Origin of the sequence: Arthrobacter sp. Ld5 (assembly GCF_051172775.1) — a bacterium.
Taxonomy (GTDB): Bacteria; Actinomycetota; Actinomycetes; order Actinomycetales; family Micrococcaceae; genus Arthrobacter_D.
This window is the reverse complement of record NZ_JBPKBO010000014.1, coordinates 1-56,768: the sequence shown is the minus strand read 5'-3', so window position 1 is coordinate 56,768 and position 56,768 is coordinate 1. Positions and strand designations below refer to the sequence as shown.

Genomic DNA, 56,768 nt, shown 5'->3' with positions numbered 1-56,768 from the left:
TTCCCGCCGGGCGACCATCAACGACGTCGCCACCGCGGCGGGGCTCTCCCGGGGGACGGTGTCCCGCGTCGTCAACGGTGAACGGTACGTCTCCGAGGAAGCCCGCATCGCGGTCGAGGAGGCCATCGCGCGGGTGGGCTACGTCCGCAACTCCGCGGCCAGGAACCTCGTCACCCAGGAGTCCCGGGCGATCGCCCTGATCATCCACGAGCCGCACTCGCTCCTGTTCGAGGACCCCAACATCGGGTCCATCCTCCTCGGGGCGAACGCCGTCCTCTCGAAGGCGGACTACCAGCTCGTCTCGCTCATCATCGACTCCGACCGGGACAGCCGCCGGGTCGCCGACTATCTTCGGGGAGGCCTCGTGGACGGCGCGGTCATCGTCTCGGCCCGGGCGTCCGACCCCATCGCCTCCGCGGTGCGCGACATCGGCGTGCCGGCGGCCTTCGTGGGCCACCCGCCCGGGACGCCGGACCTGCCGTACGTCGCGATCGACAATGCCGCCGCGGCCCGCGCCATCACGCGGCGCCTCATGGAGACCGGACGCCACACGATCGGCATGATCGCCTGCGCCATGGACCGCGACTCCGGGCAGGACAGGTTCGCGGGCTTCCGCGACGCCATGGGGGACCGGTTCGACGCCGCCCTGGTCGTCGAGTACCCGCTCTACACCTACGCCGCCGGGCTCGCGGGCATGCAGGAACTGCTCCGCCGCTGCCCCGGGATCGACGGCGTCTTCGCGGCCTCGGACGCCGTGGCCGCCGGGGCCATGACCGCCCTCCAGGAGTCGGGGCGGAAGGTGCCCGACGACGTCGGGATCGTCGGCTTCGACGATAGCAGCTGGGCCGTCAGGACCAGGCCCCAGCTCTCCACCGTCCGGCAGCCCGCCGACCTGCTGGGCAGCACGGCGGCGGAACTGGTGCTGGCCCAGATCCGCGGCCTGCCGAGCGCCGTCCAGGTGCTCGACACGACCGTGGTCTGGCGCGACTCGGCGTAGCCCAACCCGGGGAGGAGCGCCCGAGGAGGAGGACGCCATATGGATCGGGTTCATCGAGTTCGACGTGCTGCTCGGCGACGTGCACTCGCTGAAGGGCAAGCGCTCCCTGGTGCGCCCGCTCGTGGCCGACCTCCGGCGGAAGTTCGAGCTGTCCGTCGCCGAGGTGGGCCACCAGGAGCTGCACCGCCGCGCCGTCGTCGGGGCCGGCCTGGTCGGCGCCGACCGCCGGCACGTGGTGGACGTCCTGGACCGCGTGGAGCGGTACGTCGCGGCGCGGCCGGAGATCGAGCTCCTCAGCGCCCGACGGCGGCTCCTCACCAGCGAGGACTAGACGACCCCCGGACCGCCCGCCGACGACGCCGCGAGTCGGTGCAGCGGCCCTTCCTCGAACGCGTCGAGCAGGGCGCTGATGTCCTTGTAGACCGCCACCGCGCCGGCCTCCCGCAGCTCCGCCTCGCTCGTGCCGCCCGAGGCGAGGCCGACCGTCGGGATCCCCAGGGCGTTGGCGGCCTCGACGTCCCACACCGAGTCGCCGACGAACACGGTGTTCGCGGCGTCGAGCCCGCCGGCGTCGAGCGCTGCCTGCAGGATGTCCGGCGACGGCTTGCTGTTCTCGGCATCGGTGGAGCTGGTGGCGGCGCTGATGGCGTCGTCGGCGTCGATGATGCGGCGGGAGACTTCCACGTCCTGCTGCGAGGAGGAGGAGGCGAGGACCACGGTCAGCCCGTCGTCGGCGCAGCGCCGCACGAGGTCGCCGGCGCCCGCGAAGGCGCGCAGGCCCGGCCAGTAGCTCGAGAAGAGCGCGCCGTGCGTGGCGTCCAGCTCCGCGTCCTGGCCCGCGTCGCGGTCCTCGCCGAGGAGGTGCTCCACGAGCTTGTCGCCGCCCATGCCGATGGCGCGGTGGATCTCCGCGAGGGGCACGTCGTGGCCGAACCGGCGGAAGGCCTGCCACCAGGCCATGGTGTGCTGGTAGTTGGAGTCAAGGAGGGTGCCGTCCACGTCGAACAGCACTCCGTGCCGGGTGTCCGCCGCTGTGCTGGTGTCGTCTGCCATGTGCTGCCTTCCGCTGGAATGGACGTGCTTCGGACCGAGTCTAGGAAGGCCCGCGCCCCGGCGTCGTACGGCCTCCCGGGGTTGCGGGGGGCCGGGAAGTGTGGCCGTCCTCAGACGGCGGGCACGGGTTCGACGACGATCGCGACGCGGTCGTCCCCGATGCGGGTCAGGACGAGCGTGGCCTTCTTCCGGCCCTTGCCCGATCCGGTCAGCAGCTGCCGGCGGACCTCCTCGGGCGTGACCGACGTGCCGCGCTTCTTGATGTCGAGCACCCCGATCCCCTCCGCGCGGACCCAGGCCTTCAGCGCCTTCACGTTGTAGGGTCGGACCTCGAGCACCCGGTAGGCGCGGGCGAACGGGGTGTCCGTGAACGAGGGCGCGCAGATGTACGCGATCATCGGATCCAGCAGGTGCCCGCCGAGCTGCGCGGCCAGGTCCGCGACGAGCTCGGCCCGGATCACGGCGCCGTCGGGCTCGTAGAGGTAGCCGGCCGGTTCGCCGACGGCGGGTGTCGGTCCGTCCCCGAAGTCCCGCGCGGACACCATCTCCGCCGCGCCCTGCGCCCCGAGGACGAGGGCGGCACGCCGGACACCGTCCCTGCGGAGCGCATTGAACCAGAGGGCCACCTCCGTGACGTCGCCGTCGACGGAGACCCACTGCGCCTCGCAGCTCGCCGGGACGGAGGCGTGCGGCATGCCCGGGCCCATCTTCACGCCCACCGGCATGCCGCCGTCCGCGAGGTCCTGGACGAAGGACAGCGGGGGCGAGAACGCCTCCGGGTCGAAGATCCGGGACGTGCCCGACGTCGTCGTCGTCCTGCGCGCCGGGTCGAGCCAGACGCCGTCGAACGCCGTGGTGTCCACGGCGGCGGCATCCGCGTTGACGACGCGCGCGTTGGGGAAGGGGAGCAGGTTCATCGTCGCGGCCGCGGCGGTCGTCTCGTCGAGTTCGACGGCGGTGACCTCGCGGTCGAGGGTGGCCAGGGCCATGCTGTCGGCACCGAGCCCGCAGCCGAGGTCGGCGATCCGGACCAGGCCGGCGTCGACGAAGCGCTGGGCGTGGCGTGCGGCGACCGTCAGGCGCGTGGCCTGCTCGAGGCCGGCCGCCGTGAAGATCATCCGCGCCGCGAAGGGGCCGAACTTCGCGGACGCCTTCGCCCGGAGCCGTGACTGCGTGAGTGCGGCGGCGATCACCTCGGGGGAGTAGCCGGCCTTGCGCAGCTGCCCGGAGAGGCGCAGGCTGTCCGCTTCCGTGTAGGGGCCGAGCGAGTTCAGCAGCTCCCAGCCCTCGGGAGTCAGGATGTCCGCGATGTTGTCCGAGCCCATGCTGCCAGCCTAGGCGACGCAGCGCGTCGCATGTGACTCGGATTGGCACTCGCCTTGACCGAGTGCCAGCGCTTGCATACAGTCGGAGTTGGCACTCGCTCACGGTGGGTGCTAATCCCGAGGGAAGCGTTCGCCGGCACCGCGACGACGGTTCACGCCCAGCCCGACGGCCCCCAGTCCATTGGTATCGAACGCAAAGGAGAGCCCGTGTCGGTCTCTATCAAGCCTCTTGAGGATCGTATTGTTGTCCGCCCGCTCGAAGCCGAGCAGACCACGGCTTCCGGCCTCGTCATCCCGGACACGGCCAAGGAGAAGCCCCAGGAGGGCGAAGTCGTAGCAGTCGGACCCGGCCGCGTCGATGACAACGGCAACCGCGTCCCCGTCGACGTCGCCGAGGGCGACGTCGTCATCTACTCGAAGTACGGCGGAACCGAGATCAAGCAGGGCGGCCAGGAGTACCTCGTGCTCTCCGCCCGCGACGTCCTCGCGATCGTCGTCAAGTAACACCCCCGATTGGAGAAGCCCCGGCCCGCAGTGGCCGGGGTTTTTCTCGCTGCACAAGCCTGAAAGGAACCAACAAATGGCAAAGCAGTTGGAATTCAACGACGCCGCCCGCCGTGCCCTCGAGGCCGGCGTGGACAAGCTCGCGAACACCGTCAAGGTGACGCTGGGCCCCCGCGGACGCAACGTCGTGCTCGACAAGAAGTGGGGCGCCCCCACGATCACGAACGACGGCGTCACGATCGCCCGCGAGGTCGAACTCGACGACCCGTACGAGAACCTCGGCGCCCAGCTCGCCAAGGAGGTCGCCACCAAGACGAACGACGTCGCCGGTGACGGCACCACCACCGCCACGGTCCTGGCCCAGGCACTCGTCAAGGAAGGCCTCCGCAACGTCGCCGCCGGCGCCGCCCCGGGACAGCTCAAGCACGGCATCGAGGTGTCGGTCCAGGCCGTCGCCAAGCGCCTGCTCGAGAACGCCCGCGAGGTCGTCGGCCAGCAGACCGCCGACGTCGCCTCCATCTCCGCGCAGAGCGCCGAGGTCGGCGATCTCCTCGCCGAGGCCTTCGACAAGGTCGGCAAGGATGGTGTGATCACCATCGAGGAGTCCTCCACCACGCAGACCGAGCTCGTCCTCACCGAGGGCATGCAGTTCGACAAGGGCTACCTCTCGCCGTACTTCGTGACCGACGCCGAGCGCCAGGAAGCCGTCCTCGAGGACGCGCTCATCCTCATCCACTCCGGCAAGATCTCCTCGCTGGCGGAATTCCTGCCGCTGCTCGAGAAGGCACTGCAGGCCGGCAAGCCGCTGTTCATCATCGCCGAGGACATCGAGGGCGAGGCGCTCTCCACCCTGGTGGTCAACAAGATCCGCGGCACCCTGAACGTCGTCGCCGTCAAGGCTCCCGGCTTCGGTGACCGCCGCAAGGCCATGATGCAGGACATCGCCACCCTCACGGGTGCGCAGGTCGTCTCCCCGGACCTCGGCCTGAAGCTGGACCAGGTGGGCCTCGAGGTGCTCGGCTCCGCGCGCCGGATCACCGTCACCAAGGACGCCACGACCATCGTCGACGGCACCGGCATCGAGTCCGACGTCGCCGACCGCGTGGCGCAGATCCGCGCCGAGGTGGAGCGCACCGACTCCGACTGGGACCGCGAGAAGCTGCAGGAGCGCCTCGCGAAGCTCGCCGGCGGAATCGGCGTCATCAAGGTCGGCGCCGCCACCGAGGTGGAGCTCAAGGAGAAGAAGCACCGCATCGAGGACGCCGTGTCCTCGACGCGTGCGGCCCTCGAAGAGGGCATCGTCGCCGGCGGCGGGTCCGCCCTGGTCCACGCCGGCAAGGCACTGGACACCGACGCCGACGTCCTGGCGCTCGAGGGCGACGCGGCCACCGCCGTCGGCCTCGTCCGCCGCGCGCTCGCCCAGCCGCTGCGCTGGATCGCCGAGAACGCCGGCCACGAGGGCTACGTCGTCGTCGCCAAGGTCTCGGACCTCGAGGCCGGCCACGGCTTCAACGCCGTCAGCGGCGAGTACGAGAACCTCATCGACGCGGGCATCATCGACCCGGTCAAGGTGACGCGCTCGGCCCTGCAGAACGCGGCCTCGATCGCGGCCCTGGTGCTCACCACGGAAACCCTCGTGGTCGAGAAGCCCGAGGAGTCCGACGACGAGGACCACGGCCACTCGCACTAGGCGCAGGGGCTCCGGCCCGCTCCACCCAGCAGCACCCCGGCTCCGCGGAGCCGGGGTGCTGCTGCGTCCGGGCCCGGGTGCGCTTTCTGCCCACGCGCGGACGCCTCGGAGTGGGGATGTTCGAACATCCCCGCTCCGAGGTGTCACGCAATGGGCAGGTCCGCGGATTCCTCGCTGCGCCGCGGGGAACGTGACGGAAGGATCTCCGCCCGGATCAGTGACCGGTCGTAGGCCACCTTGCCTTCGTTCTCGAGGATCAGTGCACTGGACACCACCTGCCCCGTGCGTTTGTCCCGCTCGATCCGGGAGATCCTGTTGTGCCGGAACACGTCGGCGCCCTCCTCGTAGAAATAGGCGTCGTGCTCGCGGATGTGGAACTTCATCGGCAGCTCGCGGTCGACCCGCAGTTCACCGCCCAGGTACTCGTCGGTCGTCCAGGTGCGGAACTGGAAGGTGCGGTCGGTGCGATTCTCCACCTGGTAGTCGAGGTAGTTGAAAGCGATCGATGTGCCCGTACCCCAGGGGATCTGGCGGTTGTAGTCCGGGAAGAGATCGAGCCCGTTGTGATGGTGATGCTCGACGACGGTGAGTGGACTGTGCAGCACCATCCAGTGCAGCAGGTTGGTGAACTGGCACATGCCCCCGCCCATACCCCGCGTCGGCCTGCCGTTGCTGATCGTCAGGCCCTCCCTGTACCCCTCTCGTGCGGAGCACCGGCCCGCGAGGCTCCAGAAGGAGAAGCGCTCGCCCGGCGCGATCAGGATGCCGTCGATCTTCGGCGCGGTAAGGCCGAGGCTGACGGCCTTGTTGTCCTGCAGTTCCGTCTCGACGTTCCCCAGCCGTCGGCGGATCAGGGAGTTGTGCCGATAGACGGTGATCGGCAGGGACTCCTCCGAGCGGGTCGACGAGATCGAGCCGCGGTCTCTGACGTTCCGCAGGTGCCTGAGCAGGATCATCCGCTCCGAGGCGATGCGATAGGTCAACGGCGAGATCTCGCCGAACAGTCTGCGTCCCAAATGTCCCCCATGATGAACAACTACGTGTGCCTAGGATAACCAGCGGCTGCCCCCACGACGACGAAGCCCCGGGATCCGTACGGGTCCCGGGGCTTCGCTCGTGGTGCCGGAGGTCAGGCGTCGACGACGATGGCGTTGACGACGGGCTGACGGTTGTAGAAGCGGCGCATCCAGTTGGCCGTGGCCCGCTCGATGATGTCCTCGGGGTCCTGGCGGCGGCCGCCCTGACGGTTCGAGGCGGCGTCGCGCAGGGCCTTCTCGACGGCGGCGCCCGCCTTGTCGAGGTCCTCGTCGGAGCAGGAGAAGCCCTTGGTGAAGAACTCGGGCGCCTCGACGATGCTGCCGTTGTCCGGGTCGATGATCGCGAGGATCGTGACGACGCCCTCTTCGGCCAGGCGACGGCGCTCCACGAGGTCCTCCTCGGTGATGCCGCCCACGCTGTCGCCGTCGACGAAGACGAGGCCGGCGTCGACCTTGCCCGAGATGGCAGCGCGGCCGCGGGCGAGGTCCACGGTCACGCCGTCCTGGGCGATGACCACGTTGCGGGGATCGACGCCGGTGGCGACGGCGATCTCCGAGTTGGCGCGCAGGTGCCGCCACTCGCCGTGCACGGGCATGACGTTGCGGGGCTTCACGATGTTGTAGCAGTAGGCGAGCTCCCCGGCGCTGGCGTGACCGGAGACGTGGACCTTGGCGTTGCCCTTGTGGACGACGTTCGCGCCGATCTCGGTGAGCGCGTTGATGATGCCGTAGATCGCGTTCTCGTTGCCCGGGATGAGGGAGCTGGCCAGCAGCACCGTGTCACCCTCGGTGATGCGGATGGCGTGGTCGTTGTTGGCCATGCGCGAGAGGGCGGCCATCGGTTCGCCCTGGGAGCCCGTGCAGATGAGGACCACCTTGTGGTCGTCGCTGCGCTCGAGCTTCTTGAAGTCCACGAGCAGGCCCTGCGGGATGTTCAGGTAGCCCAGGTCAGCCGCGATGGTCATGTTGCGCACCATCGAGCGGCCCACGAAGGCCACCTTGCGGCGGTGGCGGTGGGCGGTGTCGATGATCTGCTGGATGCGGTGGATGTGGCTGGCGAAGCTGGAGACGATGATCCGGCGAGGCGCGGTGCGGAACACGGCGTCGATCGCGGGCCCGAGGTCCTTCTCCGAGGTGGTGAAGCCGGGGACGTCCGCGTTGGTGGAGTCGGTGAGGAACAGGTCCACGCCCTCTGCGCCGAGGCGGGCGAAGGATCCGAGGTCGGTGATGCGGCGGTCCAGCGGGAACTGGTCCATCTTGAAGTCCCCGGTGTGCAGCACCATGCCGGCCGCCGTGCGGATGGCGACGGCGAGGCTGTCCGGGATGGAGTGGTTCACGGCGACGAACTCGAGGTCGAAGCCGCCCATGGTGCGCCGCTCGCCCTCCTTGACCTGGATGGTCTTCGGGGTGATGCGGTGTTCCTTGAGCTTGGCCTCGATGAACGCCAGCGTCAGGCGGGACCCCACCAGGGGGATGTCGGCGCGTTCCCGGAGCAGGTACGGCACGCCGCCGATGTGGTCCTCGTGGCCGTGCGTGAGGACCACGCCGACCACGTCGTCGAGCCGGTCGCGGATGTAGGAGAAGTCCGGCAGGATCACGTTGATGCCGGGCTGGTGGTCCTCCGGGAACAGCACCCCGCAGTCCACGATGAGCAGCTTGCCGTCGAACTCGAAGACGGTCATGTTTCTGCCGATTTCACCGATACCTCCGAGAGCGACGATGCGCATGGCTCCCTTGGCCAGTTCCCGTGGTGCTTTCAGTGCGGCAGGTCTTTTATTCACAGATCAGTTTTCTCTCGTTGGTGAGGAACGGCGGGGGAGCGGCGTCGGACGAGCGTCGTCGAGGCCGGGTCACCCGGCGATTCCGTTCTGGTGGTCCCCTGCGTTCGGGGAAGATACTCCTCCTAGAGTACGTGGTCCGGCGCGCGGACGGGGGCCGCCCGGCCCACGGGAGCGCCGGAGGACGGCGGCCGGACGGTATTCTGGAGATTTGCGCCCATTTCCCGTGACCGTCCCGCCGAGGAGGACCAGCGTGGCCCCGACCCTGACCAGTCCTGCTCCGGCGGCCGCCGGAACCGCCCTCAGTGGTCGCGATCAGCGCCGGTTCCGCCCCGAGGTGCAGGGCCTGCGGGCCCTCGCCGTCGCGATGGTGGTGGTCTACCACGTCTGGCTCGGCCGGGTGTCCGGCGGCGTGGACGTCTTCCTGCTCGTCTCCGCCTTCCTGCTCACGGTCACCTTCACGCGGAGGCTCGAGGCGCACCAGCCCCTCGCGCTCGTGGCGTACTGGCTCAACCTGCTGAAACGACTGCTGCCCGCCGCCGTCGTCGTCCTGCTGTCCGTCCTCGCCGCGACGGCGCTCTTCGTGCCGAGCTCGCGGTGGCGCGCCGTGTTCGACCAGACGTGGGCTTCGCTGACGTACCGGCAGAACTGGGAGCTCGCGGGCAACGCCGTCGACTACTACGCCCTCGACCACAGCGCGGCGAGCCCCCTGCAGCACTTCTGGTCCCTGTCCATCCAGGGGCAGGTGTTCCTGCTGTGGCCGCTGCTGTTCGCCCTGGCCGGGGCGCTCGTCGCGCTCACGCGCCTGCGCCCGCGGCCCGTGCTGATCGTCCTGTTCGGTGCCCTCTTCGCGGCGTCGCTCGCGTTCTCCGTGTGGCAGACGGGGACGGACCAGGCCGCCGCCTACTTCGACACGCGCGCCAGGCTCTGGGAGTTCGCCCTCGGGTCCCTCGTGGCCCTCGTGCTGCCCTACCTCGCGCTCCCGCGGCGTGCGCGGGTGGTCCTCGGCTGGGCCGGCGTCGTCATGATGCTCGCGTGCGGGATCCTCCTGCAGGTGCAGCAGCAGTTCCCGGGGTTCGTGGCCCTGTGGCCCACGCTGGCCGCCGCCGCCGTGATCGTCGCGGGCCGCACGGACAGCCCCGCCGGGGTGGACCGCTGGCTGTCCTCGCGGCCGTTGCTGCGGCTCGGCGGGGCGTCCTACGCGCTGTACCTGTGGCACTGGCCCCTCCTCGTTCTCTGGCTCGTCGTCGCCGGCAAGCCGAACGCCGGGCTGCTCGACGGCGCCGTCATCATCGTCGCATCCCTCGTGCTGGCCGTGATCACCACGCGCTTCGTCGAGGACCCGGTGCGCTCGTGGTCCTGGCCGTCCGCCAAGCGCCGGCGCCTGGGCCTCGTCGCCGCGGTGGCCCTCGCCCTCGTGGCCGTCCCGCTGTCCGGCTGGGAGTACCGGGTGCAGGCGCAGGAGACGGCGGCCCAGCAGCAGACGCGGGCCGACAACCCGGGCGCCGAGGCGCTCCGGCCCGACTTCGAGTACCGCGGCGCCGAGGACGCGCTGGTCACGCCGCTCGCGAGCAGCCTCGGCGCGGAATGGGCGGCCGTGGACGGGCCGTGCTCGGAGGCCCTGATGCCCGCCGACCCGCTGCTGTCCTCGTGCGTCCAGACGGGGGACGAGGCGACGGCGGACCGGACCGTGCTGGTCCTCGGCGACTCCCACTCGCAGATGTGGATGACCGCGCTCGGCGCCATGGCCGCGACCAACGACTGGCTCGCCGTCTCCGTCCACCGCCCCAACTGCCGGTTCGTGGATGCGCCCGGGAGCGTGGACGCCGAATGCCAGGCGTTCAACGACGCCGTCCGCGCGTACGCCCTGGACCTCGACCCCGACGCCGTGCTCACCGTCGGCACGCGGACCGACTGGAGTTCTCCCGCGGAGGAGGTCCCGGCCGGCTTCGAGGCGGGCGTCACACCGCTCCTGGACGCGGGCATCCCCGTCGTCGCGCTCCGTGACACGCCGCGCTTCGAGGAGGACATGGCGGAGTGCACGGCCGTCCACGCCGCCGACCCCTCGGCCTGCGACGTCCCGGCGGCGGAGGTGCTCGCGCCGTCGTCGCCCCTGCTGCCCCTGGCGGAACGCCTGCCCGGCCTCGAGCACATCGACCTGACCGACGTCGTCTGCGCGGGTGCCACGTGCCCCGGGGTGGTGGGGAACGTCCGCGTGTACATGGACCGCGACCATCTCTCCAAGACGTACGTCGAGACGACCGTCCCCGTCTTCGAGCAACGTTTCAGGGCGGCCGTCGGCTGGTGACGTGGGCGCCGTCACCGGAATAGGGCCCTTCACCGATCCGTTCTAGACTGACAGGGCCTGTCGGCGCACCCCCAGCCGCCGCTCCAGAGCCCAGATCCCACCCCATCGGGCGACACCGAAAGAGGCGCAGCAGTGACCCAGCAGTCCGGCCAGAACGAGACCCACGACCCCTTCGGATTCATCGGCCTGACGTACGACGACGTGCTCCTGCTCCCCGGCCACACCGACGTCATCCCCTCGGAGGCGGATACGTCGTCGCGCATCTCCCGGCGTATCACGGTGAAGACGCCGCTGCTCTCCTCCGCGATGGACACCGTGACGGAGGCCCGGATGGCCATCGCCATGGCGCGCCAGGGCGGGCTCGGCGTCATCCACCGCAACCTGTCCATCTCGGACCAGGCGGACCAGGTGGACCGCGTGAAGCGCAGCGAGTCCGGCATGATCACCAAGCCGCTGACCATCGGCCCGGACGCCACGCTGCAGGAGCTCGACGAGCTCTGCGGGCACTACCGCGTCTCCGGCCTGCCCGTCGTCGACGAGGCCGGCCGCCTGCTGGGGATCGTCACCAACCGGGACACGCGCTTCGTCCTCGAGCGCGACTTCCCGCGCACGCTCGTCCGGGACGTCATGACGAAGATGCCCCTCGTGACCGGATCGGTGGGGATCAGCGGCGACGAGGCCATCAACCTCCTCGCGACGAACAAGATCGAGAAACTCCCGCTCGTCGACGACGAGGGGGTCCTGCGCGGGCTCATCACCGTGAAGGACTTCACGAAGGCGGAGCAGTACCCGCTGTCCACGAAGGACGACGACGGCCGGCTCCGCGTCGGCGCCGCCATCGGGTTCTTCGGCGACGGCTGGGAGCGCGCCATGGCCCTCGTCGACGCCGGTGTCGACGCCCTGTTCGTCGACACCGCCAACGGGCACAGCGCGGGCGTCCTCGAGATGATCGCGCGCCTGAAGGCGGAGAAGTCCCTGGCGCACGTGGACATCATCGGCGGGCAGGCCGCCACCCGCGAGGGTGCGCAGGCCCTGATCGACGCCGGTGCCGACGGCATCAAGGTGGGCGTGGGCCCGGGCTCCATCTGCACGACCCGCGTCGTCGCCGGCGTCGGCGTCCCGCAGGTCACGGCCATCTACGAATCGGCGAAGGCGGCGATCCCCGCCGGTGTGCCCGTGATCGCCGACGGCGGACTCCAGTACTCCGGTGACATCGGCAAGGCCATCGTGGCGGGCGCCGACACCGTGATGCTCGGCTCGCTCCTGGCCGGTTCCGCGGAGTCGCCCGGCGAACTCGTCTTCGTCAACGGCAAGCAGTTCAAGACGTACCGCGGCATGGGCTCGCTGGGCGCCATGCAGACGCGCGGCAAGAACACCTCCTACTCGAAGGACCGCTATTTCCAGGCGGACGTGGTCGGCGACGACAAGCTGATCCCGGAGGGCATCGAGGGTCGGGTGGCGTACCGCGGGCCGCTCGCGTCCGTGGCGTACCAGCTGGTCGGCGGGCTGCGCCAGACCATGTTCTACACCGGCGCCCGGACCATCCCCGAGCTGAAGGCCAAGGGCAAGTTCGTGCGCATCACGGCCGCCGGCCTGAAGGAATCCCACCCGCACGACATCCAGATGACGGTCGAGGCACCGAACTACGGCTCCAAGTAGGGCACCGCGCGTGGCCCTCCGGGCGGGAGGGTCCGCGTGAGCAGCCCGGCGCAGTCCCAGGCCGCCGCCCGTCGGAGGCTGCGGCTCGGCCCCTACGCCCGCGCCGTCGGGCAGGTCCTCGTGGTCAGTGCGAAGGCGTCGCCCGGCGCCGTCGCGATGAAGGTCGCCGGGTCCTTCATCTCCGCGGTCCTGCCGCTCGTCACCACCTACTACGCGTCGCTGACGACGACGGCGCTGGCCGCGGCCTACGCGGGGGACCCGGCCGCCGGGCGGTCCGCCGTCGTCTACGTGATCATCACCGCCGTCCTCGGCCTGCTGTGGGGCGCGTTCACGAGCGTCGACCGGTACATCCAGCAGGTGCTGAGCTTCCGGGTCGGCGCGATCGTGGGCGACCGCATGTACGAGCGGTTCCTCGCCCTGGAGTTCTGGCGGTACGACGACAAGGAGACGATCGACCTCTACGACCGCGCCCGCCGGTTCTCCGACTCCTACGCGCGCGTGCTCGACCGCATCGCCGCCATCTTCACGCAGCTGGTCTCGGTTGTCCTCGCGATCGGCGCGCTGCTCCTGGTCAGCTGGTGGGTCGCCCTGATCGTGCTGCTCGCGATCATCCCGAGCGTCTACCTGCAGTTCCGGCTGGCACGCGAGCAGATGGCGCACTGGAACACGCAGGTGGACTCCCGCCGCCAGAGGCGCATGATCGAGGCGAACCTCATGAAGCCGCAGCACATCGCCGAGATGCGCCTCTACGGCATCGTCCGGTACCTCATGGACCTGCGCTCCACCCTCAGGGACGCCGACGAGAAGCGGCGCCTGGACTTCCAGAAGCGCTACATCCCCAAGCAGCTCCTGGCGGACGCGCTGCAGTACGGCGCGGAGCTGCTCGCCCTCGTGTGGATCGTGGGGCAGATCATAGCGCGGGCGCAGCCGGTGGGCCAGTTCCTCTACGTGCAGCAGATCGTCAGCCGCGCCCTCAGCACGGCCAACAGCCTGGTGTCCTCGCTGAGTTCGATCGACGAGGACCTCGCGAACCTCAAGGACTACGAGCAGTTCATGGACTTCCCACTGTCCACCGCCGCGACAGGACGCCTGGCGGACGCGCCGTCCGCCGTCGAGCTCCGCGACATCCGTTTCACCTATGCCGGCGGGGACGCGGAGGTCCTCAAGGGCATCTCGATGACCTTCGAGCGGGGTACCCACGTGGCCATCGTGGGGGAGAACGGGGCGGGAAAGTCGACGCTGATCCGGGTCCTCGCGGGGCTGTACCGCCCCAGTCGGGGGGCGGTGCTGCTCGACGGCCGGGACCTGCGGGACATCCGCGTCGACGACTGGCACCGGCACCTGGCCGTCATGTCGCAGGACTTCCTGCGGTACGAGTTCGCGACGGCGGAGAACAACATCTACTTCGGCGACGTCCACCAGCCGCGCGACGACGCGAGGGTGCGCCGGGCTGCGCATGACGCCGAGGCGGTCGAGTTCGTCGAGAAGATGCCGAACGGCTTCGGGAACTACGTCAGCAACTGGATGGAGGACCCCCGCGGCCGGAAGGGCAGCGGGCTCTCGGGTGGCCAGTGGCAGCGGCTCGCCATGGCCCGGAACTTCTACCGGGACGCCCCGTTCATCGTCCTGGACGAGCCGACGTCGGCCATCGACGCGCTCGCGGAGCATCGGATCTTCACGCGCCTCTTCGCCGACCGCTCACGCACGATCATCGCGATCAGCCACCGGCTGGCGACCATCGAGAAGGCCGACGTCGTGTACATGCTGGAGGACGGGGAGGTCGTGGAGTCCGGGACGCACCGGGAACTCGTGGCGTTGCGGGGCCGGTACTTCAGGATGTTCGAGAGCCAGCTGCCGGGCGCCTGACCCGCGGGGCTGCACCCGATCGGGGTCCGTCCGACGCCTTCGTCGGGAGGGCCGCCGCGGCGGGTGCCCTGACCCGGTGCGGCGTTCCCCCGGGACGGTGCCGATGCACCGGGTCTGTCGCGGTGCGGCCTCGTTCGGTGCGGGCTCTGCGGCGCCGGTCGGGGTGCGGGCCGGAGCGCCCGACGGCGCCCGTCCCGGCCTCACCCGGAAATGTTCTGCGCCTCGGCCTGTTCGTGGTCGTCGTGCTCGTCCGGATCCTCCTCATGATCCAGCGACTTCTCCTGCAGGAACTGGCAGAGGGATGCCGCCACCAGGAGTTCCGCGGCAAGACCGTGCAGTTCCGCAGCGGTCAGTTCGGATTCCTCGCTGCGCGCGCCGAAGGAGATGGACCACCGGGGGTCTCCCACCGCGACGGGCTGCATGTAGATCTCGGTGCCGTCGTTCCTGAGCGGGACGATCACGAGCCCCGTGTCCGCGCCGCCCGCACCGTCCTGCACCACGACGGAGACGAGCGCGCCGCCCTCCCTGGTCGTCCGGAATTCGTCGACCCAGGTCTCGAGCGTCTTCTTGCTGCGGAACGGCATACTGGCGTCCTTCCTCGATGTCTTTCTCCCTGTCCAGAATAATGTGCCCGCGTATTTCCGCCCGACCGCGCGGACGGGTGGCCTCTGCAGCGGCGGACGTGTCGGTTGCCGGGGCCGCCGCGGCGGGTGCCCTGACCCGGTGCGGCGTTCCATCGGGAATGCACCGCTGCCCGGGTCTGCGGTGGAACGCCCCGGGTCTGCGGTGGAACGCCCGACGCCGACCGGCCCCGCCAGGGGACGCGACACCTGCCGGGAGGACGTGCTGGGCTAACCTAGAGCAGTGACTTACGAGATCGAGATCGGCCGAAGCAAGCGCGGACGCAGGGCATATTCGCTGGACGACGTGGCGGTGGTGCCCTCCCGCCGCACCCGCGATCCGCTCGACGTCTCCGTGAACTGGCAGATCGACGCCTACCAGTTCGAGATGCCGGTCGTCGCAGCCCCCATGGACTCGGTGATGTCGCCCGCCACCGCCATCGCGATGGGCCGGCTCGGCGGACTCGGCGTGCTCAACCTGGAGGGCCTCTGGACCCGCTACGAGGACCCGCAGCCGGTCCTCGACGAGATCGCTGCGCTGAGCAGCGAGAACTTCAGCCCGGCCGCCACCCGCCGCATGCAGGAGATCTACGACGCCCCGATCCAGGCCGAGCTCATCACGAGCCGCCTCGCCGAGATCCGCGAGGCCGGTGTGACGGTCGCGGGGTCGCTCACCCCGCAGCGCACCCAGCAGTTCTACAAGACCGTCCTCGCGGCCGGTGTGGACATCTTCGTCATCCGCGGCACCACGGTCTCCGCCGAGCACGTGTCCAAGAACGAGGAACCCCTCGACCTCAAGAAGTTCATCTACGAACTCGACGTCCCCGTGATCGTCGGCGGCGCCGCCGGCTACACCCCGGCGCTGCACCTGATGCGCACCGGCGCGGCCGGCGTGCTGGTGGGCTTCGGGGGTGGTGCGACGACGACGACGCGCCGCGCGCTCGGCATCCACTCGCCGCTCGCCTCCGCCATCGCCGACGTCGCCGGCGCGCGCCGCGACTACCTGGACGAGTCCGGGGGGCGCTACGTCCACGTCATCGCCGACGGCGGCATGGGCGCCAGCGGCGACATCGTCAAGGCCATCGCCATGGGCGCCGACGCCGTCATGCTCGGCTCCGCGCTCGCCCGCGCCGAGGAGGCACCCGGCCAAGGATGGCACTGGGGTCAGGAGGCGCACCACCCGGAACTGCCGCGCGGCGACAGGGTCAACATCGGCACCGTCGGGCCGCTGCAGGAAGTGCTCTGGGGTCCCTCGCACCACACGGACGGCACCTCCAACCTGATCGGTGCGCTGCGACGGGCGATGGCCACCACCGGGTACTCGGACCTCAAGGAATTCCAGCGGGTGGAAGTCGTCCTCTCGCCGTACGTCTCGGTCGACTGAACACCGAAAGGCACCCCGTGAGCGAGAAGCCGCTCGATCTGCACGACGCCGATCTCACCACCCCGGATCTCGTGATCCTGGAGATGGAGGCGGCCTCCAAGGAGGAGGCCGCGGCCCAGCTCGCAGGCCGGCTGTACGAGGCGGGCCGGATCTCGGACCTCCAGGCCTTCCTCGATCAGGTCAATTCCCGCGAGCACCAGATGGCGACGGGTCTGCCCGGCGGCGTCGGCCTGCCGCACGCCCGCAGCGAATACGTCAACCAGACCTCCATCGCCGTCGGGGTGACGCGCTTCGGGCACAGCCTCGACTTCGGCGCCGTGGACGGGCCGGCCACCCTCGTGCTCCTCATGGCCACGCCCGCGCAGTCCTTCTCGGAGCACCTCGAGGTCCTCGCGACGATCGCCCGCAGCCTCTTCAAGGAGAACTTCCGCGAGTCGCTGCGCCGCGCGCACGACGCCGAGGTGATCGCCGAACTGATCAACTCCTCCCTGGTGTTCTTCGACCACTAGCGTCCGACGGCCGGCCCCCGAGGATCACTGGCCCCGAGGTCACCGGCGCCGAGGACCGCCGTCGGCCGGGCCGGCTATTCGCTCCGCCACGAGTGCCACAGGGACGCGTACGCGCCGTCGAGCGCGAGCAGCTCCTCGTGCGAGCCGAGCTCGGCGATCCGCCCGTCCTCGACGACGGCGACGCGGTCGGCGTCGTGCGCGGTGTGCAGCCGGTGCGCGATGGCGACCACGGTCCGTCCCTCGAGCACCGCGTTGAGCGACCGCTCGAGGTCCCGTGCGGCCTGCGGATCGATCAGGGACGTCGCCTCGTCCAGCACCAGGGTGTGCGGGTCGGCGAGGACCAGCCGCGCCAGCGCGAGCTCCTGCGCCCGCGCCGGGGTCAGCTCGTACGCGCCCGAGCCGACCTCCGTGTCCATGCCCTCGGGCAGCTGCTTCACCCAGTCGAGCGCCCCGACGCTGCGCAGGGCGTCCTCGATCTCGCCGTCGCGCGCGTCCGCCCGTCCGAGACGCACGTTGTCGGAGACGGAGCCGACGAACACGTGGTGCTCCTGCGTCACGAGGGCCACCTCGCGGCGCAGGTCGTCGAGCGGCCGGTCCACGAGCGGTACGCCGCCCACCGTCACGGAGCCCGACGTCGGCGGGTGGATCCCGGCGATCAGGCGCCCCAGCGTCGACTTGCCCGCTCCCGAGGGCCCGACGACGGCGAGGCGCTCGCCCCGCACGAGCGTGAGATCCACCCCGTGCAGCACGTTGTGCCCGGGACGGTACGCGTACGTGGCGGCCGCGACGGTGATGTCGTCGTTCGCCGGTTCCGCCGTCGTCGCCTCCCGGTCCGGCGCGACACCCTTGATGCCCACGATCCGGGCCAGCGACGCGGCGCCCACCTGAATCTCGTCGGTCCACATGATGAGCAGGTCCACCGGGTCGATCAGCCGCACCGCGAACAGGGCCACGGCGGCCACGGCGCCCGGGGTGACCAGGCCCTCACCGGCGAGCCACCCGCCCCACAGGAGGACGGCGGCGGCGGGCAGCCAGAACGCGATGTCCGCCGCGGGGAACAGGACGGAGCGCAGCCAGAGCGTGTAGCGCTCCGCCCGGTAGCTCGCGCCGAGGGCGTCGTCGAGGTCCGCGCGGCGCAGCCCCCCGAGACCGAGCGCGTCCACGGTGCGGGCGCCCTCGATGGTCTCGGTGATGGTCCCGTTCACGACGGCGTAGGTCTCGCGTTCGCGCATGTACCCGCCGGCGCTCCGCCGGAGATACCAGCGCGTGACGGGCCAGAGCAGCGGCAGTCCCACGAGGAGGGCCAGGGACAGCACGGGGGAGGTGACGACGGCGGCGCCGAGCGTCAGGACGATGGTCACCACCGAGACGACGACCTGCGGCACGCCGAAACGCACCGTGTGGGACACGGCGTCGATGTCGTTGGTGGTGCGGGCCACGAGGTCGCCGGTGCCCGCCTTCTCCACGGTGGAGAGGGGCAGCGCCGTGACGTCCGCCATGAAGTCCTCGCGCAGCTCCGCGAACACGCGCTCGCCGAACACCATGCCGGAGCGGACGGCGTACCGGCGCAGCACGGACTGCACCGCGAGGAACGCGAGCATCCCGAGGGACACGGTCGCCACGAACCCGGGCGTCGTGCCCGCGGCGACGGCGTCGATGAGCACCCCGAGCAGCAGGGGGCCGGCGAGCCCCGCGACGGCCGAGCCGACGTACAGGGCGATCACCGCCCCGAGACCGCGCCGATGGTGGCGGATGAGGCGTGCTGCTTCGTCGCGGACCGTCCTCGGCGCGGCGACGGGAAGCGTGGTCGTGCTACTCACTGCGGATCACCACATCTCGATAGGCGGGGGTGCTGGTCATGAGGTCCTGATGCCTGCCCTGCGCGGCGACGCGGCCGTTCTCGAGGAAGACCACGCGGTCCACGGCCCGCAGCAGGAGCGGACTCGCGGTGACCACGACCGTCGTCCTGCCGTCCCGGCGGCGCACCCCGGCCAGCCGGGCGCTGATGCGCTGCTCGGTGTGGGCGTCGACGGCGCTCGTCGGCTCCACCAGGACGAGGTTCTCCGCCCCGGTCAGGTACGCCCGGGCCAGGACGAGCCGCTGCCGCTGGCCGCCCGAGAAGCCCCGGCCCCGCTCGGTCACGGCGTGGTCCAGGCCGCCGTTAAGGCCCTCCAGGATGTCGAGGGCGCTGGCGGCGTCGAGGGCCGCGAGGATCGCGTCGTCGTCGTGCCTGCCGTGCGGGTCGAGCTGCCTGCGCAGCGGCCCGCTGAAGAGCTGCGGGCTCGCCTCGCTGACCACGATGCGCTCGCGGATGGCAGCGAGCGGCACCTGCAGCAGGTCGGCGGTGCCCCACCGGACGCCCGCCTCCTCGAGGACGGCGTCCTCGAAGCGGCCGAGGCGCGTGACGGCATCCGTCGCCTCCGCCGGGTCCTTCGAGACGACGGCGGTCAGCAGGCCGGGCTCGACGACGATGCCCGAGCGCTCGTCGACGAGGGCGGAGCCCGACGGCGGGGCCGGGACGGGCGCCGTGCTGTCGGTGACCCTCGCATCGACCGCGAGCACGGCCAGGATCTTGCGGGCACCCACGTGTGCGCGGATGAAGCGCGCCACGGAATCGGCCGCCGCCCTGATGGGGGTCATGAGGAAGATCGAGAAGCCGTACAGCGCCACGAGCTCGCCGGGCGTGATGTCTCCGGCGAGGACCAGGGACGCACCGACCCACGTGAAGACCACGCTGAAGCCTCCCGCGATGAAGACCTGCGACGCCTCGAGGTCGGCGAGGGAATGCGCCACCCGGATCCCCGAGTCGCGGGTCTCCGCGGACCGCGTCCGGTACCGGTCCACGAAGATGTGCTCGCCGCCGATGCCGCGCAGCACGCGCAGCCCGGCCACGGTGTCCGCGCCGACCGCCGTCATCCTCCCCGCGGCCTCGCGCTGCTCGCGCTGCCGCGCCTGCAGGGGGCGCACCACGAACAGGAGCAGCCCGCAGCACACGGGGACGCCCGCGAGCACCGCGACGCCGAGCACGGGCGAGGTCTGCCAGATGAGGACCGTCACCACGAGCCACGCCGCAGCCGCACCGGCGAGGCGCGTCAGGACCTCGTAGACCTCGCCGAGGCGGAAGGCGTCGGAGGCCGCCGTCGAGACGACCTCCCCGGTGGACAGTGCCGAGGGCAGGGCGTCGCCGGTCCGGCTGATCGTGTGGCCCACCAGGCGGACGGAACGGAAGGCGGCCTGCATCCAGTTGCTGACCCCCGCACGGTGCGTCGCGGTGTCGGAGACCGCCTGGACCACCATGAGGCCGAGCAGGACTCCGGCCCACCGGAGCAGGGCCGGGTAGTCCGCGCCGATCACGCCGTCGTCGATGGCCCGGCCGAGCACGAAGGGCATGACGGCCTGCGACGCCATCCAGATGGTGCCGAGGAGGATCCCGGCGGCCAGCGTCGCCTTCTGGCGGCCCGCGAGCCACAGCAGGTAGCGCGCGGGCGAGCGCAGATCCGGGGGGCCGGTCAGGGGATAGGGGTAGGAGCGCACGAGGACCAAGCGTAGACCGTTTCCCGGCCAAGTGATAGAGCTTTCCCAATCGGTTTTGCCGCCCCCGTCCGACGGCCTCCGGCGCGGACGCCATTCGTTGTTCTACAGAGTCACGAAGTACCGTTAAGGGGTGTTGAAGACCGCGCTCAAGCCTCGATGGATCCTTCTGCTGGTCCTTGCGATGGCGATCGCCTCGGTCTTCGTGCTCCTCAGCCAGTGGCAGTTCGACTCCTCGCGGCAGGCCCCGCCGCCGGCACCGAGCACCACCGAGGAGGTCCGGCCGCTGACCGACGTCCTCCAGCCCCTCACACCCCTGTACGCCTCCGACGCCGACCAGATGGTCTCGTTCGGGGGCGAGTTCCTGACGGGCACCCGCACCCTCGTCCAGGACCGCCTGCGCGACGGCGAGGAAGGCCTGTGGGTGATCCAGGCCTTCGCCGTCGACGCCCCGGAGGCGCCGGCGGACGGTGCGGCGCAGGCGGCCGTTCTCCCGATCGTGCTCGGCTGGGTGCCCGCGGCGGAGGCCGTCGCCGCACTCCCCGAACAGGAGGGCGAGGCCGCCGTCGTCGGGCGCCTCCTGCCGCCCGAGGCGCCCCTCGTGCAGCGGCCCGTGGAGGGTCAGGTGCCCTCGCTGTCCACGGCCGAGCTCGCGAACCGGTGGGACGTGCGCGCCTACGCGGCCTTCGTGGTGGCGACGACGGTGACCGCCGGGGGTGCGGACGTGCCCTTCGCCGCCGGGATGGAGCCGGTGGTCGTCGGTCCGCAGCCGCAGGAGACGCCCATCAACTGGCTCAACATCTTCTATGCGATCGAGTGGTTCGTCTTCGCGGGCTTCGCCTTCTTCCTGTGGTGGCGACTCGTCGCCGACGACCACCGGCGCTCGCTCGAGGACGCCGCCGACGCCGCGGAGGAGGCCGCCGCCGGTCCCGGGGCTGCCGCCGATGCCGGGTCCGACACCGCAGACGCATCCGCACCCTCCGCCGATGCCCGGCCCGCCGCCGGGGCCCGGCCCGTGTCCGGTCCCGGACCCGCCCCTCGGCCCGCAGCACGCTCCGAGATGAGACCCGACACCGAAGGTGGAATGCACCGTGACTGAGCCAGCTCTCGACCCGACCGCCGGAACCGGCCGGACGCCCGCCGCGGGCAGGCCGAAGCGGCGGTTCGGCGGCACGCATGCGCAGATCCGCTCCGCACTGACGTTCTACAAGGTCCTCGCGTACGCGACGGGCGTCATGCTCCTGCTCGTCGTCGTGGAGATGGTCGCCAAGTACGGCTACGGGACGGAGATCGTCGCCGGCGGCGGGGCGCCCCTGCAGTTCCTGCCGGAGACCGTCGCGGCGACGGCAGGGGGGCTGAACCTCTCGACCACGGTGCTGATCGTCCACGGCTGGCTGTACGTGGTCTACCTCATCGCCGACTTCCGCCTCTGGCAGATCATGCGCTGGCCCTTCGGCCGCTTCGTCCTCATCGCCCTCGGCGGCGTGGTGCCGCTGCTGTCGTTCGTCGTCGAGAAGCGGATCCACCGGCAGGTGGAGGAGGACCTCGCGGCCCACCCCGAGGCCGCGCCCCGCTACTGAGCGCCCGGCCGGCCCGACAGCTTCACAGAGGCCCCCTGATGCTGCCCCGTCGGCGTGCGCAGACTATTGTTGACGGGTGACTACCCCCGAGAACGGCTCCGAACACCGACCTGTCCTCGTCGTGGACTACGGCGCGCAGTACGCCCAGCTGATCGCGCGCCGCGTCCGCGAGGCCGACGTCTACTCCGAGATCGTGCCGCACACCCTGAGCACCCGGGAGATCCTCGCGAAGAACCCCGCGGCGATCATCCTCTCCGGCGGACCGTCGAGCGTCTATGCCGAGGGTGCGCCCCGGGTCGAGGCCGACCTGTTCGAGGCCGGCGTTCCGGTGCTCGGCATCTGCTACGGCTTCCAGGCGATGGCGAACGTCCTCGGCGGAACGGTCGCCAGGACAGGCCTGCGGGAGTACGGCTCCACCGACGTGCGCTCCGAAGGCGCCGCCCGCTCGATCCTCGACGGGACACCGGAGCACCAGAACGCCTGGATGAGCCACGGTGACAGCGTGCAGTCCGCCCCCGAGGGCTTCGACGTCCTCGCCAGCACGGCCGGCGCGCCCGTCGCGGCCTTCGCGAACGAGGAGAAGGGCCTCTACGGCGTGCAGTGGCACCCCGAGGTCAAGCACTCCCAGCACGGCCAGGCCGTTCTCGAGAACTTCCTCTTCCGGGGCGCCCGTCTGGCCCCCAACTGGACCACGGGCGACATCGTCGAGGAGCAGGTGCAGCGCATCCGCGAGCAGGTCGGCGACGCCCGCGTCATCTGCGGGCTCTCCGGCGGGGTGGACTCCGCCGTGGCCGCCGCGCTCGTGCAGCGTGCCGTGGGCGACCAGCTGACCTGCGTGTTCGTCGACCACGGGCTGCTGCGCGAGGGCGAGGCCGAGCAGGTGGAGCGCGACTTCGTGGCGGCCACCGGCGTCAAGCTGTACGTCGCCAACGAGCAGCGCCGGTTCCTCGACGCGCTGGCCGGTGTCTCGGACCCGGAGACCAAGCGCAAGATCATCGGCCGCGAGTTCATCCGCGCCTTCGAGGAGGCGGAACGGGCCATCATGCGGGAGGCCGAGGCGGACGGCGAATCCATCCGCTTCCTCGTCCAGGGCACGCTCTACCCCGACGTCGTCGAATCCGGCGGCGGCGAGGGCGCCTCGAACATCAAGAGCCACCACAACGTGGGCGGACTTCCCGAGGACCTGCAGTTCGAGCTCGTCGAGCCCCTCCGGGCCCTCTTCAAGGACGAGGTGCGCGCCGTCGGCGCCCAGCTCGGCCTGCCGGCGGAGATCGTGGGACGCCAGCCGTTCCCCGGCCCGGGGCTGGGTATCCGGATCGTCGGGGAGGTCACCGAGGAGCGGCTCGAGCTGCTGCGCACCGCGGACGCCATCGCTCGCGCCGAGCTCACCGCGGCCGGCCTCGACAACGAGGTCTGGCAGATGCCCGTGGTCCTGCTGGCGGACGTCCGCAGCGTCGGGGTGCAGGGGGACGGCCGCACCTACGGGCACCCCATCGTCCTGCGCCCGGTCTCGAGCGAGGACGCCATGACCGCGGACTGGTCGCGCCTGCCGTACGACCTGCTCGCGCGGATCTCCAACCGCATCACCAACGAGGTGGACGGCGTCAACCGCGTGGTGCTCGATGTGACGAGCAAGCCGCCGGGAACCATCGAATGGGAGTAGGCGGACTCCGGGGCGGGCATACACCCACTCCGGTCCGCCCCGGCCGCGTTGCTATCCGCGGGGTCCGGACGCTTTTCGGATAGCTTGGAAGACATGCCCATCTGGTCGAGATCAGCACGTGACAATGCAGGGAAGAAGGCGGTCGTGCCTGAGCAGGACCAGCAGGACGCGGCAGGAGTGCCCGCGCAGCAGCAGGAGCAGGGCAGGCCCGACCCCGCCCCGGAGCAGCAGCCGGTGTCGCAGCCCGGGGCCCCGGCCGCCGGGGACTTCCTCGAGCCCTGGCTCGAGGGGCTCGGCTCGCAGGCCAGCGGGGACACCCTGCTCCACTTCCGGCCCTCCGCCGGCACCAGCATCGACCTGACCCACGCGCACCCCTCGGGCCTCGCCCAGCTCCTCGCGGGACGCCGGACGAGGCTGTCCACCCTCCTGCGCGACCCGGTGCAGTACAGTGCGGCCAAGGCTGCCGCCCGCGCCCTCCGGGCGAAGATCTTCGAACTCGGGACCGAACGCGGGATCGACGTCGGCTACCTCGCCGCCGGCACGGCGTCGTGGCGCTCCGTGGACGACTCCGGACGGTCGCAGACCCTCAATGCGCCCGTGCTCCTGACCGCCGTGTCCCTGACCGTCCACGCGTCGCAGGACGACTACGAGCTCCAGATCACCGAGCAGGCCCGCATGAACCCGGCGCTGGTCCGCCACCTGCGGGACCAGCAGGGCCTCCGGGTGGACCCGGCAGGCATCGTGCGCCTCGCCTACGGGACCGCCCGGTTCGATCCGCATCCGGTCCTCGAGCGTATGCGCGCGCTCAGCGAGGGTGTGCGCGGCATGTCCATCGAGCACCGCATCCTCGTGTCGACCTTCGCGGACCTCGCCGGGGTGACGGGCGACCCCGCCCTGCGCCCGGAGCACCCCGTACTCGCCGCGCTCCTGGCCTCCGCGCGGGGTGACGAGGAGGCGGCTGCCGCGCTCACGGCGGCGGCGGACGGACTCTCGTTCCCCGCGCCCGACGAGCGCGATCCCCAGGACGAGCTCCTCATCCTCGACGCGGACCGCGCCCAGCAGGAGGTCCTCGACCTCGCCTCCGCCGGCGTCAGCGTCGTCGTGGCCTCCCCGCCCGGGACCGGCCAGACCCAGACGGCGCTCAACGTCGCGGCCCGCGCCGCCGCCGCAGGCCGCTGCGTGGTCATCGCCGCCGAGCGACGCGGCACGCTCAACGAATTCGTCCAGGACCTCGACGGCCTGGACCTCGGCTCCCTGGTGCTCCAGCTCGGCAGCCAGACCGGTCCCGCCCAGCTGCGCGAGGCCGTCATCCGCGCCCTCGTGCGGAACGAGAAGGCGGCCGAGCCGTCCCTCGGCACACTGCACTCCACGCTGATCGAGCACCGGCACCAGCTCATCGAGCACGTGCGCAGCCTGCACGACGTCCGCAGCCGCTGGAGGTGCTCGCCCTACCAGGCGATGCAGTCCCTGGCCGGGCTCACCGCGCTCGACCCGGCACCCTCCACCACGGTGCGCCTCAAGCGCAGCGTCCTGGACTCCATCGCCGACCGCAGGGAGCTCACGGAGCGCCTCCAGCGGGCCGCCGAGCTGGGCAGCTTCAGCAAGGCCTCGACCGAGAGCCCCTGGTACGGGGCTCAGCTGCTCAACCGGAAGGAGACCGAGCACGCGCACGGCCTCGCCGAGGAGCTCGCCACCGGGATCCCGGCGCTGCGCGGCGAGGTGCAGCGCGTCGCGGAGCACTCGCACATCACGCTCGGCGAGACGTTCGGGGAGTGGGGGGAGCAGCTCGAGCTGCTCGTCGCCGTGCGGGGCAGCCTCGACAAGTTCACGCCGGACATCTTCGACCGGCCGGTGACGGACCTGATCTCCGCCACGGCGTCGTCGGCCTGGCGGAAGGAACGCGGCATCGAGATGAGCTCGATGACGCGCTCCCGGCTGCGGCGCGTGGCCAAGGAGTACATCCGCCCCGGCGTCCACATCTCCGACCTCCACAGTTCGCTGCTCGAGGTCCAGCAGCAGCGCACGCTGTGGACGCGGTACGCCCTCACCGAACGGCACCCCTCGGTCCCGACCGGGCTGGCCGAGATCCATGCGTCCTACCGGGCGGTCGAGGGGCGACTCGCTGAGCTCACCACCATCCTCCGTCCCACGGCGGGGCACCCCGACCTCGCCGGGCTGGCCCTGGACGGCCTCGAGGCGCTGCTGCGTGACCTCGCCGCGGACAAGGACACGCTGGAGACGCTGCCCGAGCGCACGCTGCTCCTCGACGAGATGCGCGAGCAGGGCCTCGCGGAGCTGCTCACCGATCTCGCGGCCCGGGAGGTCGCCGCCGACCGCGTGGGTGCCGAGCTCGAACTCGCCTGGTGGCAGTCCGCCCTCGAGGCCATGATCAGCGGGGACGACTATCTCGCGATGTCCGACGGCGCGAGCCTCCGCAGGCTCGAGGCGGAGTACCGGCTCGCCGACAACGCGCACATCGCGTCCGGATCCGCCCGGGTCCGCTGGATCCTGGCCGAGCGCTGGCGGGCCGCGGTCGAGAACCACCCCGAGGACGCCGCAACGCTGCGTCGGGAGCTGAAGGACGGCACGCTCACCCTGGAGGTCTTCGCCGCCCTCCACCGCGACCTCGTGGCGGCGCTCCTGCCCATCTGGGCCGTGAGCCCGCTGACCATCCGCGGCACCGTCCCTGCGAACCACCGGTTCGACACCGCCGTCCTCCTCGACGGCGAGTCGATGTCCCTGCAGAGTGCCGTGCCGTGCCTGGCGCGGTCCTCGCAGACCGTGATCTTCGGCGACGACCGCCTGGCCGCACCCACCCGCTTCAGCATCGAGGTGCAGTCCGCCGACCGGGCCTCGGCCCTCGAACCCCTGCCCAGCGCCTTCGACGCGCTGCGTCCGGTGCTCCCCGTGCGCGGACTGACCGAGGTGTACCGCGGCGTGGACCGCGGCCTGGGCACCTACCTGAGCGAATCGTTCTACGACGGCAAGCTCACGCGCCTGCCGCAGGCCTCCGAGGTCGCCGGGGAGGGCCGCGGACTCGTGGTGGAATACCTGCCGAACGGCACGGGGATGCCGAGCTCCGAGCACGACGGCGTGGAGAGCGTGGACGTCGAGGTCAAGCGTGTGGTCGAACTCGTCTTCGACCACATCCGCCGTCGCCCGGGCTCGTCCCTCGCCGTCGTCACCGCGAGTGCCCGGCACGCCGCCCGCGTGGGGGAGGCCATCCGCCTGCAGATGGCCGAGTACCCCTGGGCCGCCGGGTTCTTCACGCCCGGCCGGGAGTCCTTCCGGGTCGTGCCGGTGGAACGCGCAGGAGGCCTGGTCCGCGACGACATCATCTTCTCGCTCGGCTACGGCCGGACGCCCCACGGCCGTGCCCTGCACTCCTTCGGACCGCTGTCGGCGCCGGACGGACGCCGCAACTTCGTGATGGCGATGACGCGAGCGCGACGCCTGCAGCACGTGCTGACGTGCTTCCAGCCCTCCGACCTCGACCCGGACCGCCTCACCGCCGGTGCGCTGGACTTCTTCGAGCTGCTCCAGCGCGAGCTCGGCGGCGACAGCGGCCCCGGCCGTCCCCTGCCGGGAGGCAACGAGGACCCGCTCGTCGCGGACCTCGTGGACCGGCTGCGGCACCGCGGCGCCGAGGTGTGGGACCACTACGCGGATGTCCTCGACATCGTCGCCGTGCGGCCCGCGGACGTCCGCGTTGACGGGATCGCCGACGGGAGAGCCGCCGCGGCGCAGGACGAGCGCCCGGCCCCCCTGGCGATCGAATCGGACGGCACGGGCCGCTACAAGTCCATGTCCGTGCGTGAACGCAGCAGGCTCCGCCCCCAGATCCTCGAACGGATGGGGTGGCGGTACATGCCGCTGTGGACGATCGAGGTCTTCACGGACCCGGACGGCTGCGCGGAGCGCGCGTCAGCGCTCATCGGGCTCCCGCCCCGCGAGCAGGCCGACCGGCCGACCCCACGGAAGGACGCGGACAGGATGAGCCACGACCACCAGCAGCGGGGCCGCGGCGTTCCCGCGGGCCAGGACGCCCCGAAGGACGCGGCGCCGGCCGTTCCGGTGACCGCGGGGGAGGACGACCCGCGCTCGTGGGGCGACACCCCGGACGACCACGACGCGTGGCTCAGGGAGCAGCGCCCTCCGCACTGGGGGTGAGCGGCGGCTCACGAGCCGCTCGTGAGGAGGAGGTGGACGTCCCCGGCACTGGAGGCGCCCGCGAGCATCGCGGCCTCCTCGGGGCGTGCCGCGACGACGACGAGCCCGCCGTCGTCCTCCGCGCCGGGCCAGGTGCCGCCGGCGTCGGGCGCGGTCCACAGGACGGCAACGGACCGGGCGAGGACCGTCGAGTCCCCGGGGACGTCGAATCCGTTGCCGGTGCTGAGGACCACGTCCACCCGCTGACCGGGTGCCAGGAGCTGGACGGTGGCGGCGTCGGCGGGACGGAGCGGGACAGCGACCGTGCCCTGCGCCATCCCGATGAGCAGGCCGTCGCCGACGAAGGCGGACGGGGAGAACGGAAAACCCTGCGGCAGGGGAGCGGCCAGCCGCCGTCCCACCACCTCGTCGGCACGGCGGAGCGTGCCGGCGGCGACGGCCTGGTCGGGGACCCGGACGACCGACACATCGGCCTCCGTCAGGACCGTTCCCACGGCGAGGTCCCGGGCCGCACTTACGACCGCCGTCGTCGGGTACTCGTCGCCCACGAACGCCTCGACGGCCACGCCCGCGGCGGCACACAGGAGGAGGCAGCCGACCAGCCTCCTGCGGCGGTACAGCGTCCGGTGGAGCCGACGGCGGAACAGGTACCGGGGCCGATGGGGGAGGGATGCGCCCCGGGGGCGTCGGACGGTCTGCATGTGCCGACCCTAGGCGCGGGTGTCCCGCCCGGGCGGCCGGACCGGCGCTATGTGGACATCATCCGGCGGCGCCGGGGCCGGTCAGGACGCGGCGCGGTCCGCGCCCGCGGCGGCCGGGGCGGGCGAGGAGGGGGCCTTCGCCGGTGCGCCGGTCGTGCCGGGAGTGTTCGAGGATCCCGACGACGGCGACGTCCAGCCGGAGGCGGAGCCGGCGTCCGTGCTCGACGTCGTGGCGCGGGAGTCGTTGCGGTAGAACCCCGAGCCCTTGAAGACCACGCCCACGCTGTTGAACTTCTTCCGCAGCGCGCCGTCGCAGGCGGGGCAGACGGTCAGTGAGTCGTCGGTGAAGGACTGCTGGGCGTCGAAGGTGTGGCCGCAGTCCTTGCAGGCATAGGCGTACATGGGCATGGAGATCCTCCTGGACAGGCTTCGTGGTCCCCGGCCTGCGTGCTCCCAGCTCAGGCTGTTGGCACTCTCCGGAGTCGAGTGCCAGTCTACACCGGAGGGTGGAGTGCCCCGACGTCCAGCAGGCCGTCGGCCGTGAAGACACCCTGGAGCGGCTGGTCGTAGGCCTCGGCCGGAACGGCGCCCGCGGGCAGGACCTCGGAGCGGTAGACGGCGCCCAGCCGGGGCACGGCGTGGTCCCCGAGCGGATGCCGCGCCAGGAAGCGGTCGTAGTAGCCGCCGCCCTGCCCGATCCGGTGGCCGGAACGGTCCACGGCGAGAGCGGGGACGAGGATGAGGGTCACGTTCGCCAGCTCCTCGAACACCCGCCGGGGGCCGACGGGCTCGAACACCGGGGCGCGCACGGAGCGCTCGAGCGGGATCCCGGGAGCCCAGGCGGTCCAGGACAGCCGGTACCCGGGCTCGCAGACGGGGACGGCGACCCCGAAGCCGAGGCGGTGCAGCTCTCCGAGCAGCGGCACGGTGTCCGGCTCGGGGTCGACCCCCAGATAGGCGGCGACCGTGGGCCGCGATGCTGCGCCCGCCGGGTCCGTGGTCCTCTCGAGGTACTGCGTCGCGGCGCGGGCGAGTCCTGCCGCCTGGTCCCGCCGGTCGGCCGGATCCAGCGCGGCGCGGGCCCGGCGGAGCGATCGGCGCAACCCGGCCTTGACCGCAGCGGCCTCCGCAGCGGGCTCGTTATCACGGGGAAAGGAGTTCATCCGACCATTGTGCCGAGCTCCCGGGAAAAGGGGGCCCATTCTGTACTGTGGGTTCCATGACTTCGCGATCACGTGTGACCAAGGCCGTCATCCCTGCGGCCGGGCTGGGAACCCGCTTCCTTCCCGCTACCAAGGCGATGCCGAAGGAGATGCTCCCGGTCGTCGACAAGCCGGCCATCCAGTACGTGGTGCAGGAGGCCGTGGACGCCGGGCTGTCCGACGTCCTGATGATCACCGGGCGCAACAAGCGCGCCCTCGAGGACCACTTCGACCGCGTGCCCTTCATCGAGCAGACCCTCGAGGACAAGGGCGATCACGACAAGCTGGCTGCCGTGCGCCGCCCCTCGGAGCTCGGGGACATCCACTACCTGCGCCAGGGCGACCCGAAGGGTCTCGGCCACGCGGTGCTGCGCGCCCGGCTGCACGTCAACAACGAGCCGTTCGCCGTCCTGCTCGGCGACGACCTGATCGACGAGCGCGATCCCCTGCTCGAGACCATGATCGAGGTGCAGGAGAAGACCGGCGGCTCCGTCATCGCCCTCATCGAGGTGGATCCCCAGCAGATCAGCGCGTACGGCTGCGCGGACATCACCGAGATCGACGGCGAGGGGCACGTGCGCGTGAACCACCTCGTCGAGAAGCCCGCCGTCGAGGACGCCCCGTCCAATCTGGCCGTGATCGGCCGCTACGTCCTGCACCCCCGCGTGTTCGACGTCCTCGAGACCACCGAGCCGGGCCGCGGCGGCGAGATCCAGCTGACCGACGCGCTGCAGACCCTCGCGAGCGCCGACGGCGAGGGGTCCGGTGTCTACGGTGTCGTGTTCCGCGGCCGCCGGTACGACACGGGCGACAAGCTGAGCTACCTGAAGGCCGTGGTGACCCTCGCCTCCGAGCGTGAGGATCTCGGCCCTGAGCTCCGCGCCTGGGTCAAGGACTTCAGCAAGAACATCCCGGACTAGTCCGGGATGTGGTCGGCAGCCAGCTGGCCCGTGACCCTCAGGACCGGATCGCTGGTCCTGAGGCCCATCCGCCACCGGGACAAGGCAGTCTGGACGGCGTTGCGGCATCGCAACGCCGCCTGGCTCGCGCCCTGGGAGGCCTCCAATCCCGCGCCTGACGGTCTCCTGCCCACCTACCACCAGATGGTGCGCGCCCTGACCTCCCAGGCGCGGGCGGGCGTGGCGCTGCCGTTCCTCATCACCGAGCAGCAGCCGGGATCGCGCGACGCACGCCTCGTGGGACAGCTGACGGTGTCGGGGATCACGTGGGGCTCGGCGATGACGGCCACGCTCGGGTACTGGGTCGACGCCGAGCGGGCCGGTCGGGGGATCGCTCCGACGGCCGTGGCGCTGGCCACCGACTACTGCTTCAGGGACCTCGGGCTCCACCGGATGGAGATCAACATCCGCCCCGAGAACCGGGCGAGCCTGCGCGTGGTGGAGAAGCTGCGCTTCCGCGATGAGGGCCTGCGCTCCCGCTTCCTGCACATCGCCGGGCAGTGGGCTGATCACAGGAGCTTCGCCCTGACCACCGAGGACGTGCCCCGGGGCCTGCTCGGCCCGTGGCTCGAGAGCCGGCCGCCGGGGTAGCGCAGGGGGTGTGGATGCCGGCGACGGCATATCATCCGCCGACACGCCCTCCTGAATGCCGAAGCCGGAGAGCATGTGCTTCTACCGTTCTGAGTGTGGTCTTCTCCCTGGATAGTTCGTTGGTGCTCGCAGCAATCGTCGGTATGTGGCTGGTGTGGGTAGCGCCGTCCGTCCTCGGCCGGACCACCCCGGCGGTCGCCGGGATCAGACGCTGGACGCCGAGTACCGGGACGCGCCGTCCCGGGGGGAGCATGATGACGATGACCGCGCCGCAGGACGATGCACGCCACCCGGACACCAGCCCGGGTACGCCCGGGACGACACCCGGAGCCGTCGTGGTCAGGACCGGCACGACGACGTCCGGTCACCGGACCTTCACGCCCCGGTGGGGGCGCATCGCCGTCGCCCTTGCCGGCCTGCTGTGCCTCACCGGCACGCTGGCGACCCTCGTGCTCGGCGCGCTCGGCGTGGTGTCCTTCCTCGTCCCGCTGGCGTGCCTCGCGGGGACGGTCGCGTCCGTCGCCGTCCTGCGGCTGCTGGCCGTACGCGCCCGCCGGGACCGCGTGAACCGCGCCTTCGCCGAAGCCATGGGCCCCGCCCGGGAATCACTCCCTGCAGCACCCTCCGCACCGGTAGCGGTGGAGCCCGCTCCCGTGGCCGCACCGAAGCGCCCGACCGTCCTGTTCGACGCCGAGGAGACCCCCGTGCGCCCCCTCACCGCGATGGAACGGAGGACCGCCGCCCTCGCCGGCGCCCACGGCTCGTCCGCCCTCGCCGGCGCCCACGGCTCGTCCGCCGTCGACGTCGGCGACGGGGAGCCCGCCGACAGCGGGCGGGCCACGTCGCAGGCCGGGCCCGTCGGGTCGAGCGTGGCGGGCGTGAAGCGGACGGGCTCCACGGTCTGGGCGCCCGTCGAGCTGCCCCGGCCCACGTACGTCGATGCGGCGAAGGCGGAACGTCACGCCCCCGCACCCCTGGACCTCCCGGAGGCGCCGAAGGCCGCATCCAGGATGCCCATCAAGGCCTCGGAGGCCGCCGCCCGGGCTGCCGCGGGTGCCGACGCCGCTGACGCCGGCACCCCCGACACCCGCGCCGACTCGCCCGCGCACGACGCGGCTCCGGCGACGGGCCGCATCAACCTCGACGACGTGCTGCAGCGCCGCCGCGCCTGACGGACCCGGGACCACCCCGATGGCACCGCGGAACTGCACCCGCAGGGTCCCGCCGGGCAGCGCATGAGGGCACGGGACGCCCACACCGCCCGGGAACAGGACGCCATCGCGCTCCTGGGCTCGGATGCGCCGGAAGACCTCCTGCGGCGTCCCCTCGCCACGGCGGGGTGGGAGCTGCGTGCCTGGCAGCTCGTCGCCCTGCACCACAGGCCCGGGGTCGGGGCCACGGGCCTGTACTCCGTCGAGGTCGCGCCGGCCGGTGCATCCCCCGGCGGGTCGGGCCCCGCACCCACGCACGCGTGCATCACCTCCTGTCCGCTCCCGCGCCCTCCGCGCGGGGTCACCGTGCTCCACCGGCGCGGGGCCGACACCCTCTCGGCGTGGGTGCACCCGGATGACCCGCTCCTGCCGGGGCTTCCCGCGGCCCTCGATCCCGCGGCCGCCACCCCGTTCGCGTTCGGGCCCGGCTACACGGCCGCGGCGACGCAGCTGGAGCTGAGGAGTTACCGGCCGTTGCGCCGGGCCGTGGTGCTGGCCCGGAACGGGGACGAGCGCCGCTACCTCAAGGTGCTCCGGCAGGGGCGGGCGGCTCCGCTCGCCGACCGGCACCGGATGCTGCGAGCCGCCGGAGTGCCCGCCCCCGCCCTCGCCGCCGAGCCGGTCCGGGACGTCGTCGCCATGCACGCGGCTCCCGGGACGCCGCTCGCGGACCTCCTCATGCACGACGGCGCGGACGGCGTCGAGCCCGACGCCCTGCTGCGGGTCCTCGCGGCGCTGCCGGCCGAGGTCCTCGCGCTGCCCGCGCGCCCGCCCTGGGCGGCTCGGATCCGCGACTACGGGGAGGGCGCCGTGGCGGCGCTGCCGGGGCAGGCAGAGCGCATCCGCCGCCTCGCCGCGGACATCGACGCCGTGGTCCGCTCCAGCGACGGCGGCCCCCTCGTACCGACGCACGGGGACTTCTACGAGGGGAACCTCCTGATCGCGGACGGATCGGTGTCCGGGCTCCTCGACGTCGACGCGCTCGGACCGGGACACCTCGTGGACGACCTCGCCTGCTTCCTCGGGCATCTCGCCGTCCTGCCCGCCCTCCACGCCGGCTACGCCCAGGTCCCGCAGGCCCTCCTGCGCTTCCTGCGGGCCTTCGACCGCCGCGTGGACCCGATGGCGCTCAGGAGCCGCGCTGCCGCCGTCAGCCTGACGCTCGTCGCCGGGGCGCGACGCCGGGGGGAGGGCCGGCCGGGCGCAGCGGGTGGCGCCTCCGGCCGGAGCGGCGCGTCCGAGGCCGTGTCCCGCCTGGAGGTCGCCGAGCAGTTCCTGGCCGAGGCGCGGCGGCTCCGGTCCGGCGGCGCCTGACGCGACGGGGAGACCCTCAGTCCGGGGCGAAGACACCCACCCGCGTGCGCATCTGCAGGACCGGTGTCCCGTCCGCGTCAAAGAGTTCCAGCCGCACGGTGACGTCCACGCCGGCCAGGGAGGTCAGGTGCGTGCCGCCGCAGGGGATCTCCGCGCGTTCCCCGGGCAGGTCGCAGACCCAGCGGCGCCGGTCGGTGAGCCCGCCGCCGTCCGCCTCGATGCGGATCGGTGCCCCGGTGGCCGTCCATTCCGCGAGCGTGGCGTCGACCGCCGCGGCCACCGCCTCCGGGTCGAGGCCCTCGACGGAGAAACCCTTCCGCCGGAGGGACTTGCCGAGGCGGTAGCGGTCCAGGGACCCGAACTCGCCGATGACCGTCGTGTCGATGGCCAGGGCGTCGAAGTTCGGCGCGCCGAGGGCGTCCGGAGCCACGTCCTTCTTCCAGCGGTCGGCCAGCGCCCGGTTCAGTGCGAGCGAGGCGAGGTGGCATCCGGTGTGCCCGGCCGAGACGGCGGCGCGATGGACGGCATCGACCCGGGCGACGACGTCGTCGCCCTCCGCCGGACCGTCACCGTCTCCGCCCTCGATCAGGTGCACGACGACGGAGGCCCACCCCTCGGTGCCCTTGCGGACGGGGGACTCCACCCCGAGGTACAGCGTCGTGCCGTCGGTCGCGCCGACGACGCAGTCCGTCACGGGCCAGTGCCGGGTGCCGATCCGGAGGTCGCCCCGGTCCGCGCCCTGGTCCGGCCAGGCGTGGTCCACGGGGTGGAACGCCGTGGTCTCCAGCAGGACGGCGTACCGTCCGTCCCGGGGTTCGACGTGCAGCACGCGCGTGGCCGCCTCGGTGGCTCCACCCGGATAGGTGACGTGGGTGTCGGTGGTGGGCAGGGTCATGGGTCTCCTCGTCGTGGTGCGGTCCGGCGTCGCTCAGGTGTCCGCGGGTCGCTGGGCGAGCCGCTCGAGCAGGGGTTCGGTGCGGTAGGGGATGTGCTCGTGCAAAGCGAGGACGGTCTCGGTGCGGATGACGCCCCGGATCCGCAGGACGGATCGCAGCGCGGCCTGGAGGTTGTGGGTGTCGGTGGCCGCGACCCTGCACCAGACGTCGCCCCGGCCGGAGATCTCGTGCACCTCGAGCACCTGGCTGAGGGTGCGGAGCCCGGCGATGACGCCGTCCAGCTCACGGTGGGACACCTCGATGGTGATGAAGGCGACGACGTCGTAGCCGAGCGCCTCCAGGTCCAGTTCGCGTCCGCTGCGACGCAGCGTCCCGGCCCGCAGGAGCCTGCGGAGGCGGGTCTGCGCCGTGTTGCGGGCCACCCCGAGCAGCTCGCTCAGTTCGCTGACCTGCGCGCGGGGGTCCCTCACCAGCGCCAGCAGCAGCCGCAGGTCGAGGTTGTCCAGCTTGGTCACGACGCTCACATCCCATCAGTCGGCACGGGCCGTGTTGCGCACGACGATCAAATCGCCACGCCACGACGGCGCACTGCGGTCAATCCACCCCATCCTTGAGGGGGTCGTGCACGAGCGTACCCGGCGAAGCGTCCGTTCGACGCGTACGAGCGAGGAAAAGTGGTGGGATGAGCGTCATCGACGAGCTGCGGATGAGGCCGGCGGCGATCGGGAGCCGCCGGTGGGACGCGTCGCTCGCCGTCCGGCTCGTGCTGGCCGTGACCGTGATCTCGACCCTCCTGATCGGCGCCAACCTCGCGACCCCGCTCTACCCGCTCATCCAGGCCGACCTCGGGCTCTCGCCCTTCGCCGTCACCGTGGCGTTCGCGTCCTACGTCGTGGCCCTGATCGGCGGACTCGTCCACGCCGGGCACTGGTCGGACCATATCGGACGGCGTGCAGCCCTCGTCCTCGCCGTCGTCCTCGGACTCGTCGGTGCCGCGCTGTTCGCCGCCGCCACCTCGCTGCCCATGCTCGCCGCCGGGCGCATGCTCCAGGGCGGCGCCGTCGCCCTCGCCACCGGCGCCAGTGCCGCCGCGCTCCGCGACCTGCTCCCCACCCGCCCGGACTGGGCATCCCGGTTCACGCTCATGGCCTCCGCCGGCGGGGTCGCCGCCGGCCCCGTGATCGGCGGCCTGCTCTCGCTCCTGCCCGCGCCGACGAGGACCCCCTTCGTCGTGTACCTCGTCGTGCTCGGGAGCCTCCTCGTCCCCCTCGTGCTGCTCCGTGCCCGTCCGGCGATCAAGCCGGTCCTGGTCGGGAAGCCCCTGGCCGTCCTGCGGCCGCGCAGACCGGCGGTGTCGAAGGAGGCGCGCCGTTCCTTCTGGACGGCGTCCTCCGTCGGGTTCCTCAGCTTCGCGGTGTTCGGGTTCACCCTGAGCCTCGCCCCCACCTGGTTCGCGGGCATCGCCGGGACGACCTCCCGCCCGGTGATCGGCCTCCTCGCCGCGCTCGTGCTCGGCTCCTCCGCCGTCAGCCAACTGGTCTCGCCCCGGGGGCGGTTCGTGGTCCCGGCGGGCCTCGCCGGCATGGCGCTGGGCGTGGGCCTCCTGCCCGTGGCGGAAGCCACCGGGAGCCTGCTCCTGCTCGTCGCGGCCTGCGTCCTCGCCGGCGTCGGGCAGGGCATGGCCTTCCGAGTGGTCTTCAACGAGGTGTCGGTGAAGGTGGACCCGGCCCTGCACGCGCAGACCGTCAGCGCCGTCTACGTCATCACCTACCTCGGCAGCGCCGTCCCCGTCCTCGGCCTCGGTGCCGCCGCGGGGGTCTGGGGCCTCAACGCCGCCGTCACCGTGTTCGCCCTGGCCGTGAGCGCGGTGTGCGGCGTGCTGGCCGGGGGCTCGCTGATCCTCCGGTCCAGGACGCCGCGCTGACGCGGGGCGGAGGCCGGCGCGGCCCCCGGCCGCCCCGTTTGTAGGCTGGAGGCATGTCCGAGACCCCCGCACCCTCCGTCGCCCACCCGCCCGCCGTCGACAGCGGAGCGGACGCCGGGCCGGCGCCCCTCGTGATCGGCCTCGACATCGGCGGGTCGAAGACGCACGGCGCGCTCTGGCGCGGCGGGCGGCTCGTCGCCGAGGCGAAGGCGGGAAGCGCCAACGTCCAGAACGTGACCCCGGACGACGCCGCCGCCAGCCTCCGCGCGCTGTTCCGGGACCTCCTGGCCGACGCCGCCGCCGGCGCGGACGAGGTCAGCCGGGTCATCGCCGGTTCCGGGGGCGTGGACACCCCGGCCGACGCCGACCGCCTCCGCGCCCTGATCGCGGCCTCCGCGCCCCGGGCCGCCGTCGACGTCGTGCACGACACCCGGCTCATCCTCGCCGCGGGAGGGGCGCACACGGGCATCGCCGTCATCGCGGGCACCGGCTCCGTCGCGTGGGGAACCACCTCCGACGGCCGCGAGGCCCGCTCCGGTGGCTGGGGATACCTCCTCGGCGACGAGGGGAGCGGGTACTGGGTGGCCCGCGAGGCCGTCCGCCGTGCCCTGCACCGGTACGACACCGGGCAGGCCCCGGACGCCCTCGACGCCGCGGTCCTCGCCCTCAACGGCGTGGACACGCCCACCGAACTCATCGGCCTGTTCCACTCCGGCGCCGGGCGCACGTACTGGGCGGCACAGTCCCGCGCCGTGTTCGACGCCGCACGCGACGGCGCCCCGGACGCCGCGGCCATCCTCGACCGCGCGGCCGCCGACCTCACGCGCCTCGTCCTCGACGTGGCGTCCGTGATCGGGGTACCCGGGCCCGTGGTGCTGGGCGGCGGACTCGCCATGCACCAGCCGGCCCTGCAGGAGCGGCTCGGGGCGCGCCTCGCGGAGGAGGGCATCACCGATCTCGTGATCCTCCACGAGGACCCCGTGATGGGCGTCCGGTTCCTGATGTGACGCACGCGCCACCCACCCGCGCCCTTGTCTGCTCCGAACGCACAGTTAGACTCGGAACCTCCGACAGCTTGAACTGACAGCTGCGCGTCCCGCGCGGCGACATACCAGACGGCAAGCCGGAACCGCTAGGGCGGTCCCGCGGGCGCAGCCCGGCCGAGACGCTCCTGCCACGAAAGGCACCGCTGCCATGACCTCCCCCGAGCAGGCCGGCCCCCGGCACCAGATCGAATTCCGTTCCGTCACCAAGACCTACGACGGCGGCCGCCCCGCGGTCGACGACCTCACCATGGGGATCGAGCGCGGGAAGATCACCGTGTTCGTGGGCCCCTCGGGGTGCGGCAAGACCACCTCGCTGCGCATGATCAACCGGATGGTGGAGCCGACGTCGGGCCGGATCCTCGTGGACGGCAAGGACATCTCCGAGCAGAAGGCCTCCGAGCTGCGCCGGTCGATGGGCTACGTCATGCAGTCCTCGGGCCTCCTGCCGCACCGGTCCGTCCTCGACAACATCGCGACGGTCCCGCGCCTGAACGGCGTCCGGAAGGCCGAGGCGCGCACACGCGCGCAGGAGCTCCTCGCCGTCGTCGGTCTCGCCCACGAGCTCGGAAACCGGTATCCCGCGCAGCTCTCCGGCGGGCAGCAGCAGCGCGTGGGCGTCGCCCGGGCGCTCGCGGCAGACCCGCCCGTCCTCCTCATGGACGAGCCCTTCAGCGCCGTCGACCCCGTGGTCCGCGCGGAACTGCAGGAGGAACTGCTGCGTCTGCAGCGGGACCTCGCGAAGACCATCGTCTTCGTCACCCACGACATCGACGAGGCGACGGTCCTCGGCGACAAGGTGGCCGTCTTCGCCGTCGGTGGCCGCCTCGCTCAGTACGCCGCCCCCGAGGAGATCCTCCGTGCCCCCGTCGACGACTTCGTGGCCGGGTTCGTGGGGCGCGACCGCGGTTTCCGCCACCTGTCCTTCCAGCCGGGGGCGGGCGTCACGATCCACCCCGTCGAGACGATCGAGGTCGGGCAGCTCGCCGATCCGACGGTGTCGGTGCGCTCGCCGTGGACGCTGCTGGTCGACGCCGACGGCCGCCCCCACGGATGGGTGCCGCAGGCCACCCGCGACGGCATCACCCGGCAGGCCGACGCCGTCCCCGGGGGCTCCCTCTACACGCGCGGCGACACCCTCCGCCGCGCCCTGGACGCGGCGCTCTCCTCACCCTCGGGCCAGGGCGTGACGGTCGACGACGACGGCCGCGCCGTCGGCGTAGTCCATGCGGCCGAGGTCTTCGAACTCATCGAGGCCGCACGGCTCGTCCGGGGCCGCGCCGACCACAACACGGCGGTCTGAGCATGGACTGGTTCCTCGCAAACCTCGACTTCGTCTGGCTGCACACGCGCCTGCACCTCGTCCAGGCCATCGTGCCGCTGCTGCTCGGGCTGATCGTGGCGGTGCCCGTCGCCCAGTTCGCGCGGCTCAACGCCGTCGTGGGCTCCGTCCTGCTGACCGGGTCCTCCATCCTGTACACCATCCCCTCCCTGGCGATGTTCGTGTTCCTGCCCGTGGTGCTGGGAACCCGGGTCATCGACCCCGTCAACGTCATCGTCGCGCTCGCGATCTACGCCTTCTCGCTGCTCGTGCGTGCCACGCTCGACGCCCTGAACTCGATCGACGACGGGGTCCGGCAGGCCGCCGTCGCCATGGGCTACAGGCCCGTGCGGCGCTTCCTGGCCGTGGACCTCCCGCTCTCGCTGCCCGTGCTGTTCGCCGGGCTCCGCGTGGTCTCCGTCACCAACATCTCGCTCGTCAGCGTCGGCGCGCTGATCGGCGTCCCGAGCCTCGGGACCCTGTTCACGGACGGGCTGTTCCGGTCCTTCCCCACCGAGATCGCCGTCGGGATCATCATCATCCTGCTGCTCGCCCTCGTGATGGACCTCCTGCTCGTGCTCGCGGAACGGCTCCTGACGCCCTGGACGCGGACGGTCGGCGCCCGTGGTGCGCAGGACGCGGAGATCGAGTCCCTCGAGGCGAAGGTGGCGGGTGCCTGATGGAATACACGAGTGACAACCTGTTCGTCCAGATGTGGCAGTGGCTGACCGCTCCCGCCAACTGGGAGGGCGACCGCGGCATCCCGGTGCGGGTCGCCGAGCACCTCGGCTACACGGGCCTGACCATGCTCATCGCCCTGGCGATCGCCGTCCCGATCGGCCTCTACGTGGGCCACACGGGCCGCGGGCGCATCATGATCGTCTCCGGCGTCGGCATCCTCCGCGCCCTGCCGACGCTCGGGCTGGTCTTCCTGTTCGTGCTGCTCGCCGGCCTCGGCCTCATGCCGCCCATCTGGGCCCTCGTGCTGCTCGCCGTCCCGCCCCTGCTCAGCGGCATCTACGCCGGGATCTCCTCGGTGGACCGCTCCGTGGTGGACTCCGCGCGGAGCATGGGCATGGGGGAACGGCAGATCCTGCTGCGGGTGGAGGTGCCGAACGGGCTCCCGGTGATCCTCGGGGGCGTGCGTGCCGCCCTCCTGCAGGTCATCGCCACCGTCGCCGTCGTCGCGTTCATCAACCTCGGCGGGCTCGGCGTGTACCTCGTCGAGGGCACCCAGCTCGCCGACTACGGGCGCCTCTTCGGCGGTGCCGTGGTCATCACAGTCCTGGCGATCGCCGTCGATCTGCTCATGGCACTGCTGCAGAGAATCGTCATCTCACCCGGGCTCCGGACCCCGGACCGGGTGAGGACCCAAGGATCTGGCCGGCAGAAGGCCGTCGCCAGTGCACAAGGAGGAACAACATGAAGAACCTGTCAGTACGACGCGCCCGACGGCGCGCTTTGATGGGACTGGCTGGCGGCCTGACGGCCGCGCTGGCGTTGACTGCCTGCGGTGCGAACAGCGACCCTCAGGGGGAACCCCAGGAATCGGCTGCAGCGGACGGCGGGTCCGTCGTGATCGGTTCGGCCGATTTCCCCGAGAGCCAGATCGTCGCCGAGATCTACGCCGGGGCGCTGAACGCCGCCGGTGTCGAGGCCACCACCAAGCTCAACATCGGATCGCGGGAGATCTACTACACGGCCCTCGAGGACGGCTCGGTCGACATCATCCCCGACTACAGCGGCAACCTGCTGCTCTTCGCCGACCCCGAGGCGACCGCCGAATCGGCCGAGGACATCTACGCTGCGCTCCCGGACGCCCTGTCCGCGAAGTCGCCCGACGTGGACCTCACCGTGCTCAAGCCCTCGGAGGCCGAGAGCAAGGACGCCCTCGTGGTGACCGCGGCGACAGCCGAGAAGTACGGCCTCACCTCGATCGCGGACCTCGCGGAGGTCTGCGACGAGATCACCATCGGTGCGCCCAGCACGTTCCAGGAGCGTGCCTACGGCCTGCCCGGCCTGAAGGCGAAGTACGACTGCGAGCCCGGCGGCTTCGAGGCCATCAACGACGGCGGCGGGGACATCACGCTGAACGCCCTCCTGGACGACACCGTGCAGGCCGCGGACATCTACACGACGACGCCGTCGATCGACGACAACGACCTCGTGGTCCTCGAGGACCCGGAGAACAACTTCATCGCGCAGCAGGTGCTCCCGCTCATCAACGCCGACACGGTGAACGAGGACGCGCGGAACGTCCTGAACGAGGTGTCGGCCCAGCTGACCACCGATGACCTGCTCGCCCTGAACCGCGAGGTCAGCGGTGAGGAGAAGCGGAACCCCGCGGACGCGGCAGCCGACTGGCTCGCCGACAAGGGCCTCGCCGGCTGACCTCCGGCAGGCTGCTCCACCCGGCAGGGGCCCACCGCACGGCATCGTCATGCCACGCGGTGGGCCCCTGCTGTGGCATCCTGAAGAAATGGCCACCTACAAGCAGTCCGGCAAACTCCAGAACGTCCTCTACGACATCAGGGGACCGCTGCTCGAACACGCCATGACCATGGAGGCCCAGGGCCACCGCATCCTCAAGCTCAACATCGGCAACCCCGCGCCGTTCGGTTTCGAGGCGCCCGACGCCATCCTCGTCGACATGATCCGTAATCTTCCGGAGGCCCAGGGGTACAGCGACTCCCGCGGCATCTTCTCCGCGCGCACCGCCGTCGTGCAGTACTACCAGAGCCGCGGCATCCAGTCGATCGACGTCGACGACGTGTACCTCGGCAACGGCGTCAGCGAACTCATCACGCTGTCCATGCAGGCCCTGCTGAACGCGGGCGACGAGGTGCTCATCCCGACCCCGGACTACCCTCTCTGGACCGCGTCCGTGGCACTGGCGAGCGGCACGCCCGTCCACTACCTCTGCGACGAGGACAACCACTGGTGGCCGGACCTCGACGACATCGCGGCCAAGATCACGCCCAACACCAAGGGCATCGTGCTGATCAACCCGAACAACCCCACCGGGGCGGTGTACCCACAAAGCATCCTCGAGGGCATCGTGCGGCTGGCGCGCGAGCACGGACTCATCGTGTTCGCCGACGAGATCTACGAGAAGATCCTCTACGGTGACGCCGTCCACATCAACGCCGCCTCGGTGACCGGCGACGACGTCCTGTGCCTGACGTTCAGCGGCCTGTCGAAGGCGTACCGGATCGCCGGCTTCCGCAGCGGCTGGATGGCCATCTCCGGGCCCAAGCGCGATGCCGCCGACTACATCGAGGGCATCAACCTCCTCGCCAACATGCGCCTGTGCGCGAACGTCCCGGCGCAGCACGCCATCCAGACCGCGCTCGGCGGACACCAGAGCATCAACGACCTCATCCTGCCCGGCGGGCGCCTGCGCCAGCAGCGCGACAAGGCCGCGCAGATGCTCAACGCGATCGACGGCGTGAGCTGCGAAGTGGCGCAGGGCGCCCTGTACCTCTTCCCCCGGCTCGACCCCGAGGTCTACCCGATCAAGGACGACGAGAAGTTCGCCCTGGACCTCCTCAAGCAGCAGAAGATCCTCATCTCGCACGGCAGCGCCTTCAACTGGGTCAACACCGACCACTTCCGCATGGTGACGCTGCCGAGCGTCGAGGTGATCGAGGACGCCATCGGGCGCCTCGCGGACTTCCTGTCCACCTACAAGCCCTGATCAGTTCCGCCCCATCCGCAGGAGGCACCATGCCGAACGGGACCGACAGCACGGCCGAGACGCGCCGCCTCCTCCTGGCCGGGCCGGACTTCTCCCTCGACGCCGTCGACCCCCGGTCCACGCCCGGCGTCGACGGCGGCAAGAAGGAGGGGGCCGCGGCCCTCGCCGCGGGGGCGAACACCCTCGCGTCCCTGCAGGAGAAGCTCTTCGCGGAGAGCCGGGCCGGCAGCGAGATCGCCGTGCTGCTGATCCTGCAGGGGATGGACACCTCCGGCAAGGGCGGGATCGTGCGTCACGTCGTGGGGCAGGTGCACCCGCAGGGGGTGCAGCACCACGCCTTCAAAGCTCCGACCGAGCAGGAACGGCAGCACAGCTTCCTCTGGCGCGTCCGCCGGCAGCTGCCCGCACCCGGCATGCTCGGGGTCTTCGACCGGTCGCACTACGAGGACGTCCTGATCCACCGCGTGCGCGCCCTGTCGCCGGCGGAGGAGATCGAGAAGCGGTACCGGGAGATCCGCTCGTTCGAGGACCAGGTGGTGGGCGCGGGCACCCGGGTGGTCAAGGTGATGCTGCACATCAGCCAGGACGAGCAGAAGGCGCGGCTCGCCGACCGCCTCGACCGCAGGGACAAGTTCTGGAAGTACAGCCCGGACGACATCGGGGACCGCGCCCTCTGGCAGCAGTACCAGGAGGCCTACCAGCTGGCCGTCGAGAGGACGAGCACGCCGGACACCCCCTGGTACGTCGTGCCCGCCGACCGCAAGTGGTACGCCAGGCTCGCGGTGCAGCACCTGCTCACCGCGACGCTCGAGGACATGCAGCTGAGCTGGCCGCGGGCCTCGTTCGACGTCGCCGCCGAGCGGGAACGGCTGCACTCCTCCTGAGGCGCCGATCCGGCGGCAGGACAACGGACGACGACGGACCACGGAAGGATCCATGAGCGAGGAACGCAGGCGGGAACTCGGCGCGTCGGACGCGCCGGTCGAGGACGAACTCAAGGAATCGTTCGATGCGACCGTGGACGAGGGAGCCGAGCGGCTCCAGCGGACCATGAGGACCATCATCGTCACCGGCCTGTTCGGAGGGTTCGAGATCGGCCTCGGCATCATGGCATACCTCGCCGTGCTGCACCAGACCGGGGACGAACTGCTCGCCGGGCTCGCCTTCGGCATCGGGCTCGTCGCGCTGCTCCTGGCTCACAGCGAGCTGTTCACCGAGAACTTCCTGATGCCGGTCGCCGCAGTGGTGGCGAAGGAGGGCAGCCTGGCGCAGCTCGGCAAGTTGTGGGGCGGCACGCTCGTGGCGAACCTCGTGGGCGGCTGGGTCTTCGTCTGGATCGTCATGCAGGCCTTCCCCGAGTGGTCCACGACCGTGAGCGAGAGCGCACACCACTTCGTCGACGCACCGTTCTCCCTGCAGACCGTGGCCCTGGCCGTCCTGGGCGGGAGCACCATCACCCTGATGAGCCGCATGCAGCAGGGCACCTCGAACGATGTCGCGAAGATCGCGGCGACGATGATCGGAGGCTTCCTGCTCGCGGGCCTCGGGCTCTTCCACTCGATCCTCGACTCGCTGCTGATCTTCGCTGCGATCCACTCCGGCGCAGACCTCGGCTACGACCAGTGGCTCGGCTGGTTCGGGTACACCCTGCTGTTCAACATGCTGGGCGGGCTCGTCCTCGTGACCCTGCTACGGCTCGTCCGCACGAAGGAACTGATCCGGGAGCGGCGCGAGGACGCACCCTCCGACCCTGACGCCGCGCACGGCGCATGAGCGTGATGCGGACCCTGCCTGTCCGCGATCCCGCCTAGTCCGGCACCTCCACCAGCCCAGGAGGAGGCCGCTATGGAATGGAAGATCGAACTCGTGGACGTGCCGGTCAGCGACGTCGACCGCGCCATCGTGTTCTACCGCGATCACGTCGGATTCACGCTCGACCACGACCACCGTGTCGGGGAGGGCATCCGCTTCGTGCAGCTCACACCGCCCGGTTCCGCGTGCTCCATCGCGTTCGGCGAGGGCATCAGCGAGATGGCGCCCGGCTCGCAGCGCGGCGTCCAGATCGTCGTGGACGATGCCGAGCGCGCACGGACCGCGCTCCTCGACCGCGGCGTGGCGGCGAGTGAGGTCGACGACCAGCCGTGGGGCAGGTTCGTGCGCTTCACCGATCCCGACGGCAATGCCTGGGCGCTGCAGGAGCTGCCGGCCTCGCCCTAGTCCTGGGGCACAGGTCAGGCCCTACTTGCCCTCGGCCTTGTCGCGCGCCGCTGCCAGCCTCACCTTGGCGCCCTCGAGCCACGCCTCGCAGCGATCGGCGAGGGCCTCGCCGCGCTCCCAGAGCGCGAGGGACTCCTCGAGGCTCACGCCGCCGGCCTCGAGCCTCGAGACGACGCCGACGAGTTCCTCCCGGGCCTGCTCGTAGGACAGCGTGTCCACCGCGGTGGGGCTGGGGTCCGGCTGCTGGCTCTCCGTCATGGCATGGTCCTCGTCTGCTGGATGGCCCGCGCACGGGCCCGGGTGGGTGTCAGGGAATGGTCACTGGTGGGGCCGGGGACGTCCGCGCCCTCGGGGTCCGCGGTCACGGGGCTTCCCGCGGCGCATCGTCGATGACGGCCCCGAGTTGTCCGCCGGCGACGCGGATGCGCACGGTATCGCCGGGCGCCACGTCGGCCGGGGCCCTGACCACGTGCCCGTCCGTCCGCTGCACGACGGCGTACCCGCGATCGAGGGTGTTCTGGGGCGAGAGGGAGCGGACGCGCTCGCGGAGGTGGTGGACCGCGTCGGCGTCCCGTTCCACCGCGGCGGTGGTGGAACGCAGGGCCCGCGACCGCAGCCGCTCGACGTCGGCCTGCCGCACGTCGATCATCCCCTCGGGCCGCGCCAGGGAGGGGCGGGAGCGCAGGTTCGCGAGGCTCTCACCCTCGCGGTGCACGAGGACGCGGATGGACCGCTCGAGGGCAGCACGCGCCTGGCCGATCCGGCCTAGCTCCTCCGTGACGTCGGGGACCACGCGCTTGGCGGCGTCCGTGGGGGTGGAGGCCCGCAGGTCCGCCACCTCGTCGAGCAGCGGTCGGTCCGCTTCGTGGCCGATCGCGCTGACCACGGGCGTCGTGGCCCGCGCGACGGCCCTGACCAGCGACTCGTCGCTGAAGGGCAGGAGGTCCTCGAGGGCGCCGCCGCCGCGGGCGATGATGATGACGTCCACGTGGGGATCGGCGTCGAGAGCGGCCAGCGCCCCGGTCACCTGCGCCACGCTGTTCACGCCCTGGACGGCGACCTCCCGCACATCGAACTCGACGGCGGGCCACCGCAGGGCCGCATTCCGCATGACGTCCTTCATGGCATCCGAATCGCGGCCCGTGATGAGCCCGATGCGGTGGGGGAGCAGCGGCAACCGCTTCTTGCGCGCCGCCCCGAACAGGCCCTCCGCGGCGAGCGACTGCCGCAGCCGTTCGATGCGCGCCAGGAGGTCGCCGATCCCGACGGGCCGGATGTCGATGGTCTGCATCGACAGCCGTCCGGTCTTGACCCAGAAGTCCGGTTTGAGGCGCGCCACTACCCGGGAGCCCCGGTCCAGGGGGGAGGACACGCGGTCCATGACGCTGCCGTACACGGACAGGGAGAGTGACACCTCGGTGTCCACGTCCCGGAGCGTGATGTAGCACATGCTGGAGCGGCGGTTCAGTTCGATGACCTGCCCCTCGACCCACGCCGCCGGCGCCCGGTCGATGTGTGCTTTGAGCTTCTCCGACAGCAGGTGCAGCGGCCATGGCGCGTCCGGCGACGTCTCCGCCGCCGTGGCGGGGATGGTCGACGCCGTCGGTGCCTGGCCCGTGTCACCGGTGGGCCGCGCCCTGATGCCCTCGCTCGTCATGGGTGTCCTGTCCTCGGGATGGGTGCGGACACGTCTGCTCGTGGAGTCCGCACTGTTCATCTCTACCATCCCTCACCCCCGGGGGCAGGTGCGGCGGGCGTATGTGCGTCCCGGGCCGCCGGGCGCGCGGGCATTGCTCAGCCCAGAGCGGAGCGGCGTCCGAACACGAGGGCGCAGCCCGGCGAGCCGGTAGAATCGGCCCATGACCAGCACCACCGTTCAGGTCCCCATGCCCACTGTCCCGCGCCGGCGCCGCACGCCGGCCGAGGTGTTCGCCGCCGCGCCGATCGCGGGCGAGAGGAGAGTGCTGCTCGCGGCCCCCCGCGGGTACTGCGCCGGCGTGGACCGTGCGGTCATCGCCGTCGAGAAGGCCCTCGAGCACTACGGCCCGCCGGTGTACGTGCGCAAGCAGATCGTGCACAACCTCCACGTCGTCTCGACACTCGAGGCGAAGGGCGCCATCTTCGTCGACGAGACCGACGAGGTCCCCGAGGGGGCGCTCGTCGTCTTCTCGGCCCACGGGGTCTCGCCCGCCGTCGTGCAGTCGGCGGAGGACCGCGGGCTGCGCACGATCGACGCCACCTGCCCCCTCGTGACGAAGGTGCACAAGGAGGCCCAGCGCTTCGCGCGGGACGACTTCGACATCCTGCTGATCGGCCACGAGGGCCATGAGGAAGTCGAGGGGACGGCCGGCGAGGCCCCCGACCACATCCAGATCGTCAACGGACCCGAGGACGTCGACAAGGTCCAAGTGCGCGATCCCGAGCGCCTCATCTGGCTCTCGCAGACCACGCTGAGCGTCGATGAGACCATGCTGACGGTGAATCTTCTCAAGGAGCGCTTCCCCACGCTGCAGGATCCGCCGAGCGACGACATCTGCTACGCCACATCCAACCGGCAGGCGGCCATCAAGAAGATCGCGCCGCAGACGGACCTCGTCATCGTGGTGGGATCGGCCAACTCCTCGAATTCCGTCCGCCTGGTGGAGGTCGCGCTCGAGTACGGTGCCCAGGCGGCGTACCGCGTGGACTTCGCGAACGAGGTGGACGAGTCCTGGTTCGAGGGCGTGGCGACGGTCGGCATCTCCTCCGGGGCCTCCGTTCCGGAGAACCTCGTGCAGGACGTGCTGCGGCTGCTCGCCGAGTACGGCTACGGGCAGGTCGAGGAAGTGGTCACCGCTGAGGAGGACATCATCTTCTCCCTCCCCAAGGAGATCCGCGCCGCCCTCAAGGCGATGGGGGACCCGTCGCAGGGCCGGGGCGGACGCGCGTCCGACCGCACCTCGCTGAACTGACGCTCCCGGCGCTGCCGTCGAGCCCGTCGCGCCCCCGGCGGGCCGCCCGGTCCTAGCCCGCCGTCCCGTCGAGGAGTTCGTGGGCGGTGAGGGAACGCGGGGTGGCGTCGATCGATGCGGCCGCCTCGCCGGCGGCCGCCGGACTGCCGATGCGTTGCGCACGGGCAGTCCCGAGCAGGCTCACGCCCGCGCCGTGGCTGCCGGCCTCGGAGCCCTCGGCCGCCGCGTCGACGACGTCGAGTGACGCCGAGTCGAACGCCCCGATGCGCCGGGCCGTGGGCAGGACCCTCGACTCGAGGGCTCCGACGAAGCTGTTGTACCGCTCCACCGATGTCTTGAGCGAGGACCCGAGGCGGGTCACGTGGCCGCCCATCGTGCCGAGGCGTTCGTACAGCTGCTTGGACAGGTCGAACAGTTCCCGCGCGTTGTCGGTCAGGACGGCCTGGCGCCAACTGAAGGCGGCGCCCTTGAGGATGCCGAGCAGTGACACCGGCGAGGCGAGGGCTACGCTGCGGTCGAACGCGTAGTCCAGCAGTTCGGGATCCGCGCGCAGGGCCTCCGACAGCACGGACTCGACCGGGATGAAGCAGATGACGAGCTCCGGGGAGTTCGTCGCCCCGTCCCAGTACTTCTTGCGGGCGAGGGCATCGATGTGCGCCCTGAGCGCCTTGCTGTGCTGCTTCAGCAGCTCCGTGCGCCGTGCCTCGAATCCGGCCACGGCGTCCGTGGAACCGTCGGCTGCGCCCGCCAGCTCCTGCGCGGCGAGGAAGGCGCTGAGCGGCACCTTGGCGTCGATGACGATCTGCTTGTCGCCGGGAAGCTGCACCACCATGTCGGGGCGCGCCGTCGCGCCATCGCTCCCGGCCGAGACCGAGACCTGCTCGAGGAAGTCGACCCGCGACAGCATGCCCGCGGCCTCGACGACGCGCCGGAGCTGGATCTCGCCCCACTGGCCGCGTGCGCTGTTGCTGCGCAGGGCGCCGGCGAGGGAATGCGTCGTCGACAGCAGCAGGGCATCCGCCTCGCGGGACTCCTCGAGTTGCCGGGCGAGCTGCCCGTACTGCTCCACGCGGTCACGCTCCAGCAGGCCCACCTGGCGTTGGACCTGCGTGAGCTTCTCCGCGACCGGCGCCAGGGCGCGCAGGACGTCATTGTCCGTCGACGTCTTGCCGGTCAGCTCACGATTGTGCTGCTGCAGGAGATCCCGCTGCGCCGCGGCTGCCGCGAGGTCAGTCGTCGTGCGTCCGAGGCGGGCAGTGGCGTCGTCGAGCTCCGTTCGCAGTTCGGCGGAACGCGGCCCGAGGGAGCGCGCCACGACGAGGGCGCCCACGGCGCACCCGAGGACGAAGGCGAGGAGGACGAGGAGGACGGCGGTTGAGCTCATGCCCACACTGTCGCAGGAACCTCGGACATTCCACGACACCGCTCGCCGGTAGACTTGTCTCCCGTGGCTCTTACTATCGGCATCGTCGGACTGCCCAACGTCGGCAAATCAACCCTCTTCAACGCCCTGACGCGCAACAACGTCCTGGCGGCGAACTACCCGTTCGCGACGATCGAGCCGAATGTCGGCGTGGTCAACCTGCCCGACCCGCGACTCGCGCAGCTGGCCGAGGTCTTCGGGTCCAAGCAGATCCTGCCCGCCACCGTGTCCTTCGTGGACATCGCCGGCATCGTGAAGGGCGCCTCCGAGGGGGAGGGCCTCGGCAACCAGTTCCTGGCGAACATCCGTGAGGCGGAGGCCATCGCCCAGGTGATCCGCGTGTTCGACGACCCGGACGTCATCCACGTCGACGGCAAGGTGGACCCGAGCTCCGACATGGAGACCATCAACACCGAACTGATCCTCGCCGACCTGCAGACGCTCGAGAAGGCCATCCCGCGCGTCGAGAAGGAAGTGAAGATCAAGAAGCGCGAGGCCGCGCAGCTGGCCGCCATGCAGTCGGCGCAGTCCGTCCTCGAACGCGGCGATACGATCTTCGCCTCCGTGGTCAGCGACAAGCTGGAGATGGAGCACCTGCGCGAGCTGAGCCTGCTCACGGCCAAGCCCTTCATCTACGTGTTCAACGTCGACGACGCCGTACTCGGCAGCGCGGAGCGCCAGACGGAACTGCGGGAGCTCGTCGCACCGGCCGACGCAATCTTCCTCGACGCCAAGCTGGAGGCCGACCTCGTGGAACTCGACGAAGCCGAGGCCCGCGAGATGCTCGAGATGAGCGGCCAGGACGAGTCGGGCCTCGACCAGCTCGCGCGCGTGGGCTTCCATACCCTGGGCCTTCAGACCTACCTCACGGCAGGTCCGAAGGAGAGCCGGGCCTGGACGATCAAGAAGGGCGCGACGGCGCCCGAGGCCGCCGGTGTCATCCACTCCGACTTCCAGCGCGGCTTCATCAAGGCCGAGGTGGTCTCCTTCGACGACCTCGTCGACGCCGGGTCCATGAGCGAGGCCAAGTCCCGGGGCCGGGTCCGCATCGAGGGCAAGGAATACGTCATGTCCGACGGCGACGTGGTTGAATTCAGATTCAATGTATAAATAGATCGCTGGCTCGGCGAATTTATCACTGAATATTTAATCTTATCGAATTGTTTCAGATACTTAGCAGGCACCTTTGCCTCGGCTCTGGCAGTCTTGTGAAGAATCAGTAGCCGCTGGGCCGCCTCCTGGGATGACGACCCTCCCGATGGTGGGACGGTCTCCTGGTGACCGTGTCGTCGTGGCCGGTCTGCGTTATGCATTGGCATCCGGACCTACTTCTCCTGCGGGGCGGAGCCTCGCTGCGGTCACATCCGCGTCGGCAGTCAGTGTCCCTGGTGAGAGCGTCTTCGGTTCCGGCAGTAATGGGTTCTGCGCTTGCGTAGATTCGTTGCCTGGTGTTGGTAGGGTCATGATCGTCATGGTGCTGGTGATTCTGGTCCGGCACTAAACCGGTTGTATCTTCAGGGGGAATTTCTATGTCGCGTGTGTTGTCGACCGAGCAGGCGAAGGCCGCTATCGGTCAGGTGCAGTCGATCATCAACGGTGGTTTCACGGATCAGATCTCGGCGCTGGATGCGCAGGGCAAGATCCTGTCGGATCCGAACGTGTGGGACGGGCCTCTGGCCTCGCAGTTCCGTGGGTCGACGTGGCCGGAGACGAAGGCTGCCCTGGACAAGGCCCGCCAGGAGCTCGAGGAGCTGCGGACGCAGCTGCAGAAGATCTCCCAAGACATCTTCTCCGCCGGCGGCGGCGCCTGAGCACGAGCTTTTCGCGGTGCGTCCCGCTGATCGCGCCACGTGGAGTGGTGCGGTCAGCGGGATCGGCACGGAGACGGTGGTTCCCCCGGTACTGGATCCTCCGGACCGGGTTTTCGCTGAGCGGATCTTTTTGAGGTTGTTCTGCCCTGTGCGGGGTGTCCCCCCGCCGGTCGTGGTTGTCGCAGGTCTCTTCTCTTGTAAGTCTTTTTTCGTGCTTTTCCCGTGCGGGCCTCTGCCCGGCGGATGTGCTGATTTTTCCTGTTGTTTTCTTGCTGGAACTACCGGCTCCGCATGCTCCTCGCCGCCGGTGGCTTCGGACAATGACCCCTACCGGATGTCGAGGAGCCGTATTGGGTAGGGTTCGTCGTGGCGCATGCCTGTTCATTTGTCTGGGGGAGTTTGAATGAATTTCGATACGGGGGTCGCCGATCGTCTGATCGGCGCATGTCGAGATGCGGCACGTGCGTTGCAGGATCAACGCGGTGGACGGGAGTCGGTCTCAACGGTTGCTCTTGCGGAATTCCGGGGCGTGTTCGCGGACTGTTTCCGGGAGAATGTTGCCGCTGAACGGGCGGCCCGTTCCGAGTTGGTCCATATGCTGGATGATGTCGCCCGTCAGGCCCAGGAAGCGAAGAGCGCCGCGGAGGTCGAGCAGCGTCGCTTGGATGAGTTGAGGGCGTGGGCCTTTGCCGCCGGCTGGGCTAGCGCCGGCAGCGGTATTGCAGTGGATGTGGGGCCGCGCCCGTCCACGGAGGAGACCGACCGTCCGTCGGTGAACGTGGACACCGCACGGCAGGGCCTGCGTGCCTGGGCGAGCGGAAGCACTACTGGTGCGAGTTCCGCTGACCCTGCCACCCTGGACTCCGCGGTGTCGACCTTCAGAATCCTGGACGACACAGTCCGGGGTGCGGCTGGCAGAACCGGTGCAGCAGCGTCCGAGTTCGAGCAGGAATGCTCTTGGGCGCACTCTGATCTCAGCGCTGTCGGTACCGGGCTGCGGCGGTTCCTGGAGGACAACCATCAGGACGCGACCCGGCTTTCCGACATCGCTTCGACGTTCCGTGCTGCCGGTGGCAGCGGACATGTCGGTCAGGTGACGGTATCGAACGACGTTCTTGTGCTTGCCACCGTACCGGCGTCCCTATCGGGTGCGGCGCTGCTGAGCTATCTGTCCACTGCGACGCCAGCGGATACCAAAGCGCTGGCGACATTGGCCGGATGGCAGCAGACCCTTCAGCGCATGGGTCCATCGACGATCGGGGCCTGGTGGTCGGGCATGACCACGGGGGCGGGCACCACCGCGGACGTGGCCGGCGCCTCGCAGCGGCAGGAGCTGCTGCTCGCTGCGGCTCCGGCGATGTTCGGCGCTTTGGACGGGATGCCCGCGCTGGCCAGGGTACGGGCCAACCAGTTGAACGCGGCGAACCTGCTCCGGGCGGCGGAGAAAGATCTGGAAGCAGCTCTGACGTCGTCGGGGGTCGGGCAAGCCCGCCATGACCCGAACCGAACGAAGATGCTACAAAATGAGGTGGCATACCTGAAGCAGGTGGGAGCCGGGGACGTGCAGCTCTACCTCTATGACCGGGATCGATCCCGGATTGTGGAAATGATCGGCACTCCAGACCCCGACACACGGCACGTGGTCACCTATGTCCCGGGGACGTTCACCGGACTGAACAGCTTCTACACCGGCGGGGTGCAGCAGGTGTCGAAATACATCAATGATGAGGTGTCGGGGACGGTGGCTTTCGTCTATAAGGATGGTCGATTTCCCGGGGAGGAGGACACCGCCGGCGGTCCCAACATGGGAAGAATCGGCGAGGCGAACGATCAGGACTTTGCACGCGCGTCTGGGCAGCAACTGGCATCCTTCGAGTCCGGGATGCGCGCGGATCCCCACCTGAACGGTGCCGAACAAACCGGCGTCGGGCACAGCTGGGGCCTGGCGAACATCACCAGCTCCGAAGTCGCCGGGGCCCGGTATGACAAGGTGATTTCCCTCGCCGGAGCCGGGATGCTTCCGGATTGGGAACCACGGCCGACTACGGAATACTCGAACCTGTACTACCACGATGTGCTCATCCATGGTCAGGGCGCTACCAACCCCTTCACGAATAAAGGGGTTGTGTGGGATGGGAACAACCCGATTCGTCGCGACGAGTTCGACCAGTACTTCTACCGCGGACCCGACGACGACGAACTCGACGGTGCGATCAACAGCATCGAAGAAGGGAACATCCTCATGGACAACCACAGCCTCATCGCCACCGACAGCGAGGACAACATGAAAGCGCTTAACAACATGCTGAAAATTATTAGTCGATGAGGGCGCGTAGCAGGGCCATGACGTTGTTGCTGGTGGGTCTGATCGGGCTTGCCGGTTGTGCCGGGAACCCGAACGCAGATCCGACCGAGCCACCTGCGCCAACGGCCGCTCAAACACAGGAGGAACCGATGAACGCTGAACTCACCTGGCAGGAAGCCAAAGCCCACACCCAGGCCATGGAAGCGGAGATCGCCGCGCTGATCCCGAAGGATGCTGTTCTCTCGATCGATCAGAAGAAGACGGGCACGCTTCTGTCCTGCAACGAGACCCAGCACCACTGGGCTGCTTCAACGACGGTGACGGTCGCCGAAGGAACCGAGATAGAGCCCATCGTGAAAACCATCGAAGCCCACTACCGGGAAAACGGAACCGAAGTATCCGTCGATAGGGATGTGAATGAAAACTATCAGATCCAAATCGACCCGCCCGCTCCAGGGGAGAGTTATCTCGTCTCCGAAGGATTTTCCCCGAACGAGATCCGTATCGCATCAGGATCTGCGTGTTTCACCCTGCCGGAGGGCATCTATCCGGGCGGCGATTTCTGAAGGCCTGGTTCGTGGGGGATGGAAGTTCTCACACTGACCATCCCGGCCGAAAGACCTCGACCTGTTCCACCCTACTTTCGCCACGCCTGATCTGACGGCGTTCTGCCGCCTCGACGATTTGCGGCAGGTTCTTCGGCGCCTTCAGTTAGGCGCCATGCAAGTGGACTTCAGCAAGAGTCATTGCTGATGAACGAGGGGTGCTGATGGTAAGCGAAAGTCCGCGACGCGAATCGCGCAGGCAAGGATTCGGGTGGTTGTGGAACCTCCTCGGGATAGCCATCATCCTGATCGGGCTGGGTGTCGTTCTGAGCCCCCGTCTAGACAAGATCGCTGTCGAGACTGTGCGCTGTGAAATTGTCTCAGCGGAACCGAGAACTGCGTCGGGCGGGTCGAGAGGGTCAGTGTCGACTTCAGAGGTCTTGGTTGAAACAACTGACTGCGGCCCTATTGTCATTGATCAGGGGGTGGATTTCGAAAATGAAGAGGAAGTTGCTTCCTCGTTCGCGGTCGGTTCTGAATACGATTTCGATATTGGCTGGTATTCCCGAGTCGTAATGAAGAATGTGCTCGGTAATCTACCGTCCGCGCAGGACTATCGGCCGGTAAAGTGATTCACCAGCACTGATTGGGTGATTGGGCGATTAGCATGGCAGCTCTGAGAGAGCAGTATCCTGAAATAGTCGAACACACGCGCACGGGTGTCCTTGGCCTGAAGCATCACTGGACGTATCTGCTTATCGACGGTCAGGGGAAGGAACGAAGGCTGCACAGTACAGACGAGGTGCTTGACGCACTCGAGTCCAGGCACGGTCATCAGGATGCTTATCTCTGTATGCATCGAGCGGCGGATCTTTTTCGTGAGGGACGGTCGGGGTGGATTGGATTTCCCCCAGGAGCTTTCGTCGTGGATCCGACTGATTCGCCGCACTGACGCCGCACCATGTGCATGGCCGTGGGTCTCGCAATATAGGCCGACCGACGAGGCCCACACGGATGAACGATCTGCTCGAAGCCGATGGCCGCGAGGTGGCCGCAGCAGCGCCCGGTGAGCCCGCAGTGACACGCGTGGTGGCTTCAGCATGATCCGCTGGTGAATGTCGTAGCAGACGTTATTCGGCTACGGAACGTGGTTGAATTTAGATTCAATGTATAAATAGATCGCTGGCTCGGCGAATTTATCACTGAATATTCAATCTTATCGAATTGTTTCAGATACTTAGCAGGCACCTTTGCCTCGGCTCTGGCAGTCTTGTGAAGAATCAGTAGCCGCTGGGCCGCCTCCTGGGATGACGACCCTCCCGATGGTGGGACGGTTTCCTGGTGACCGTGTCGTCGTGGCCGGTCTGTGTCATGCGTTGGCATCCTGACCTATTTCTGCTGCTGGGCGGAGCCTCGCTGCGGTCGGTTCCGGGTCGGCAGTTAGCGTCCCTGGTGAGGTGTCTTCGGTTCAGAGGGCAATGGGTTCTTTACTTGCGTCGATTCTTTGCCTGGTGTTGGTAGGGTCATGATCGTCATGGTGCTGGTGATTCTGGTCCGGCACTAAACCGGTTGTATCTTCAGGGGGAAGTTCTATGTCGCGTGTTTTGTCGACCGAGCAGGCGAAGGCCGCTATCGGTCAGGTGCAGTCGATCATCAATGGTGGTTTCACGGATCAGATCTCGGCGCTGGATGCGCAGGGCAAGATCCTGTCGGACCCGAATGTGTGGGACGGGCCGCTGGCCTCGCAGTTCCGTGGGTCCACCTGGCCGGAGACGAAGGCGGCCCTGGACAAGGCCCGTCAGGAGCTCGAGGAGTTGCGGACGCAGCTGCAGAAGATCTCCCAGGACATCTTCTCCGCCGGCGGCGGCGCCTGATAAGACCTGTTCCCGGTCCTCCCTCCGAGGTCTCACCTCCGGAGGGAGGACCGGGCTCTCCGCCTTATGCAGGCGGGCGGCTGTTCGGTTTTTCCGGCCGACGCCCTTTCCATCTACGGACGGCATGGTCGTCGATGAATCTCCTGCCCGGGACACGCATGTCCGGGCAGGCGCAGTGATGCGATTTTCTTCTTTTCCAATTTTATCCAGTGGGGGCCCTGGTCGTGACCGAGTTCGTTGAGATGCCGTTATTGCCGGACGATCCGAATGGGCGGTTCGACTACACGGCCGCTGGGGAGATGAAGTCGGCGTTCGAGGCCGAAGCGGCCCGGTTGGATGGTCAGGCGGGGTCCCGGGCTTCGTACGTGAGCGCGGCGCGTGAGGATTTCAAGGGCCGGTTCTCGGAGATGTTCCAGGACAATGCCACGACCGCTGCCACTGATGCGACCGCACTGGCTTCGGCGTTGCGCACCGTGGCCGGGTACGTGGGGCAGATGATCACGGCCGGGCATGCGGAGGACGACCGGCGCCGGAAGAGCAACGAGTGGGTACGCGAGCACAATGACCGCAACACGCTCGAGAAGATCGGCGACTTCTTCGGGGGCGAGGAGGAGCGGCCGGATTCGACGCCGGGGAAGGCTCCGTCGTTCGCGTCGACTTCCGCGCCTACGGGGTCCCGCCAGACCCCGGGGCCCGGTGGCGGGTATGGGGGCGGGACGTCCTCGGCGCGGCCCTCGAACCTGCGCACGTTCGCGAGCAGTGCGCGTGGACTGGATGACGGATTGGCGTCGGCGCCGGGTGCTCTGGCGGGCCAGTTGTCCTCCTTCGCGTCGAGCTGCTCGTGGGGAACGATCGAGGCCTCCGGGGTGATCGCTGCGTACCGGAACTACCTGCAGGCCAACGAGGACGATGCGGCGTGGGCGGTCACGATCGCCGACGCGTTCGCGGCGGCCGGTGGTGAGGGTGCCGTGTCGACGGTCTCGGATGCGGGCCTGGGGGAGGCGCTGGCCGCGGCCGGGATGAGCGCGACCCGCTCGGCCCTGTCGATCGATCCGCCGACGGCGTACGGTGCGGTGCCGACCACCGGGTATGCGAATGATCCGGTGAAC

The 56,768-nt window shown here is 70.3% G+C and carries 49 protein-coding genes and 1 pseudogene (1 of these 50 running past the window's edge); 35 read left to right on the top strand and 15 right to left on the bottom strand.

Annotation, left to right across the window (positions count from 1 at the left end; genetic code table 11):
- Window positions 1–997, top strand: the 3' portion of a protein-coding gene (locus ACSGDB_RS04555) for a LacI family DNA-binding transcriptional regulator (RefSeq protein WP_434993203.1). It extends 20 nt beyond the left edge of the window; 997 of the gene's 1,017 nt are visible here — the last part of the coding sequence; its start codon lies off the left edge, out of view; it ends in the stop codon at window positions 995–997.
- 37 nt (window positions 998–1,034) lie between these two features.
- Window positions 1,035–1,328 (top strand): DUF503 domain-containing protein, encoded by a 294-nt coding sequence (locus tag ACSGDB_RS04550; protein WP_434993557.1) that lies wholly within the window; start codon window positions 1,035–1,037, stop codon window positions 1,326–1,328.
- Here the strand turns inward: ACSGDB_RS04550 and ACSGDB_RS04545 are convergent.
- On the bottom strand, window positions 1,325–2,050 hold the full coding sequence (locus ACSGDB_RS04545; protein ID WP_434993201.1) for an HAD family hydrolase: 726 nt from the start codon (window positions 2,048–2,050) through the stop codon (window positions 1,325–1,327). The two genes, ACSGDB_RS04550 and ACSGDB_RS04545, sit on opposite strands and share 4 nt — an antisense overlap.
- Before the next feature lie 110 nt (window positions 2,051–2,160).
- Window positions 2,161–3,375, bottom strand: a complete 1,215-nt coding sequence (locus ACSGDB_RS04540) for a THUMP-like domain-containing protein (protein WP_434993200.1) — start codon at window positions 3,373–3,375, stop codon at window positions 2,161–2,163.
- 207 nt (window positions 3,376–3,582) lie between these two features.
- Between ACSGDB_RS04540 and groES the strand changes: the two genes are divergently transcribed.
- On the top strand, window positions 3,583–3,879 hold the full coding sequence (groES, locus tag ACSGDB_RS04535; RefSeq protein ID WP_104120205.1) for a co-chaperone GroES: 297 nt from the start codon (window positions 3,583–3,585) through the stop codon (window positions 3,877–3,879).
- 76 nt (window positions 3,880–3,955) lie between these two features.
- A complete protein-coding gene (gene groL, locus ACSGDB_RS04530) occupies window positions 3,956–5,569 on the top strand; it encodes a chaperonin GroEL (RefSeq protein WP_434993198.1) in 1,614 nt (537 codons plus the stop codon).
- A 143-nt stretch (window positions 5,570–5,712) separates the two neighbouring features.
- Here the strand turns inward: groL and ACSGDB_RS04525 are convergent, their stop codons facing one another.
- Together ACSGDB_RS04525 and ACSGDB_RS04520 are read right to left on the bottom strand one after the other, a co-directional pair.
- Complete coding sequence (locus tag ACSGDB_RS04525) at window positions 5,713–6,585, bottom strand: VanW family protein (protein WP_434993196.1); 873 nt, start codon at window positions 6,583–6,585, stop codon at window positions 5,713–5,715.
- A 113-nt stretch (window positions 6,586–6,698) separates the two neighbouring features.
- On the bottom strand, window positions 6,699–8,333 hold the full coding sequence (locus ACSGDB_RS04520) for a ribonuclease J (protein ID WP_434993194.1): 1,635 nt from the start codon (window positions 8,331–8,333) through the stop codon (window positions 6,699–6,701).
- 304 nt (window positions 8,334–8,637) lie between these two features.
- On the opposite strand from ACSGDB_RS04520, the gene ACSGDB_RS04515 reads away from it, so the two are divergent.
- The 3 genes from ACSGDB_RS04515 (at window position 8,638) to ACSGDB_RS04505 (ending at window position 14,217) form a co-directional block, all read left to right on the top strand.
- Window positions 8,638–10,692: an acyltransferase family protein gene (locus ACSGDB_RS04515; protein WP_434993191.1), complete on the top strand. Its 2,055-nt coding sequence runs from the start codon at window positions 8,638–8,640 to the stop codon at window positions 10,690–10,692.
- A gap of 132 nt (window positions 10,693–10,824) precedes the next feature.
- Entirely contained in the window at window positions 10,825–12,351 is a 1,527-nt protein-coding gene (gene guaB / locus ACSGDB_RS04510; RefSeq protein ID WP_434993188.1) for an IMP dehydrogenase, read from the top strand.
- A 36-nt stretch (window positions 12,352–12,387) separates the two neighbouring features.
- Window positions 12,388–14,217: an ABC transporter ATP-binding protein gene (locus ACSGDB_RS04505; RefSeq protein ID WP_434993187.1), complete on the top strand. Its 1,830-nt coding sequence runs from the start codon at window positions 12,388–12,390 to the stop codon at window positions 14,215–14,217.
- Between the two features lie 200 nt (window positions 14,218–14,417).
- Here ACSGDB_RS04505 and ACSGDB_RS04500 read toward each other — a convergent pair whose 3' ends face one another.
- Window positions 14,418–14,801, bottom strand: coding sequence for a hypothetical protein (locus ACSGDB_RS04500; RefSeq protein ID WP_434993185.1), 384 nt, complete (start codon window positions 14,799–14,801; stop codon window positions 14,418–14,420).
- A 280-nt stretch (window positions 14,802–15,081) separates the two neighbouring features.
- Here ACSGDB_RS04500 and ACSGDB_RS04495 point away from each other — a divergent pair, with 280 nt between their 5' ends.
- Together ACSGDB_RS04495 and ACSGDB_RS04490 are read left to right on the top strand one after the other, a co-directional pair.
- Window positions 15,082–16,221, top strand: a complete 1,140-nt coding sequence (locus tag ACSGDB_RS04495; RefSeq protein ID WP_434993183.1) for a GuaB3 family IMP dehydrogenase-related protein — start codon at window positions 15,082–15,084, stop codon at window positions 16,219–16,221.
- 17 nt (window positions 16,222–16,238) lie between these two features.
- Window positions 16,239–16,730 (top strand): PTS sugar transporter subunit IIA, encoded by a 492-nt coding sequence (locus ACSGDB_RS04490; protein WP_104120197.1) that lies wholly within the window; start codon window positions 16,239–16,241, stop codon window positions 16,728–16,730.
- A gap of 74 nt (window positions 16,731–16,804) precedes the next feature.
- On the opposite strand, the gene ACSGDB_RS04485 is transcribed toward ACSGDB_RS04490, so the two are convergent.
- Together ACSGDB_RS04485 and ACSGDB_RS04480 are read right to left on the bottom strand one after the other, a co-directional pair.
- On the bottom strand, window positions 16,805–18,550 hold the full coding sequence (locus tag ACSGDB_RS04485; RefSeq protein WP_434993181.1) for an ABC transporter ATP-binding protein: 1,746 nt from the start codon (window positions 18,548–18,550) through the stop codon (window positions 16,805–16,807).
- A complete protein-coding gene (locus ACSGDB_RS04480; RefSeq protein WP_434993556.1) occupies window positions 18,543–20,264 on the bottom strand; it encodes an ABC transporter transmembrane domain-containing protein in 1,722 nt (573 codons plus the stop codon). The genes ACSGDB_RS04485 and ACSGDB_RS04480 overlap by 8 nt, the downstream gene beginning before the upstream one ends.
- 130 nt (window positions 20,265–20,394) lie before the next feature.
- Between ACSGDB_RS04480 and ACSGDB_RS04475 the strand changes: the two genes are divergently transcribed.
- The 4 genes from ACSGDB_RS04475 (at window position 20,395) to ACSGDB_RS04460 (ending at window position 27,674) form a co-directional block, all read left to right on the top strand.
- On the top strand, window positions 20,395–21,360 hold the full coding sequence (locus ACSGDB_RS04475) for an SURF1 family protein (RefSeq protein WP_434993180.1): 966 nt from the start codon (window positions 20,395–20,397) through the stop codon (window positions 21,358–21,360).
- Window positions 21,353–21,841 (top strand): DUF3817 domain-containing protein, encoded by a 489-nt coding sequence (locus ACSGDB_RS04470; RefSeq protein WP_434993178.1) that lies wholly within the window; start codon window positions 21,353–21,355, stop codon window positions 21,839–21,841. The genes ACSGDB_RS04475 and ACSGDB_RS04470 overlap by 8 nt, the downstream gene beginning before the upstream one ends.
- Window positions 21,842–21,917: 76 nt before the next feature.
- Entirely contained in the window at window positions 21,918–23,504 is a 1,587-nt protein-coding gene (guaA, locus tag ACSGDB_RS04465) for a glutamine-hydrolyzing GMP synthase (RefSeq protein ID WP_434993177.1), read from the top strand.
- Window positions 23,505–23,597: 93 nt separating this feature from the next.
- Window positions 23,598–27,674: a DUF4011 domain-containing protein gene (locus ACSGDB_RS04460; protein WP_434993176.1), complete on the top strand. Its 4,077-nt coding sequence runs from the start codon at window positions 23,598–23,600 to the stop codon at window positions 27,672–27,674.
- A gap of 8 nt (window positions 27,675–27,682) precedes the next feature.
- Here ACSGDB_RS04460 and cpaB read toward each other — a convergent pair whose 3' ends face one another.
- The 3 genes from cpaB to ACSGDB_RS04445 all read right to left on the bottom strand — a co-directional run bounded on the left by cpaB (window position 27,683) and on the right by ACSGDB_RS04445 (window position 29,538).
- Window positions 27,683–28,375: a Flp pilus assembly protein CpaB gene (gene cpaB, locus ACSGDB_RS04455; protein ID WP_434993175.1), complete on the bottom strand. Its 693-nt coding sequence runs from the start codon at window positions 28,373–28,375 to the stop codon at window positions 27,683–27,685.
- Window positions 28,376–28,456: 81 nt separating this feature from the next.
- Complete coding sequence (locus ACSGDB_RS04450; protein ID WP_434993174.1) at window positions 28,457–28,783, bottom strand: FmdB family zinc ribbon protein; 327 nt, start codon at window positions 28,781–28,783, stop codon at window positions 28,457–28,459.
- Between the two features lie 86 nt (window positions 28,784–28,869).
- Complete coding sequence (locus tag ACSGDB_RS04445) at window positions 28,870–29,538, bottom strand: 5-formyltetrahydrofolate cyclo-ligase (RefSeq protein WP_434993172.1); 669 nt, start codon at window positions 29,536–29,538, stop codon at window positions 28,870–28,872.
- 56 nt (window positions 29,539–29,594) lie between these two features.
- Here ACSGDB_RS04445 and galU point away from each other — a divergent pair, with 56 nt between their 5' ends.
- The 4 genes from galU (at window position 29,595) to ACSGDB_RS04425 (ending at window position 33,652) form a co-directional block, all read left to right on the top strand.
- The gene (gene galU, locus ACSGDB_RS04440; protein WP_434993171.1) at window positions 29,595–30,497 is read left to right on the top strand and encodes a UTP--glucose-1-phosphate uridylyltransferase GalU; all 903 of its coding nucleotides are present in this window, start codon (window positions 29,595–29,597) and stop codon (window positions 30,495–30,497) included.
- A gap of 6 nt (window positions 30,498–30,503) precedes the next feature.
- Entirely contained in the window at window positions 30,504–31,127 is a 624-nt protein-coding gene (locus ACSGDB_RS04435; RefSeq protein WP_434993169.1) for a GNAT family N-acetyltransferase, read from the top strand.
- A gap of 122 nt (window positions 31,128–31,249) precedes the next feature.
- Window positions 31,250–32,299, top strand: coding sequence for a hypothetical protein (locus ACSGDB_RS04430; RefSeq protein WP_434993168.1), 1,050 nt, complete (start codon window positions 31,250–31,252; stop codon window positions 32,297–32,299).
- Between the two features lie 63 nt (window positions 32,300–32,362).
- On the top strand, window positions 32,363–33,652 hold the full coding sequence (locus ACSGDB_RS04425; protein ID WP_434993166.1) for an aminoglycoside phosphotransferase family protein: 1,290 nt from the start codon (window positions 32,363–32,365) through the stop codon (window positions 33,650–33,652).
- A gap of 16 nt (window positions 33,653–33,668) precedes the next feature.
- Here ACSGDB_RS04425 and ACSGDB_RS04420 read toward each other — a convergent pair whose 3' ends face one another.
- Together ACSGDB_RS04420 and ACSGDB_RS04415 are read right to left on the bottom strand one after the other, a co-directional pair.
- Entirely contained in the window at window positions 33,669–34,547 is an 879-nt protein-coding gene (locus tag ACSGDB_RS04420; protein WP_434993165.1) for a metal-dependent hydrolase, read from the bottom strand.
- A gap of 33 nt (window positions 34,548–34,580) precedes the next feature.
- Entirely contained in the window at window positions 34,581–35,063 is a 483-nt protein-coding gene (locus tag ACSGDB_RS04415) for an Lrp/AsnC family transcriptional regulator (RefSeq protein ID WP_434993555.1), read from the bottom strand.
- A gap of 167 nt (window positions 35,064–35,230) precedes the next feature.
- On the opposite strand from ACSGDB_RS04415, the gene ACSGDB_RS04410 reads away from it, so the two are divergent.
- The 10 genes from ACSGDB_RS04410 (at window position 35,231) to ACSGDB_RS04365 (ending at window position 44,750) form a co-directional block, all read left to right on the top strand.
- Window positions 35,231–36,472 (top strand): MFS transporter, encoded by a 1,242-nt coding sequence (locus ACSGDB_RS04410; protein ID WP_434993164.1) that lies wholly within the window; start codon window positions 35,231–35,233, stop codon window positions 36,470–36,472.
- Between the two features lie 53 nt (window positions 36,473–36,525).
- Window positions 36,526–37,479, top strand: coding sequence for an N-acetylglucosamine kinase (locus ACSGDB_RS04405; RefSeq protein WP_434993163.1), 954 nt, complete (start codon window positions 36,526–36,528; stop codon window positions 37,477–37,479).
- Between the two features lie 187 nt (window positions 37,480–37,666).
- Window positions 37,667–38,818 (top strand): ABC transporter ATP-binding protein, encoded by a 1,152-nt coding sequence (locus tag ACSGDB_RS04400; RefSeq protein WP_434993161.1) that lies wholly within the window; start codon window positions 37,667–37,669, stop codon window positions 38,816–38,818.
- Between the two features lie 2 nt (window positions 38,819–38,820).
- Window positions 38,821–39,516 carry an ABC transporter permease gene (locus tag ACSGDB_RS04395; protein WP_434993159.1) on the top strand — a complete coding sequence of 232 codons (696 nt, stop codon included), beginning with the start codon at window positions 38,821–38,823 and terminating at the stop codon, window positions 39,514–39,516.
- Window positions 39,516–40,262 (top strand): ABC transporter permease, encoded by a 747-nt coding sequence (locus tag ACSGDB_RS04390; protein WP_434993157.1) that lies wholly within the window; start codon window positions 39,516–39,518, stop codon window positions 40,260–40,262. The genes ACSGDB_RS04395 and ACSGDB_RS04390 overlap by 1 nt, the downstream gene beginning before the upstream one ends.
- Window positions 40,259–41,227, top strand: a complete 969-nt coding sequence (locus ACSGDB_RS04385) for a glycine betaine ABC transporter substrate-binding protein (RefSeq protein WP_434993155.1) — start codon at window positions 40,259–40,261, stop codon at window positions 41,225–41,227. Before ACSGDB_RS04390 ends, ACSGDB_RS04385 begins: the two co-directional genes overlap by 4 nt.
- A gap of 88 nt (window positions 41,228–41,315) precedes the next feature.
- Window positions 41,316–42,533, top strand: a complete 1,218-nt coding sequence (locus tag ACSGDB_RS04380) for a pyridoxal phosphate-dependent aminotransferase (protein WP_434993152.1) — start codon at window positions 41,316–41,318, stop codon at window positions 42,531–42,533.
- Between the two features lie 29 nt (window positions 42,534–42,562).
- Complete coding sequence (locus ACSGDB_RS04375; RefSeq protein ID WP_434993149.1) at window positions 42,563–43,417, top strand: PPK2 family polyphosphate kinase; 855 nt, start codon at window positions 42,563–42,565, stop codon at window positions 43,415–43,417.
- A gap of 52 nt (window positions 43,418–43,469) precedes the next feature.
- Entirely contained in the window at window positions 43,470–44,306 is an 837-nt protein-coding gene (locus ACSGDB_RS04370; RefSeq protein WP_434993148.1) for a formate/nitrite transporter family protein, read from the top strand.
- A 72-nt stretch (window positions 44,307–44,378) separates the two neighbouring features.
- Window positions 44,379–44,750: a VOC family protein gene (locus ACSGDB_RS04365; protein ID WP_434993146.1), complete on the top strand. Its 372-nt coding sequence runs from the start codon at window positions 44,379–44,381 to the stop codon at window positions 44,748–44,750.
- A 21-nt stretch (window positions 44,751–44,771) separates the two neighbouring features.
- On the opposite strand, the gene ACSGDB_RS04360 is transcribed toward ACSGDB_RS04365, so the two are convergent.
- Both ACSGDB_RS04360 and xseA read right to left on the bottom strand, forming a co-directional pair.
- Window positions 44,772–45,008, bottom strand: coding sequence for an exodeoxyribonuclease VII small subunit (locus ACSGDB_RS04360; RefSeq protein ID WP_434993145.1), 237 nt, complete (start codon window positions 45,006–45,008; stop codon window positions 44,772–44,774).
- 103 nt (window positions 45,009–45,111) lie between these two features.
- The gene (xseA, locus tag ACSGDB_RS04355) at window positions 45,112–46,407 is read right to left on the bottom strand and encodes an exodeoxyribonuclease VII large subunit (RefSeq protein WP_434993143.1); all 1,296 of its coding nucleotides are present in this window, start codon (window positions 46,405–46,407) and stop codon (window positions 45,112–45,114) included.
- Window positions 46,408–46,609: 202 nt separating this feature from the next.
- Here xseA and ACSGDB_RS04350 point away from each other — a divergent pair, with 202 nt between their 5' ends.
- Window positions 46,610–47,701, top strand: coding sequence for a 4-hydroxy-3-methylbut-2-enyl diphosphate reductase (locus ACSGDB_RS04350; RefSeq protein WP_434993141.1), 1,092 nt, complete (start codon window positions 46,610–46,612; stop codon window positions 47,699–47,701).
- A 52-nt stretch (window positions 47,702–47,753) separates the two neighbouring features.
- On the opposite strand, the gene ACSGDB_RS04345 is transcribed toward ACSGDB_RS04350, so the two are convergent.
- On the bottom strand, window positions 47,754–49,085 hold the full coding sequence (locus ACSGDB_RS04345) for a DNA recombination protein RmuC (RefSeq protein WP_434993139.1): 1,332 nt from the start codon (window positions 49,083–49,085) through the stop codon (window positions 47,754–47,756).
- 63 nt (window positions 49,086–49,148) lie between these two features.
- Between ACSGDB_RS04345 and ychF the strand changes: the two genes are divergently transcribed.
- The 7 genes and pseudogenes from ychF to ACSGDB_RS04310 form a co-directional block, all read left to right on the top strand.
- Window positions 49,149–50,234: a redox-regulated ATPase YchF gene (ychF, locus tag ACSGDB_RS04340; protein WP_434993137.1), complete on the top strand. Its 1,086-nt coding sequence runs from the start codon at window positions 49,149–49,151 to the stop codon at window positions 50,232–50,234.
- A gap of 419 nt (window positions 50,235–50,653) precedes the next feature.
- Complete coding sequence (locus ACSGDB_RS04335) at window positions 50,654–50,935, top strand: pyrophosphorylase (protein ID WP_394251278.1); 282 nt, start codon at window positions 50,654–50,656, stop codon at window positions 50,933–50,935.
- Window positions 50,936–51,338: 403 nt separating this feature from the next.
- Complete coding sequence (locus ACSGDB_RS04330) at window positions 51,339–53,261, top strand: hypothetical protein (protein ID WP_434993134.1); 1,923 nt, start codon at window positions 51,339–51,341, stop codon at window positions 53,259–53,261.
- Between the two features lie 17 nt (window positions 53,262–53,278).
- The gene (locus tag ACSGDB_RS04325; RefSeq protein WP_434993133.1) at window positions 53,279–53,806 is read left to right on the top strand and encodes a hypothetical protein; all 528 of its coding nucleotides are present in this window, start codon (window positions 53,279–53,281) and stop codon (window positions 53,804–53,806) included.
- A gap of 401 nt (window positions 53,807–54,207) precedes the next feature.
- Window positions 54,208–54,417: a hypothetical protein gene (locus tag ACSGDB_RS04320; RefSeq protein WP_434993130.1), complete on the top strand. Its 210-nt coding sequence runs from the start codon at window positions 54,208–54,210 to the stop codon at window positions 54,415–54,417.
- 960 nt (window positions 54,418–55,377) lie between these two features.
- Entirely contained in the window at window positions 55,378–55,659 is a 282-nt protein-coding gene (locus ACSGDB_RS04315; protein WP_394251278.1) for a pyrophosphorylase, read from the top strand.
- A 224-nt stretch (window positions 55,660–55,883) separates the two neighbouring features.
- Window positions 55,884–56,768 (top strand): annotated as a pseudogene (locus ACSGDB_RS04310) (DUF6531 domain-containing protein); the annotation flags it as partial.

What these genes read in the sequence shown, in the direction of transcription:
- ACSGDB_RS04545 (WP_434993201.1), bottom strand. Translation starts at nt 2,050, where the DNA reads ATGGCAGACGACACCAGCACAGCGGCGGACACCCGGCACGGAGTGCTG.
- ACSGDB_RS04540 (WP_434993200.1), bottom strand. Translation starts at nt 3,375, where the DNA reads ATGGGCTCGGACAACATCGCGGACATCCTGACTCCCGAGGGCTGGGAG.
- groL (WP_434993198.1), top strand. Translation starts at nt 3,956, where the DNA reads ATGGCAAAGCAGTTGGAATTCAACGACGCCGCCCGCCGTGCCCTCGAG.
- ACSGDB_RS04520 (WP_434993194.1), bottom strand. Translation starts at nt 8,333, where the DNA reads ATGCGCATCGTCGCTCTCGGAGGTATCGGTGAAATCGGCAGAAACATG.
- ACSGDB_RS04500 (WP_434993185.1), bottom strand. Translation starts at nt 14,801, where the DNA reads ATGCCGTTCCGCAGCAAGAAGACGCTCGAGACCTGGGTCGACGAATTC.
- ACSGDB_RS04460 (WP_434993176.1), top strand. Translation starts at nt 23,598, where the DNA reads ATGCCCATCTGGTCGAGATCAGCACGTGACAATGCAGGGAAGAAGGCG.
- cpaB (WP_434993175.1), bottom strand. Translation starts at nt 28,375, where the DNA reads ATGCAGACCGTCCGACGCCCCCGGGGCGCATCCCTCCCCCATCGGCCC.
- ACSGDB_RS04450 (WP_434993174.1), bottom strand. Translation starts at nt 28,783, where the DNA reads ATGCCCATGTACGCCTATGCCTGCAAGGACTGCGGCCACACCTTCGAC.
- ACSGDB_RS04445 (WP_434993172.1), bottom strand. Translation starts at nt 29,538, where the DNA reads ATGAACTCCTTTCCCCGTGATAACGAGCCCGCTGCGGAGGCCGCTGCG.
- galU (WP_434993171.1), top strand. Translation starts at nt 29,595, where the DNA reads ATGACTTCGCGATCACGTGTGACCAAGGCCGTCATCCCTGCGGCCGGG.
- ACSGDB_RS04435 (WP_434993169.1), top strand. Translation starts at nt 30,504, where the DNA reads ATGTGGTCGGCAGCCAGCTGGCCCGTGACCCTCAGGACCGGATCGCTG.
- ACSGDB_RS04425 (WP_434993166.1), top strand. Translation starts at nt 32,363, where the DNA reads ATGAGGGCACGGGACGCCCACACCGCCCGGGAACAGGACGCCATCGCG.
- ACSGDB_RS04420 (WP_434993165.1), bottom strand. Translation starts at nt 34,547, where the DNA reads ATGACCCTGCCCACCACCGACACCCACGTCACCTATCCGGGTGGAGCC.
- ACSGDB_RS04410 (WP_434993164.1), top strand. Translation starts at nt 35,231, where the DNA reads ATGAGCGTCATCGACGAGCTGCGGATGAGGCCGGCGGCGATCGGGAGC.
- ACSGDB_RS04405 (WP_434993163.1), top strand. Translation starts at nt 36,526, where the DNA reads ATGTCCGAGACCCCCGCACCCTCCGTCGCCCACCCGCCCGCCGTCGAC.
- ACSGDB_RS04400 (WP_434993161.1), top strand. Translation starts at nt 37,667, where the DNA reads ATGACCTCCCCCGAGCAGGCCGGCCCCCGGCACCAGATCGAATTCCGT.
- ACSGDB_RS04395 (WP_434993159.1), top strand. Translation starts at nt 38,821, where the DNA reads ATGGACTGGTTCCTCGCAAACCTCGACTTCGTCTGGCTGCACACGCGC.
- ACSGDB_RS04390 (WP_434993157.1), top strand. Translation starts at nt 39,516, where the DNA reads ATGGAATACACGAGTGACAACCTGTTCGTCCAGATGTGGCAGTGGCTG.
- ACSGDB_RS04385 (WP_434993155.1), top strand. Translation starts at nt 40,259, where the DNA reads ATGAAGAACCTGTCAGTACGACGCGCCCGACGGCGCGCTTTGATGGGA.
- ACSGDB_RS04380 (WP_434993152.1), top strand. Translation starts at nt 41,316, where the DNA reads ATGGCCACCTACAAGCAGTCCGGCAAACTCCAGAACGTCCTCTACGAC.
- ACSGDB_RS04375 (WP_434993149.1), top strand. Translation starts at nt 42,563, where the DNA reads ATGCCGAACGGGACCGACAGCACGGCCGAGACGCGCCGCCTCCTCCTG.
- ACSGDB_RS04370 (WP_434993148.1), top strand. Translation starts at nt 43,470, where the DNA reads ATGAGCGAGGAACGCAGGCGGGAACTCGGCGCGTCGGACGCGCCGGTC.
- ACSGDB_RS04365 (WP_434993146.1), top strand. Translation starts at nt 44,379, where the DNA reads ATGGAATGGAAGATCGAACTCGTGGACGTGCCGGTCAGCGACGTCGAC.
- ACSGDB_RS04360 (WP_434993145.1), bottom strand. Translation starts at nt 45,008, where the DNA reads ATGACGGAGAGCCAGCAGCCGGACCCCAGCCCCACCGCGGTGGACACG.
- xseA (WP_434993143.1), bottom strand. Translation starts at nt 46,407, where the DNA reads ATGACGAGCGAGGGCATCAGGGCGCGGCCCACCGGTGACACGGGCCAG.
- ACSGDB_RS04350 (WP_434993141.1), top strand. Translation starts at nt 46,610, where the DNA reads ATGACCAGCACCACCGTTCAGGTCCCCATGCCCACTGTCCCGCGCCGG.
- ACSGDB_RS04345 (WP_434993139.1), bottom strand. Translation starts at nt 49,085, where the DNA reads ATGAGCTCAACCGCCGTCCTCCTCGTCCTCCTCGCCTTCGTCCTCGGG.
- ACSGDB_RS04335 (WP_394251278.1), top strand. Translation starts at nt 50,654, where the DNA reads ATGTCGCGTGTGTTGTCGACCGAGCAGGCGAAGGCCGCTATCGGTCAG.
- ACSGDB_RS04330 (WP_434993134.1), top strand. Translation starts at nt 51,339, where the DNA reads ATGAATTTCGATACGGGGGTCGCCGATCGTCTGATCGGCGCATGTCGA.
- ACSGDB_RS04325 (WP_434993133.1), top strand. Translation starts at nt 53,279, where the DNA reads ATGACGTTGTTGCTGGTGGGTCTGATCGGGCTTGCCGGTTGTGCCGGG.
- ACSGDB_RS04315 (WP_394251278.1), top strand. Translation starts at nt 55,378, where the DNA reads ATGTCGCGTGTTTTGTCGACCGAGCAGGCGAAGGCCGCTATCGGTCAG.